At 43.3% G+C, this 57,671-nt stretch carries 49 protein-coding genes and 4 pseudogenes (1 of these 53 running past the window's edge); 24 read left to right on the forward strand and 29 right to left on the reverse strand.

What is annotated here, in order from left to right:
• From JMX83_RS07505 to ccmI, 7 genes and pseudogenes are all read left to right on the forward strand, one after another.
• A pseudogene (locus tag JMX83_RS07505) lies at window positions 1-100 on the forward strand (IS1 family transposase); the annotation flags it as partial.
• Window positions 78-809, forward strand: a complete 732-nt coding sequence (gene tatC / locus JMX83_RS07510; protein WP_201600203.1) for a twin-arginine translocase subunit TatC — start codon at window positions 78-80, stop codon at window positions 807-809. The pseudogene JMX83_RS07505 and the gene tatC (JMX83_RS07510), both read left to right, overlap by 23 nt.
• A gap of 97 nt (window positions 810-906) precedes the next feature.
• The gene (locus JMX83_RS07515; protein WP_036599449.1) at window positions 907-2,196 is read left to right on the forward strand and encodes an ATP-grasp domain-containing protein; all 1,290 of its coding nucleotides are present in this window, start codon (window positions 907-909) and stop codon (window positions 2,194-2,196) included.
• Window positions 2,197-2,440: 244 nt separating this feature from the next.
• Window positions 2,441-4,495: a heme lyase CcmF/NrfE family subunit gene (locus JMX83_RS07520; RefSeq protein ID WP_058025868.1), complete on the forward strand. Its 2,055-nt coding sequence runs from the start codon at window positions 2,441-2,443 to the stop codon at window positions 4,493-4,495.
• The gene (locus tag JMX83_RS07525) at window positions 4,488-5,138 is read left to right on the forward strand and encodes a DsbE family thiol:disulfide interchange protein (protein ID WP_062844966.1); all 651 of its coding nucleotides are present in this window, start codon (window positions 4,488-4,490) and stop codon (window positions 5,136-5,138) included. The genes JMX83_RS07520 and JMX83_RS07525 overlap by 8 nt, the downstream gene beginning before the upstream one ends.
• The gene (locus JMX83_RS07530; protein ID WP_062844965.1) at window positions 5,135-5,698 is read left to right on the forward strand and encodes a cytochrome c-type biogenesis protein; all 564 of its coding nucleotides are present in this window, start codon (window positions 5,135-5,137) and stop codon (window positions 5,696-5,698) included. The genes JMX83_RS07525 and JMX83_RS07530 overlap by 4 nt, the downstream gene beginning before the upstream one ends.
• On the forward strand, window positions 5,695-6,975 hold the full coding sequence (gene ccmI, locus JMX83_RS07535) for a c-type cytochrome biogenesis protein CcmI (protein ID WP_062844964.1): 1,281 nt from the start codon (window positions 5,695-5,697) through the stop codon (window positions 6,973-6,975). The genes JMX83_RS07530 and ccmI overlap by 4 nt, the downstream gene beginning before the upstream one ends.
• A 465-nt stretch (window positions 6,976-7,440) precedes the next feature.
• On the opposite strand, the gene JMX83_RS07540 is transcribed toward ccmI, so the two are convergent.
• The 5 genes and pseudogenes from JMX83_RS07540 to JMX83_RS07560 all read right to left on the reverse strand — a co-directional run.
• Window positions 7,441-8,205, reverse strand: a complete 765-nt coding sequence (locus JMX83_RS07540; protein WP_227522957.1) for a sulfite exporter TauE/SafE family protein — start codon at window positions 8,203-8,205, stop codon at window positions 7,441-7,443.
• A 259-nt stretch (window positions 8,206-8,464) separates the two neighbouring features.
• Window positions 8,465-9,346, reverse strand: a pseudogene (locus tag JMX83_RS07545) (IS982 family transposase).
• Window positions 9,347-9,840: 494 nt separating this feature from the next.
• Window positions 9,841-11,424 carry a Fic family protein gene (locus tag JMX83_RS07550; protein WP_201573830.1) on the reverse strand — a complete coding sequence of 528 codons (1,584 nt, stop codon included), beginning with the start codon at window positions 11,422-11,424 and terminating at the stop codon, window positions 9,841-9,843.
• 301 nt (window positions 11,425-11,725) lie between these two features.
• Window positions 11,726-12,319, reverse strand: coding sequence for a recombinase family protein (locus JMX83_RS07555; protein ID WP_011959997.1), 594 nt, complete (start codon window positions 12,317-12,319; stop codon window positions 11,726-11,728).
• Between the two features lie 266 nt (window positions 12,320-12,585).
• Window positions 12,586-12,660: pseudogene (locus tag JMX83_RS07560) on the reverse strand (IS1 family transposase); the annotation flags it as partial.
• A gap of 76 nt (window positions 12,661-12,736) precedes the next feature.
• Between JMX83_RS07560 and JMX83_RS07565 the strand changes: the two are divergent.
• Both JMX83_RS07565 and JMX83_RS07570 read left to right on the forward strand, forming a co-directional pair.
• Window positions 12,737-13,570, forward strand: a complete 834-nt coding sequence (locus JMX83_RS07565) for a cation transporter (RefSeq protein WP_025644116.1) — start codon at window positions 12,737-12,739, stop codon at window positions 13,568-13,570.
• 668 nt (window positions 13,571-14,238) lie between these two features.
• Window positions 14,239-15,090 (forward strand): thymidylate synthase, encoded by an 852-nt coding sequence (locus JMX83_RS07570; protein ID WP_007394861.1) that lies wholly within the window; start codon window positions 14,239-14,241, stop codon window positions 15,088-15,090.
• Between the two features lie 169 nt (window positions 15,091-15,259).
• On the opposite strand, the gene JMX83_RS07575 is transcribed toward JMX83_RS07570, so the two are convergent.
• From JMX83_RS07575 to JMX83_RS07585, 3 genes are read right to left on the reverse strand one after another with little or no spacing between them, the layout of a single operon-like run.
• On the reverse strand, window positions 15,260-15,772 hold the full coding sequence (locus JMX83_RS07575; RefSeq protein ID WP_102077602.1) for a hypothetical protein: 513 nt from the start codon (window positions 15,770-15,772) through the stop codon (window positions 15,260-15,262).
• Entirely contained in the window at window positions 15,769-17,877 is a 2,109-nt protein-coding gene (locus JMX83_RS07580) for a site-specific integrase (protein ID WP_201600205.1), read from the reverse strand. Before JMX83_RS07580 ends, JMX83_RS07575 begins: the two co-directional genes overlap by 4 nt.
• Window positions 17,877-20,330 carry a tyrosine-type recombinase/integrase gene (locus JMX83_RS07585; RefSeq protein WP_201600207.1) on the reverse strand — a complete coding sequence of 818 codons (2,454 nt, stop codon included), beginning with the start codon at window positions 20,328-20,330 and terminating at the stop codon, window positions 17,877-17,879. Before JMX83_RS07585 ends, JMX83_RS07580 begins: the two co-directional genes overlap by 1 nt.
• A 165-nt stretch (window positions 20,331-20,495) precedes the next feature.
• Between JMX83_RS07585 and JMX83_RS07590 the strand changes: the two genes are divergently transcribed.
• Window positions 20,496-21,244, forward strand: a protein-coding gene (locus JMX83_RS07590; RefSeq protein WP_165596948.1) for an IS5 family transposase whose coding sequence is annotated in 2 segments (ribosomal slippage) — window positions 20,496-20,826 and window positions 20,826-21,244 — 750 coding nt in all. Because the reading frame shifts where the segments join, the coding sequence is not laid out codon by codon here.
• Between the two features lie 3 nt (window positions 21,245-21,247).
• Here JMX83_RS07590 and JMX83_RS07595 read toward each other — a convergent pair.
• From JMX83_RS07595 to urtA, 8 genes are all read right to left on the reverse strand, one after another.
• Window positions 21,248-22,369, reverse strand: a complete 1,122-nt coding sequence (locus JMX83_RS07595) for a tyrosine-type recombinase/integrase (protein ID WP_201600209.1) — start codon at window positions 22,367-22,369, stop codon at window positions 21,248-21,250.
• 42 nt (window positions 22,370-22,411) lie between these two features.
• The gene (gene thyA / locus JMX83_RS07600) at window positions 22,412-23,053 is read right to left on the reverse strand and encodes a thymidylate synthase (protein WP_265089508.1); all 642 of its coding nucleotides are present in this window, start codon (window positions 23,051-23,053) and stop codon (window positions 22,412-22,414) included.
• A 153-nt stretch (window positions 23,054-23,206) separates the two neighbouring features.
• Window positions 23,207-24,091 (reverse strand): prolipoprotein diacylglyceryl transferase, encoded by an 885-nt coding sequence (gene lgt / locus JMX83_RS07605; protein WP_201600217.1) that lies wholly within the window; start codon window positions 24,089-24,091, stop codon window positions 23,207-23,209.
• Between the two features lie 307 nt (window positions 24,092-24,398).
• Window positions 24,399-25,097: an urea ABC transporter ATP-binding subunit UrtE gene (urtE, locus tag JMX83_RS07610; protein ID WP_201600219.1), complete on the reverse strand. Its 699-nt coding sequence runs from the start codon at window positions 25,095-25,097 to the stop codon at window positions 24,399-24,401.
• Between the two features lie 85 nt (window positions 25,098-25,182).
• Entirely contained in the window at window positions 25,183-26,028 is an 846-nt protein-coding gene (gene urtD, locus JMX83_RS07615; RefSeq protein ID WP_201600221.1) for an urea ABC transporter ATP-binding protein UrtD, read from the reverse strand.
• The gene (urtC, locus tag JMX83_RS07620) at window positions 26,028-27,098 is read right to left on the reverse strand and encodes an urea ABC transporter permease subunit UrtC (RefSeq protein WP_201600223.1); all 1,071 of its coding nucleotides are present in this window, start codon (window positions 27,096-27,098) and stop codon (window positions 26,028-26,030) included. The genes urtD and urtC overlap by 1 nt, the downstream gene beginning before the upstream one ends.
• 10 nt (window positions 27,099-27,108) lie before the next feature.
• Entirely contained in the window at window positions 27,109-28,704 is a 1,596-nt protein-coding gene (gene urtB, locus JMX83_RS07625; RefSeq protein WP_227675783.1) for an urea ABC transporter permease subunit UrtB, read from the reverse strand.
• 433 nt (window positions 28,705-29,137) lie between these two features.
• On the reverse strand, window positions 29,138-30,490 hold the full coding sequence (urtA, locus tag JMX83_RS07630; RefSeq protein WP_201600225.1) for an urea ABC transporter substrate-binding protein: 1,353 nt from the start codon (window positions 30,488-30,490) through the stop codon (window positions 29,138-29,140).
• A 388-nt stretch (window positions 30,491-30,878) separates the two neighbouring features.
• On the opposite strand from urtA, the gene JMX83_RS07635 reads away from it, so the two are divergent.
• From JMX83_RS07635 to JMX83_RS07645, 3 genes are all read left to right on the forward strand, one after another.
• Window positions 30,879-32,534, forward strand: coding sequence for a DUF4139 domain-containing protein (locus tag JMX83_RS07635; protein WP_201600227.1), 1,656 nt, complete (start codon window positions 30,879-30,881; stop codon window positions 32,532-32,534).
• Between the two features lie 90 nt (window positions 32,535-32,624).
• Window positions 32,625-33,458, forward strand: a complete 834-nt coding sequence (locus JMX83_RS07640) for an NRDE family protein (RefSeq protein ID WP_201600229.1) — start codon at window positions 32,625-32,627, stop codon at window positions 33,456-33,458.
• Window positions 33,459-33,638: 180 nt separating this feature from the next.
• A complete protein-coding gene (locus JMX83_RS07645; protein ID WP_201600230.1) occupies window positions 33,639-34,733 on the forward strand; it encodes an NAD(P)-dependent alcohol dehydrogenase in 1,095 nt (364 codons plus the stop codon).
• A 100-nt stretch (window positions 34,734-34,833) separates the two neighbouring features.
• On the opposite strand, the gene JMX83_RS07650 is transcribed toward JMX83_RS07645, so the two are convergent.
• On the reverse strand, window positions 34,834-35,355 hold the full coding sequence (locus tag JMX83_RS07650; protein ID WP_114701778.1) for an RNA pyrophosphohydrolase: 522 nt from the start codon (window positions 35,353-35,355) through the stop codon (window positions 34,834-34,836).
• Window positions 35,356-35,806: 451 nt separating this feature from the next.
• On the opposite strand from JMX83_RS07650, the gene JMX83_RS07655 reads away from it, so the two are divergent.
• On the forward strand, window positions 35,807-36,220 hold the full coding sequence (locus tag JMX83_RS07655; protein ID WP_201600231.1) for an OsmC family protein: 414 nt from the start codon (window positions 35,807-35,809) through the stop codon (window positions 36,218-36,220).
• 11 nt (window positions 36,221-36,231) lie between these two features.
• Window positions 36,232-36,660, forward strand: coding sequence for an MAPEG family protein (locus tag JMX83_RS07660; RefSeq protein ID WP_371533090.1), 429 nt, complete (start codon window positions 36,232-36,234; stop codon window positions 36,658-36,660).
• Between the two features lie 46 nt (window positions 36,661-36,706).
• Here JMX83_RS07660 and JMX83_RS07665 read toward each other — a convergent pair whose 3' ends face one another.
• Window positions 36,707-37,711: a tRNA dihydrouridine synthase gene (locus JMX83_RS07665; protein WP_201600233.1), complete on the reverse strand. Its 1,005-nt coding sequence runs from the start codon at window positions 37,709-37,711 to the stop codon at window positions 36,707-36,709.
• An 80-nt stretch (window positions 37,712-37,791) separates the two neighbouring features.
• Between JMX83_RS07665 and JMX83_RS07670 the strand changes: the two genes are divergently transcribed.
• Window positions 37,792-38,190, forward strand: a complete 399-nt coding sequence (locus tag JMX83_RS07670; protein ID WP_201600235.1) for a hypothetical protein — start codon at window positions 37,792-37,794, stop codon at window positions 38,188-38,190.
• Between the two features lie 118 nt (window positions 38,191-38,308).
• On the opposite strand, the gene JMX83_RS07675 is transcribed toward JMX83_RS07670, so the two are convergent.
• The 6 genes from JMX83_RS07675 to JMX83_RS07700 all read right to left on the reverse strand — a co-directional run bounded on the left by JMX83_RS07675 (window position 38,309) and on the right by JMX83_RS07700 (window position 43,508).
• The gene (locus JMX83_RS07675) at window positions 38,309-39,805 is read right to left on the reverse strand and encodes a UvrD-helicase domain-containing protein (protein WP_201600237.1); all 1,497 of its coding nucleotides are present in this window, start codon (window positions 39,803-39,805) and stop codon (window positions 38,309-38,311) included.
• Window positions 39,806-39,967: 162 nt separating this feature from the next.
• Window positions 39,968-40,855 (reverse strand): twin-arginine translocase subunit TatC, encoded by an 888-nt coding sequence (gene tatC, locus JMX83_RS07680; RefSeq protein ID WP_201600239.1) that lies wholly within the window; start codon window positions 40,853-40,855, stop codon window positions 39,968-39,970.
• Window positions 40,855-41,514: a Sec-independent protein translocase protein TatB gene (tatB, locus tag JMX83_RS07685; RefSeq protein ID WP_201600241.1), complete on the reverse strand. Its 660-nt coding sequence runs from the start codon at window positions 41,512-41,514 to the stop codon at window positions 40,855-40,857. The genes tatC (JMX83_RS07680) and tatB overlap by 1 nt, the downstream gene beginning before the upstream one ends.
• Window positions 41,515-41,540: 26 nt before the next feature.
• Window positions 41,541-41,783: a Sec-independent protein translocase subunit TatA gene (gene tatA, locus JMX83_RS07690; RefSeq protein ID WP_201600244.1), complete on the reverse strand. Its 243-nt coding sequence runs from the start codon at window positions 41,781-41,783 to the stop codon at window positions 41,541-41,543.
• Window positions 41,784-42,021: 238 nt separating this feature from the next.
• Window positions 42,022-42,879, reverse strand: coding sequence for a bifunctional phosphoribosyl-AMP cyclohydrolase/phosphoribosyl-ATP diphosphatase HisIE (gene hisIE, locus JMX83_RS07695; RefSeq protein ID WP_201600247.1), 858 nt, complete (start codon window positions 42,877-42,879; stop codon window positions 42,022-42,024).
• A 185-nt stretch (window positions 42,880-43,064) separates the two neighbouring features.
• Window positions 43,065-43,508, reverse strand: coding sequence for a thioesterase family protein (locus tag JMX83_RS07700; RefSeq protein WP_075106427.1), 444 nt, complete (start codon window positions 43,506-43,508; stop codon window positions 43,065-43,067).
• Window positions 43,509-43,943: 435 nt separating this feature from the next.
• Here JMX83_RS07700 and rpmI point away from each other — a divergent pair, with 435 nt between their 5' ends.
• From rpmI to JMX83_RS07725, 5 genes are all read left to right on the forward strand, one after another.
• The gene (gene rpmI / locus JMX83_RS07705; RefSeq protein WP_062845610.1) at window positions 43,944-44,141 is read left to right on the forward strand and encodes a 50S ribosomal protein L35; all 198 of its coding nucleotides are present in this window, start codon (window positions 43,944-43,946) and stop codon (window positions 44,139-44,141) included.
• 135 nt (window positions 44,142-44,276) lie between these two features.
• Window positions 44,277-44,633, forward strand: coding sequence for a 50S ribosomal protein L20 (gene rplT / locus JMX83_RS07710; protein ID WP_011281252.1), 357 nt, complete (start codon window positions 44,277-44,279; stop codon window positions 44,631-44,633).
• Between the two features lie 327 nt (window positions 44,634-44,960).
• Window positions 44,961-46,016 carry a phenylalanine--tRNA ligase subunit alpha gene (pheS, locus tag JMX83_RS07715; protein WP_201600250.1) on the forward strand — a complete coding sequence of 352 codons (1,056 nt, stop codon included), beginning with the start codon at window positions 44,961-44,963 and terminating at the stop codon, window positions 46,014-46,016.
• Between the two features lie 103 nt (window positions 46,017-46,119).
• A complete protein-coding gene (gene pheT, locus JMX83_RS07720; protein ID WP_201600253.1) occupies window positions 46,120-48,525 on the forward strand; it encodes a phenylalanine--tRNA ligase subunit beta in 2,406 nt (801 codons plus the stop codon).
• 247 nt (window positions 48,526-48,772) lie between these two features.
• The gene (locus JMX83_RS07725; protein ID WP_201600256.1) at window positions 48,773-49,072 is read left to right on the forward strand and encodes an integration host factor subunit alpha; all 300 of its coding nucleotides are present in this window, start codon (window positions 48,773-48,775) and stop codon (window positions 49,070-49,072) included.
• A 235-nt stretch (window positions 49,073-49,307) separates the two neighbouring features.
• On the opposite strand, the gene JMX83_RS07730 is transcribed toward JMX83_RS07725, so the two are convergent.
• Complete coding sequence (locus tag JMX83_RS07730; RefSeq protein WP_201600258.1) at window positions 49,308-49,682, reverse strand: hypothetical protein; 375 nt, start codon at window positions 49,680-49,682, stop codon at window positions 49,308-49,310.
• A gap of 529 nt (window positions 49,683-50,211) precedes the next feature.
• Between JMX83_RS07730 and ypfJ the strand changes: the two genes are divergently transcribed.
• On the forward strand, window positions 50,212-51,102 hold the full coding sequence (ypfJ, locus tag JMX83_RS07735) for a KPN_02809 family neutral zinc metallopeptidase (protein ID WP_201600260.1): 891 nt from the start codon (window positions 50,212-50,214) through the stop codon (window positions 51,100-51,102).
• A gap of 178 nt (window positions 51,103-51,280) precedes the next feature.
• Here the strand turns inward: ypfJ and JMX83_RS07740 are convergent, their stop codons facing one another.
• The 3 genes from JMX83_RS07740 to trxA form a co-directional block, all read right to left on the reverse strand.
• The gene (locus JMX83_RS07740) at window positions 51,281-51,511 is read right to left on the reverse strand and encodes a glycine zipper 2TM domain-containing protein (RefSeq protein WP_201600262.1); all 231 of its coding nucleotides are present in this window, start codon (window positions 51,509-51,511) and stop codon (window positions 51,281-51,283) included.
• A 306-nt stretch (window positions 51,512-51,817) separates the two neighbouring features.
• On the reverse strand, window positions 51,818-53,086 hold the full coding sequence (gene rho / locus JMX83_RS07745) for a transcription termination factor Rho (RefSeq protein WP_055125334.1): 1,269 nt from the start codon (window positions 53,084-53,086) through the stop codon (window positions 51,818-51,820).
• A gap of 524 nt (window positions 53,087-53,610) precedes the next feature.
• Window positions 53,611-53,937, reverse strand: coding sequence for a thioredoxin (trxA, locus tag JMX83_RS07750; protein WP_201600264.1), 327 nt, complete (start codon window positions 53,935-53,937; stop codon window positions 53,611-53,613).
• A gap of 407 nt (window positions 53,938-54,344) precedes the next feature.
• On the opposite strand from trxA, the gene JMX83_RS07755 reads away from it, so the two are divergent.
• Entirely contained in the window at window positions 54,345-55,058 is a 714-nt protein-coding gene (locus JMX83_RS07755; protein ID WP_201600266.1) for an RluA family pseudouridine synthase, read from the forward strand.
• Between the two features lie 146 nt (window positions 55,059-55,204).
• Window positions 55,205-56,759, forward strand: a pseudogene (locus JMX83_RS15440) (flavin-containing monooxygenase).
• Window positions 56,760-56,783: 24 nt separating this feature from the next.
• On the opposite strand, the gene JMX83_RS07765 reads toward JMX83_RS15440, so the two are convergent.
• Window positions 56,784-57,671, reverse strand: the 3' portion of a protein-coding gene (locus tag JMX83_RS07765; protein ID WP_201600333.1) for an NAD(P)-dependent oxidoreductase. Its footprint extends 60 nt past the window's final position; the window shows 888 of its 948 coding nt (coding positions 61-948); its start codon lies beyond the right edge, outside the window — the gene reads right to left on this strand; it ends in the stop codon at window positions 56,784-56,786.

The following is a 57,671-nucleotide window of genomic DNA, read 5'->3' on the forward strand; positions in this document are numbered from 1 at the left end:
ACGAGCCGTTAGAAGAACCTGTTGTTTCTCTAAGAAGCTCGATAATCACTTAAAAGTGTTTGATCTGGTGTTCTTTTATGTCAATTATGGCTACGTCTGATGCCAGCATACTTTTTAGAACACCACCTATATTCTTAGTATTGGTGGGATTTTCACGCGAGCTTTATAATCTTTTATCAGACCCATTAGTGGCGCAGTTACCCATCAATTCGACCATGATTGCCACTGATATAACGTCAAACTTTATGGCACCCATTCGCTTAACGATATTCGTCGCCGCATTTTTAGCAATGCCTTATATCCTGTATCAAATTTGGTCATTTGTAGCTTCCGGCTTATATAAAAAAGAGAAGAAAATTGCCATTCCTGTACTGCTATCTTCGATATTTCTATTTTATGCTGGTGTTGCTTTTTCCTACTTTGTCGTACTCAAAGGGGTATTGAAATTTTTTATTATGTTCGCTCCGCAGAACGTTATACCAATGACCGATATTGACAGTTATCTGAGCTTTGCCCTCAAGCTATTTATGGTGTTTGGACTGACTTTTGAGATTCCAGTGGTTACCTTATTGCTGATAATGGCCGGAATCGTTTCTACTCAAATTTTAGAAGATAAGCGTCGTTATATCATAGTCGGCTGTTTTGGGATCGCCGCGGTAGTGACACCGCCTGATGGTGTATCAATGCTGTTGTTGGCGATTCCTATGTGGCTATTATTTGAGCTGGGTTTACTCTTAGCAAAGATATTAATTAAAAATGAACGAAATAATGATTTAGTCTCAGGGAATGAAACATTAGAAAGTAGCTAGCACTACTTAAATACGCCAAGAACCTTTTTTACTTTTTACTTTTTACTTTTTACTAGAGTATGTCAGCGTGAGTACTCTACTTAGCGACGGACTCTAAATGGAACACCCAACTAATAACAACGAAAAAAATGACGGTCTTGCAAATCGACTTAACCAAGAGTGCTACTGCATTACCCTTGATCGTAAAGCGCTTAATACAAGCCTTCAAGATCAATTGGTAGAAACTAGAAACAATCCAATAGGAGCGAACGAGCTTAATAAGCTTTTTTCAGCAACACCCGTGTTCGTTCCCAAAACAGAGATAGAGGCGATGGAGCGAATCGTCAGGGCTATCGAGTCAGCTGCCGAACTGCCATTGTATCAAGAGCAAGTGCTGTCGTGGGCACCAGAAATAGCTGCTTTCGACCCAGGCCCAATAGGGGCCCTCATGGGTTATGACTTTCACTTGGGTAGCGATGGACCTCAGCTCATCGAGGTCAATACTAATGCCGGTGGCGCATTTCTGAATGTGTTGCTCGCTCGCGCACAAAAACGCTGTTGCAACCCCTCAGAGCAAAGCGCTGCAACCAATCAAATGCTAGATAGGTTCGAGGAAGCAGTGTTTGACATGTTCAAACAGGAATGGCAGCGACAGTCCGCTGTTGCTATGCCCAATCGGATAGCCATTGTGGACAATGACCCCGAGAGTCAGTTCATGTTCTTAGAGTTTGAGTTAGCCTGTCAACTGCTCCAAGCTAGAGGTATTGATACTGTGATACTTGATCCCTCTGAACTCGAGTATATCGACGGTACGTTAACAGCCCATGGCCAGAAAATCGATATGATTTACAATCGGCTTGTCGACTTTGCATTTGAGGACCCTGACCATGTATTGCTTAAGCAGGCTTATTTAGAGGGTGCTGTGGTAGTGACACCCAATCCCCGCGTACATGCTATGTTGGCCAATAAGCAAAACCTGACATTGCTATCAGACTCCCAAATATTGCGCTCTTGGGGTCTGGATGAGGCTGCAGTGGAGTGCCTCGAAAGGTCTGTACCGAGGACTAAGATTGTATCAAGAGACGATGCAGCAGAGTTGTGGCTTACTCGGCGGCAACTGTTTTTTAAGCCAGTTGCTGGTCATGGAAGCAAAGGCGTTTATCGCGGTAGCAAACTGACTCGACGCGTCTTCGAAAACATTCTGGATGAAGATTATATCGCACAGACCTTTGTCCCTGCAGGAGAGAGATCACTCAAAATTGATGACATCGTAACAACAAGAAAGGTAGATATACGTCTTTATACGTATGGCGGAAAACTGTTACTACCTGCTGCGCGTGTGTATCAAGGTCAGGTGACTAACTTCCGTACGCCAGGCGGTGGATTCGCGCCTGTCTTTCAGGTGTGATCGTCTAGGTCTTATTTAGATAGCATTAGGCTGTTATAAGTCCGGTTAACTAATTCAATATTCTTCTTACCTAACAAAAGATGGTTGTATATTTATGATTGTCTATTACTTTCGGCACGCTTTTCAAAACACTTCGAAAACAATTGGAGCTAGAGATAGCAGTAAATTTCAATAGTTTCCAATAATAAAAATCCAACCGTTACAGTGAGCTTAAATCATATTAGAGTAAACAGGGTTAGACCGTATGTTAATCACAGAATTGGGTTATTTTGCCTTGCTAGCCGCCTTAATCTTGGCGATTTTGCAGGTGGTATTACCAACGATAGGCGTTATGCGTGACCATGTTGCTTGGCAGCGTTTGGCACCGAGTTTGGCATGGGCACAGTTTGCTGCCATGATTTTTTCATTTGTTGCATTGATGGCAGGCTTTTATTTCAATGACTTTAGTCTCGTCTATGTCACGCAGCACTCTAATACTTTGTTGCCTTGGTACTATAAACTCTCGGCGACATGGGGCGGACACGAAGGCTCGCTCTTGTTGTGGATGACCATCATGGCCACGTGGTGCGCGCTGGTCTCCTATTTTAGCCGTGGCTTACCGTTGTCGATGCGCGCGCGGGTACTCGTGATATTGGCCGGTGTGCAGGTCATGATGCTAGCGATGCTGATTTTTACCTCGTCGCCATTTGATCGTACCTTGCCCAATCTGCCCGTAGATGGGGTAGATCTCAACCCACTTTTGCAGGATTTTGGGCTGATCGTTCATCCACCGATGCTGTATATGGGTTATGTGGGCTTAGCGGTGCCATTTGCTTTTTGTATGGCGGCATTGTGGGAAGGGCGTTTGGATGCAGTATGGACACGTTGGTCGCGTCCATGGGCGCTAGCGGCTTGGGGGTTTTTGACCGTTGGTATCGCTCTTGGCTCTTGGTGGGCGTATTATGAGCTTGGCTGGGGCGGCTGGTGGTTTTGGGATCCTGTAGAAAACGCCTCACTGATGCCTTGGCTTGCCGGTTTAGCCTTGCTGCATTCGTTGGCAGTGACTGAGAAGCGCGGTGTCTTTAAAGCATGGACCATTATGCTGGCTATCTTTGCTTTTGCCTTAAGTCTCTTGGGTACTTTCCTTGTACGTTCAGGGGTTATTACCTCAGTGCATTCGTTTGCCGCTGACCCCACTCGTGGTCTGGTAATTTTAGTGATTCTTGGCATCATCGTCGGTGGTGGTTTGCTGATGTTTGCGCTGCGTGGCTGGCGTTTGACGATTGAAAGTCAGTATCAACTGGTTTCGCGTGAGTCATTTTTAGTCATTAACAACGTCATCATTTTGATTGCAACGTTAGTGGTATTGCTTGGTACCCTCTATCCTATCATTGCCGACGCCTTTAGCTTGGGTCAGGTATCGGTAGGTCCTCCGTACTTTAATGCGCTATTTGTGCCTTTAACATGGCTATTGCTGGTTGCCATGGGTATGGGCTCCAATATCCGCTGGAAACAAGATAAGCGTCCATTGTTAGGCGTTGGTATGGTCATTGCGGCGAGCAGTCTAGTATTAGCTGCAGTCATCACTTACTTTGTCAGTCCATCTGCCATGCTTAATATTGGTGTAACACTAGCAGTAAGTTTTTGGGTACTGTTCTGGATGGTGGTTGATTTCAAAGACAAAACCAAAAATGCACCAAGCTTTTTGCAAGGCTTAAATAAGCTGCGTTTAAGCTACTGGGGTCAGCAAACGGCACATATTGGTGTGATTGTAGCGGTCATCGGTGTTGCCTTTACCAGTACCTTGAGTATCGAGCGCGATGTGGCATTGAGTGTTGGCGAAACGGTCCATGTCCAAGGTTACGACTTCACCGTTAAAGGCTTCCGCGAAGTCAAAGGCAGTAACTATGATGCGACCCAAGCTGAGGTCGAAGTGAGTAAAGATAGCCGTGCTGTGACTACGTTATACCCTGAAAAACGCAATTACATTATTAGCATGATGCCAATGACCGAAGCAGCGATTGATGACAGTCTGATGCGTGATGTGTACGTCGCACTTGGTGAACCTATAGCTGAAGGCAGTAATAAATGGGCCGTACGTATTTATGTGAAGCCATTGATTCGTTGGATATGGCTCGGCGCTATTATTATGGCATTGGGTGGTCTGCTGAGTATGCTTGATAGGCGCTATCGTCTCAAAACATCCAAGACCCCTGCACAAATTGCAGCGAGTAAGTCAGGCTTTACGACGGTTACTGATTTAGATGTTAAAAGCACTACTAATAACACGACACTAATAGGGGAGAAGCAAAATGACTAAGTCTAATCATTTTTCCGAGCAACCCCCTGAAACAAAAGGTAATCGAACAATGAAAAAAAGCCAAATTAGAATATGGTTTTTGATCCCGCTGATCATCTTTGCTGCTGTTATGGTTATGCTTTATTTTCGTTTGGGGCAGCCGACTGAAATCGTAACCAATACCGCGCTTGAACGCCCAGTACCAGCGTTTGAGCTGCCATTGTTGTCCGATACCAGTCGGATCATGACCAATGACAACTTACCTGATGAGCCCTTTTTGATGAATATTTGGGGCTCTTGGTGCCCAACTTGCGTTATTGAGCATCCTTTTTTGATGCAACTAGAAGAGCGTGGTGTCAATCTGGTTGGCGTGAATTATAAAGACGATATTGGTGATGCTTTCGGTTATCTGAACCGAGGCGGTGATCCCTTTTCGATGTCTATTCAGGATTTGTCCGGCCAGTTTGCCTTGGACTTAGGGTTGACGGGTGCGCCTGAGACTTTCACTGTCGATGGTGAAGGCGTTATTCGCCAGCACATTGTTGGTGAGATTAACGAGAGTAACTGGCAAGATCGTATTGAGCCTTGCTTAACGGTACTCAATGATGCCAATGATAATAACGTCAGTCCAGATGCGATTCAGGTTGAAGAGGTGTGCAAATGATAGCCCTTTCAATAAAGGCCGTTACGATAAAAGTAGCGAGCTTAATACTTGCCTGTCTCCTAAGTGTGACCAGCTATGCGGCGATTGACGTCTATGATTTTGATTCTGTCCAACAAGAAGCACAATACCGAGGATTGATCGAAGAGCTACGTTGCCCGAAATGCCAAAACCAAAACTTGGCAGGTTCTGATGCGCCGATTGCCCAAGACTTAAAGCAAAAAGTCTATGATTTGATTAAAGACAGACGTAGTGATGCGGAAATCCGGGATTATATGCAAGAGCGCTACGGCGATTTTATCAGCTACAAGCCGCCTGTACGTCCATCGACATGGATTTTATGGTTTTTTCCGCCATTGCTACTGATCGTATTATTGATAGGGTGGTTTTGGCAAAGCCGTCGCCGCCAGCTGGTAGCGAGCGGTCAGAGTAGAGTGACGGTAGATAATACCGCCTCGGAGCTGACTGCCGCCGAAAAAGCCGAACTTGATCGTCTGCTATCGCGTGCCAATAGCACCGATAATGACGCTCATGACACCACAAGCCCCGAGGACAAAAAATGACCATATTCTCTACTGCTGGCTTATTTATTGCTCTAAGCTTACTGATTGCCTTACTCCTTGCTGTTATTACCATCATGCCATGGCTGCGCGCCACGCGTACATCAGGCACTTCTGTGGACAACCAGCTACTAGATATCAACGTGGCGGTGTTTCGCGAGCGTCTGGCAGAGCTAAAAACAGACAAAGACAGTGGCACCATCGATGATGCTCACTACCAAAACCAAAAGCTTGAGCTTGAGCGGCAACTATTGGATGCCCAGCGTGAAGTCACGCCGATGGTCACCCCTGGTATCAAAAGCCGCTTGATCCTCATGGTTTGGGTGCCTGTATTGGCTGCGCTGGCGTATCTGATGGTGGGTGACCGAACGCCTGTGTTTGATCTGTGGACGGCCGAAGACAAGGTCGGAAAAGTCGCTGATGACTTGTTGACTGGCAAAATCGATCAGCCACCTGTATGGGCAATCGAAAACGGCCAGCAGCTTATCAGCGCGATGCAGACCAACGTTTATCGTCATGCCGATGATCCTGATCGCTGGATGCGTTTGTCAGAGCTGTTTTTATCGCTTGAAGCTACCGACTCAGCGATTGAAGCTTTGTCACGCGCTTACCGTCTGTCACCAGACAATGAAGAGATTGCGACCACTTATGCGCAGATTAGCTTTTTTGCCAATAAAGGTCAGCTTGATGCCAGTAGCCGCCGTGTATTACAAGATGTCCTTGCCAAAAATCCACAGCATGAAGGTGCGCAGATGCTAATGGCAATGGGTGAGGCACGTGGTAGTAACTTTGCAGAAGCGCAAGGTTGGATTAAGCGTTTACGTGAGAGCATCGCTGCCAAACCAGGTGACCATAGTAAAGCGCTAGCGAGCCTTGATGAGCTAAGTGCTAATGTCATCGAGCAAGAGCAGCAAGCCGCGCAAGGTATCGAAGTTACCGTCTCTATTGATGCGAGTCTATTACCATTGGTTAAAGCCAATGATGTGTTGTTTGTAGCGATACGTGATGTGAAAGGGGGCCCTCCGTTTGCCGCCAAACGTTTACCTATTAGTATCATCAAGCAAGGTAAAGCCAGTATCCGTTTAAGCGATCTTGATGCGATGATGCCAGAACGCACGTTACAATCTGCCCGTAGCGACAAAACTCAGTTAGCAGTCGTTGCTCGTGTTAGCCATAGTGGGACTGCGTCCGCAGAGTCGGGTGATCTATCAGGTAACCCAGTAGTGATTAGCGCTGAACAGACTCAAGTTAATATTGAAATCAATCAACAGATCCCTTAACAAATGATTATTACAGTAAGTTTCATAATACTAGAACCGTATGTAGGACAGCTTTTGAAAGTGGTGCTATCAATAGCTGTATAACCTATTAGTAAAGAAGTAAAAAACGGCTATGGTGTTTTGCTAGTGAAATAATTGGACGGATGACTATAGAAAGTCTTGATTAAACATAACAGACAGCTCATTTTCAGCTTCCCGCAGAAGAGGTATATGGCTTAATAACTCTACTAAAGACTTTTTAACAGTGGGACCATGAGTAAATACGGTGGCAAAGGTTTGCTTGCTGCTCACTATTTAGAATTAGTACCGCACAGGCAACCATGCCTCGAATGAATTCTTAGTTATCTATCCCTATCTGAGTATCCCGCGTTTCAGCTATGGTCCGCGTAGCTTGTTTTTACATCAGTATTGTTAGCTCTAGCAGTGATAATGAATATATTCACTGTCAGATAACTTTGGTTTAATTTAAAACAGAATCATGACGTTTTGGACAATCATCACTACGCCACTAATGACCATTAATAGGATCAGCATCACTCTAAACTGCTTGATATTCATACCTGCTAAAAAGCGCTTACCAATGATGTTGCCAACCACAGCACCAAGCCCTAAAGCAAAGCCATAAATCCAAAGATTGGCAGTCAATACGCCAAAAAAAGTATAACTACCAATCTGAGCCAATCCTACAAAGAATGAATTAGCTGTTTTAGTAGCGATTAAATCTTCTTTTTGTAATCCCGTATTCATATAGAAAGGATTGAGCACAGGACCCAAACCGCCGACGAGTGTGCTAATGAACGCCGTAATAAAACCTAAAGGCACAAACCCCAGTTTAGGCATATTAAAAGATTTTTCTACTTTGCCAAAACGATACTGCAAGACGGTAGATATCAAAAATGCACCCACTAATAACTGAATCCAGCTCCCATCAAGACGGCTAAATAATAATGCAGCTAACCACGCACCAACGATAGCGCTTGGCGCATAATACTTTATTAGCGACCAGTCGATATGATGCCAAAATAAATAAAGACGTGAAGGGCGACTAATGAAATTACCTAAATTAATCACGGGTGGCGCAGCCGAGATCCCTATCAGCGCAGAGGTGACAGGTATAAGTAAAAGTGCACCGCCACCTCCTGATATGGTGGAAATCACAAAAGCAATCATACCCGCCAAAAACAGCCCTGCAAGATGCCAATTAGGAATTGCTTGTAAAATATCGAGCACGGTTAAGCTCCAACATTAACAGAAGGGAACGAGATTGTTTTAGAGCTATATCCTATCTAAAGTCACCATAAAACGTTACCTGAAGAGCAAGATGCCAAGCGTGCCAAAAATGAGCTCATACAGTTTGCTACTGATCATGGTCATAAACTTGCTGCGTTCTACGTAGAGAATGGGTCAGGGGCAAAGCTAGTACATCCAAAGCTGATAGCTATCATAACCCCAGTTCGGGATAAGCCACATTGTAACTCATTGATACTATTTACAATGTCGCTACCTGTCCCTGCTGAGGCATGTTTTTGATGGTGGGTTTATAGGGAAACCAGCAATAAGCAATCAAACCTGACAGCAAGTTTGTAATAAAACCCGTGACACTACGATAGCGTGAGTGTTCGATTTGGCACAAGTTTTTAAGCTCTCCAAACACCGTTTCAACCAAAGAGCGATGATTGAGTAGTGCCTCATCCATAGGCTTGAGTAATTGGGGTTTCATATTACGCCGAAGTTTGGTTATCAACGTGGTATCACTGTGTTTTGTGAGCCACTCGTTTAGGGCTTTACTGATATAGCCTCTATCCCCAAACACCTTGCCAAACACAGGTGTTGCCATATCCTTAACAGGCACTCTGTCATCCGTATTACCCGCAGTGACTTTAACAGATACAAGCTCGCCCTTATGATTGATAATGGCGTGCAGCTTAAAGCCATAGAACCAGCCCATGCTGCTTTTGCCTCGGGTTGCAAGTCCCTTAAAGACTTTATGACGGTAGATACGTTTGTTATGACAAACTGCTATCTTGGTTGAATCAATATAGCTGATACCCGTACAGTCGCCCATCATGCTTTGCAAGTAGCTGCACAGTGGTATGATACTGCGCGGCATAAGCTCTATAAATCGTGAGTAGCTCGGCAGGTTTGGAAACTCCTGTTTCATCATGCCATGCATATGGTGGTAGTAAAAAGACTTAAACTGTCGATACCGCCGTTGATGAAACAGTACCAAGATGGTCATCATCTCTGCTACACTTATCTGGCATGCTCTTAGCCGTTGACGGCCCGTTGCGATTAAATGAGCGTCAAACTCAGGTTTGAATTGCTAATAAAAGTCGTCAATATGGCAGTATAGTTCGGTTAGGTTATCCATGTAAGAAGTCCTTGTTGTGAAGTTTGTCTTGGTAAACTTACTTTAGCAACTTTGGACTTCTTTTTTTATCTTTTTTTTGAGCGCTTATCCCGAACTGGGGTTATCATAACTAAAGAAGCGAAGTAATACTCAAATACTCAAATACTCAAATACTCAAATACTCAAATACTCAAATACTCAAATACTCAAATACTCAAATACTCAAATACTCAAATACTCAAATACTCAAATACTCAAATACTCAAATACTCAAAATCATTTTGACTATCTGTATCAAGGCTTGTCAAATTACAATGGTCTGTTATCAGCAGTTCCTTTTATACAGTCTGTTTTAAGTAGTTTATTAGCGTAAATAGGGTCAAGAAAAATATTGATTACGTTTTAGGCTATGGTATTTCAGCCGAATCTCTTATAGCCGAATCATCATCGCAACGATGATATTTATACCAGATTGATTATCAAAGTAGGCTTCCCTGCGTATAGCAGGGTTTCCCCTACCTATTCAAATCATCTGTCTCATCTTTAAAGGTTTCTACAACGACAGCAAAAATGTCATCCCAAACTGCCTCATTTGCCAAAAACGGATAATCCTTAAGTAGCTTATTACTTTTAGCACCTTTATTTTGTAGCATGCTGCGAATGATTCTATCGGCATAGCTGTTGGGCATCTCAATAATCTCTTTTATCGCCAGTCGTGCATGGTCATGTTGTCTTAGGTACTGTGACTCGTTATGCATCTCTTTTTCAATAACATGAGCAATCAGTCCTGATAAGTACTGAACGTGAGGCGTTAGATCCATAAAGCGCCATGCAGGTTGAATCAGGTGAGTATTTCCAAAATTTAAGTTTGAGCGAATACCATCAGGGTAAGTAACTGCCTTTTTATCAAAGCTGTAATGATCACGGATTTGCTTCATAAGCGGCACAGAGACACGGTCTAAAATTTTGTCATAGGCATGACGGTCTGAGGGATGCTCAGCAATGGCTTGTGATATAGGTAGGATAATCGGCTCATGAATGACCTGGTCTCGCCTGAGGACGTCATTAATTAAGAAGCGATGTACACGGCCATTGCCATCCGCCAGCGGATGAATATATACAAAAGCAAAGGAGGCAACCGCACTACGCATCAGTGCTGATTGTCCCTCAGTCTTTTCCATAAATACCTGTAACCCTGCTAGCTTGTTAGCAATGTCATCAGCAGGTGGCGCGATATAGTGCACAATTTCTTTAAAGCCATTCACCTGAGTATGCGACACAAAAACTGGTGATTGACGGATGCCGTACTGCTGAATAATAGTTTTACTACCCAATATGTCTTGTTGCAACTCTGCTAGCGACTCAGGATCAAGCGGAATATCGCCCTTGCCGGTACGCCGTGCCATTACATCGGCGAAACGTTCAATACGTTTTAACTCTTTCCCTTCACCTTCTATGGTAAAGCTGGCTTTACTCTCTCGTAATGTCATCCATACGGAGGCACGCATCAGTAAGTCTTGTCCAAATTCATCGTTAAGCTTATCAACCATCGTGGCAATATCGAGTGCTGCCGCTTGCGTAAACGACTCTGTTTTCACCAATTGAGGACAGAAATGACGGGTTCCTGCAAGATTGTCATTGATACGCCAACGAGCATTCTTTATGACATGCGCAGGGCTTGAAGTAACCTGCTTCTTAGCATCTAGAGCATCCACATAGTTACCGCCTAAATTACTCGGTACTGCTAACTGCTGACCCATGAGCCATTCATACAAGAATGCCATTCTACGGGCATAGCTGCCTGTGGGCTCAGCGTTTACCCATGCTTGTACGTCATTAGCCCCTATCTGCTCAAACAGACGAGCCAGTAACTCCAAATTCAGTACTTCATGACGCATGTGAAACTGTAAGTGCGCAATGATAGTGTCCAGTGGCCGCGCAGTTTCCTGATAAGCGTTATGGATGACATCACCGTCTTTATAGGTTTGCCTGCGCCCACCGATACTACTGCTGACATATAAAGGCGAAACCAGCTCGATGCTGGCATAACGGATAAGCCATGCTGCGCCAATAGGGTCTGAAGTAGGGGTATTCATCATGAGGGGCTCAAGCGATTATAGATAAGCCATTTTGCAGAAAAGCGATTATGAATGCAATATAATGATTATAATGAAGCCTCATTGCATTAAATCGATTTTTATATGACGCTGTGATGTCTTTAGATAAAGATCGAAGGGCGTTTTAAGTGGGCATAATTGAACGAAATTGAATGATGAAAATACACCGTTCTTAACACAGCTACGTAGTAATAGAGTACCTATTTCTGCAAATAAAGCCTTCTTGCCTCGCGTGTAAAGCCTTATATATCAGCTGTTTATGAACAAAAATAAAATATCTCAGCTATGAGCCTGGCTTTAACACCCGGTAAACAGTAGCTACGCCAACACCAACTGCCTTAGCGATTTCCTCTTTTGTCATATTGCCTTGACTGTCTAATTCTCTAATACGATTGTGTTTCGTTGTATTAGGCTTCTTACCGGAGGGCTTATAGCCACTGTTAGCCAATCCCTGCTTGATACGCTCTCTACGCTTGTCGTTATCAAGCTTTGCCATCGTTGCTAATAAGTCGATCAGCATATGGTTAATCACTGTTAGGATCTCACCTGTCATGCCATTATTAACTGTATGCGTCGTTGGTAGATCAGCCACCACCAATCGCAAGCCTTTGTCTTTGATACGCTGCTTTAGAATTGCAAAATCATCTTGAGATAATCGGCTTAATCTATCCACGCTTTCAACCAGTAGAATATCGCCTTGCTCAGCGTCCTTTAGCAGCTTGGCTAATAATGGTCTATCGAGCTTTGTACCACTGAAATGCTCGACGTACTCAACATGGTTATCATCATAACTTGTACTGAAAGCCACCAAATCAGCCAATGCTCTGGTAGCGTCTTGATCCTTAGTGCTGGCTCTCACATAAATACGAACAGTCATAACCCACCTCTATTATTTAGACTTAATAATTAGTGCTCATTGATAATAACAAGATATTACTATCATTTAATAATATAAAAAAGTCTAATGATAGATAGATTATCATTTAAAGGTTTTATGTTTTGGGTATAGGCTAATGATAGGAAAAAAGCACAGCAGCCAGTCTTATAATTCAAAAGTCTGTTATAGATGGTTCCATGCTAACAGTCTGCTTTAAGTAGTCTGTTAATATGTTTGAAGGGTGAGATAGCTGGTTCCGCTAAGGTATAGCTTTTGAAACCATTTTTCTTTATATTGTCACTTAGACAGGCTGGGCATTTGATGTATAGTGTCATTTGCATTTCACTATTTATCAATTTCTCAGCCTGTTTTTTTTCAGCCTACTTTTTGAACCACCACCCGGATATAAATGTAGCTATGAATAAAACAACTTTTAAAATATCGAAGATGGACTGCCCTTCGGAGGAAAACCTAATCCGAATGAAATTAGAGGGCCACTCGAATATTGAACATCTTGAGTTCGACATTCCTAACCGTCAATTAACTGTGTTTCATCATGACAATATAGAAGGGATAGAGACTGCTATTCATGACCTAAAATTAGGAGACACCCTACTCTCGACCGAAACCATTGACCCCTCTGATCCCAACAATAATTTTAAAATTGATGCTGACTCTAGTCACAAAAAAGATGCTGAGCAAAGAAAGCTACTATGGATAGTGCTGGTCATTAACTTTGCTTTCTTTATTATTGAAATGAGCACGGGACTGATTTCTCGTTCGATGGGGTTGGTCGCCGACAGCTTAGATATGTTAGCAGATAGCTTCGTGTACGGAATTAGCTTATTTGCGGTCGGTGGAACGGTCATTAAGAAAAAACGGATTGCTAGAATTGCCGGATATTTTCAAATTACGCTAGCGATTCTTGGTTTTTTAGAAGTACTAAGACGTTTCTTTGGCAATGAGCAGTTACCTGACTTTTCTACCATGATAGTCATATCGATTCTTGCGCTAATTGCAAACTCGATTTGCCTCTATTTACTACAAAAATCGAAAAGCAAAGAAGAAGAAGCCCATATGCAAGCCAGTATGATTTTCACTTCAAACGATGTGATTATCAATTTAGGGGTAATTGTTGCAGGGATTTTGGTTAATTGGTTACACTCTAGTACGCCTGATTTGATTATTGGTAGCATCGTATTTGCTTTAGTTATTCAGGGCGCCTTTAGAATATTGAAGTTGAGTAAGTAGCCAAGCCTAATAACTGAAGCAAATAGCTCAAGTAAGTAGCTTAATTAAACCGCTAAGTGTAAAGTAACTGGGTTTGAAGCAAATAAACATCATAAGGATATGAGACCTCAAGCAATGATTGAACAAACTTTAAATCTAGTCACCACCAAAGACCATCAGCAAGTTGCCGTTTGGCGAATAATAGATGATGAAGTCTTTGATAAGAATCTGGGAGACCTTCCTAAATTTTGTGTAAGTATTTAATCTAAACGTCAGTTACACAGAATCTGGGATGGTCTCTTCAAGTCCTCACTAGCGCACCGATCATAGATAGAATATCTATGGTAAGTACATCATGAAGTACACTGTGGCTATCTCAGCAAGTTGAAACCTTAATACCATTAGCTCACAGCCAAAGATTCAAGTCCTCACTAGGGAACCGCGCATTCTGCGCATAAAGGTACATTATGGTAAATGGTTTTAGATAGAATGATTCGGTTTCATTGGATCCATTGGGGCATAGCCTGTTGATAAGTTATTAAGACAATTAGTTGTTACGAACAGGTTTGTACAATTGAGCCTTGAAACTTTATAATGCTCAATGAAATCAAAAGGTAAAATGTATTGTCCACGCAGTTCAACAAAAATCACCTTTTGAGATAAGTTTGTAGTCCAACTAAGGTTATTGAATGAAACAGTATCTAGATTTATGTCAACGTATAGTTGATGAGGGTGTATGGGTCGAGAATGAACGGACTGGAAAACGCTGCTTAACCGTTATTAATGCTGATTTAAACTACAATGTAGGAGCTAATGAGTTTCCCTTAGTAACTACTCGAAAGAGTTATTGGAAAGCAGCTATCGCAGAATTATTAGGGTATCTACGTGGTTATGATAGCGCAGCTCAGTTTCGAGCTATTGGATGTAATACATGGAACGCTAATGCCAATGAAAATGAAGCTTGGTTAGCTAATCCTTATCGTAAAGGTAAGGATGATATGGGCCGAGTTTATGGTGTACAGGGGCGCAGGTGGCGTAATTCAGTAGGAGAGGAGTTTGACCAGCTTCATAAGATCTATGATAACTTGCGAAACGGTATTGATGACCGAGGTGAAATTCTAACCTTCTACAATCCAGGTGAGTTTCATATGGGATGTTTACGTCCTTGTATGCATACTCATACATTTTCGTTGTTAGGTGGCAAGCTTTATTTGACTTCATCACAACGTTCATGTGATGTACCATTAGGTCAAAATTTTAATCAGATTCAAGTGTTTACCTTACTAGCTCTCATGGCTCAAATTACGGGCCACGAGGCCGGAAAAGCTTATCATAAGATCGTAAATGCACATATTTATGAAGATCAATTACAATTAATGCGTGACGTGCAATTAAAACGCGAACCTTATCCGGCACCTAAGCTTCATATTAACCCTGAAATTAAGTCTCTCGAAGATATTGAAACATGGGTAACATTGGATGATTTTAGAGTTGAAGGATACCAGTATCATGAGTCTATTGCCTATCCATTCTCAGTTTGATATCAGCATAAAGTGAAAGCTGAGAAAAGTGATAAATTTCTATTAGGCATAAAGTATCAGTATATGTGATTTATGCTATAGGGTATATGCTTATTAGCTAAGCTCTTGCTAGCTCTTAAGTACAAGGAAATTAAGTTTATACTTTTATAACAAAGGTGGTCTCGATAGATTAGTGCATCAGCTGGTTCGGTGTTGCATCTTTTAAAGCTAACATTTGTCTCAGTTTTTTAATCTCCTGTCTAGCTTCTAATAACGACCTTTTATCTGTATCAGATTGTTTTTTATAATAATCTCGTGACTCTTTCATTTTTTGTAACCGTTTATCTGAGTGTTGAGCGACTCTTTTTATATCTTGATATTCATTAAACCAGTAGATAACCTCATTTTGTGCTTGAATCATCTTTGCTTCAAGCACATTCTTAACATCAGCGTTATCTATAGCTTTTTTTTCTTTACGCGATTTCTCTTCAGCTTTTCTGATATCTTTGAGCTGATTTAGCTTTTGGACAGGCCAACCACGGTTTGTAATAGTATTTCGATGAATACCAGTCATCTTCGAAAGTTGCGCTATAGTGGGTTTTAGTTTTTTGTTATTTTGAAGATCTATTAAGGCAATATTTAGAGCAGAAGTTATTGCTTCATAGTCGTCATTATTTTTTTGATCATAAGCTTCATTACTCATAGTTCGATTGCCTCACCAAGATTTTCTAACACCATTTTTGCTTCGTTCATTGCTGATAGAATTTGCTCTCGATTGTCTGAATATTCTGGTTTATTGAGGTTGGTTTTATTTAACATGTAAACTTCACGCCATTTAGGAGCATGCTTGGTAGTTACAACGGCTTGTTTGCATCGAGCTGGGTTACAACGTAGTGAACCAATACATGGTAGGCTTGAGTCATACTCTTCTGCTCTACCACCATAGCAAAGCCCTTGTCCCATATAGACCATGGCAACCCCTTGATCTACCATAGCCTCATAAATCTCATCCTCTGTGTATCCTTCAGCCATATATCCACTAAACGTCTTGATCAGACCTTTTTTATGCTCACTCGCTTTACCACCATAATATGTACCATTTGGATTATGGGCAGTTTTAATAGCATCTAATTCAGCTGCTCGGCGCAGTGATTTCGTATCACCTTTTCGGTTGCCGTCTTTTGACAGCATCTCACCTATATCACCGTAGCCTAACGTAACTGACGAGGTAGCGCCAGTAGATGTGTACTTAGAGATGCTCTCTACAAAATGTTTCAATTGAAACGATATAAGAGGCAATCCAACTTCAGCCTTAAACAATTGATATGTTAATGTGTGTCTTAACATATATGGATTGAATTTTAGTTCTTTAGCAACTTTTTCGCCTAAGAGTTGGCTAATAAAGTTATTCATTTGATACACGATACCAGTACTAGTCATTGACTGGGGGGAGTTATCAGGTTTAACAGTATCTACATTAGAAATTAAGTAGGGCGACGCCTTAATTTTTGAGATATACGAAGCTGCTAATACTGCATCCTTAACAATTGGTATAGCTACCCATCTGTCGTCAAACAAACCTGTACTAACTTCATCTTTATGCTTTTTGACCGTACTTTCAATCAGCCAGACGGAGTCACTTTGAATTAAGCACGAACAATCCTGAACTCTTATTTCTGATAGTTCAGATGGTCTCATACCTGTATATTGACCCACTAAATACGCGCAGGCATACGCTACGAGGTTAAAGTATTCTCTAAGATTATTTAACTTATAACCGCGTTTTTTCAATGCGTTACGTAAAGTTAGTCCACCCATAACATTAGAATTTTTATTGAGCATCCAATTATAGGGTTCCACTATATTTGTAATGAAACTTGCAGAATAACCTTTAGTTCCTAGTCTCATAGCAATATAAGCATTTAAAATTTCGTGAGTTATTTTTTCTTTTTTTGCCCATGATAGATGGTTGCTTGTCTCAAATCTTTCGAAGGAGTTGGAGTCAGATATTTTTGCTGAAGCTCCTATAGCACTTAAAAAGTCAACTATGATAAAGGAAGCCATTTTCGAGAGAGATTCAAATACCAGATCTGGCAGCACTTGTTCTTTTTTCAAAGTATTAGTGTTAGCAAGTTTCTTCCATTTCAGGCTATTTAACTCTACATAAGCGATAGGCTTTTCAAATACATACTTAACAGAAGCTGGACTGCGTAGATATTTGAAAAATTTATCTAGCTCTATATTTTTTACACGATCGTAGTTTTCAGCAGCTTTGGAATACAGTTCAGGTGTTATATCGGAGAGTGTTCTGATTTTTTCCTGAACAAACTCATAGCCTAACTCATGAGATGCCTGTTTAAATATTTCATTAATAAACGTTAATCCATTTTCAAAAATTGTAATTAAAGAGTTTGCTTTTAAGACTTTTTTTGTTCGACTTTGGCCTTCCTTACTTTGAAGCTTGAAAATCGAATTGTTTAGCAAGGCCAACTCGAATATGATTTTTATTTCTATTAAAACGAATCTTGGGATATCTGTATACTTTGAAAAACTAATGCGGAGCTTTGCGCCCTGAACATTTCGTGCAGCATTAGGATAGTCGTCATTAAAGTCCCAAAAGTCGTCAGAAAACTTTGATAATTTCGATACAGGTTTGTCCATAAGGTACGTCACATACTCTATGTCATCTGTGTAATTATTTTGAAGGTGCTTCTTCTTTTGAACTGTAGCATGGTCTAGAGCATCTAAAACATATAAACGATGTTCTGCAAAACCTGTTAATACATTCAGCTTTTTTTCATAGTCCATTAGATTACTCCATCAACTAGTGTGGTCGTTTCAATGTATTCTGCTAAACGCCGTCCATTTTCTAATTCTTCTAAGGAAAAATTAGATAGTTCAGGTTCTGTAATACCTTTTATCAGTTCTAAATTCTCTGAAATAACATGCCCATAGGGTGTATCCATGACACGGGAGTGCTCTTTCAAAAGCGTATAGTCACGCTTCATTGCAAAAATTTCAGGCAGATTCTTAGCTGTAATAATGACATTGTCACAACCCAAACATTTGTTATATTGTGAGCATGGAGTACCAGGTATGTAGGATGAAAGATTTTTTACAAAATCTGGTGGGTCAAAAATATTTCTGCATTCAGCTAGAGGAGTATGAAAGGTTGTTACCAACTCATCATTTTTTTTGGACTCTATATCTTCTGGCACTTTCTCAACTTTTTTATCCAGAGTCGATTGATGTATCTCTTCTAATTCATCATTTATCTTCATTCTACTCATGGAGTTAAAATCTAGAGAATCTATATAACCGAGAGTTGTTTGGAGTGAGGAGTGACCCAACATGAGTTGAATTTCACGTACAGTTACGCCATTTCTAAGCATCTCACTAACAAATGTTGGTCTAAAGCGACTTATTGTAAGAGTTAGGGGATCTCCTGCATCATTTTTTAAATTATATTTCTTAACAAACCTGGACAAACTAGCTCCCAATGCTTCTGTATTTTTTTCTTTGTTTCCTAATAGTGGAGATACTCTGCCGTGCTTTTTTGTACTATTCGACTGATAGATAAACAACCTATCTTTAAAAGCATTATCTTCAATGTCTTGTCGAAAACTACTCGTCAATTGGACTAATTCTTCAAAAATAATTTTTATAGACTTAGCTTGAGATGACGTAAGCCATGTCAGTTCTGCATTAAAAAGATCGAGGTGGTATTCTTTATGACCATCAGACCTTTCTTTCCAATATCTAAGACAAGGCCGCGATGTTGCCGGATGGGAATCTACATAATCGTTTATATCAAGAGAAAGTAAAGGATTTGCATTTAAACCAGTAATTTGAGCAAGCCTTAAAACGTAAGGCGTTAGTGTATCCATATTTATCATTGGGGTAATGCCCCAGTCGTTGTATACCTCTATCAAACCCTTATCTGAATCATTAATAATTCTTAAGAAAGACTTCTCAATAGGTGATTTAGCTGTATTGTAATGAACTGGCTTACACATTAAGCGGTTTTCAAAGAGCCATCGCGCATTCTCTAGTGTCGAAAGGCCTCTAATGACTGAACCCTTTTCGTCCAAAGGATTGCTGCCTAAACCCGTTTTCTTATAAGGTTTGAGGGCTTTTCTAGATTCGCTCAATCCTTTTTCAATAGCCTCTAATATTCGAAGTCGCTCGTTCATTGTAAATGGCTTTTTAACATCTGTTTCTCTAGTTGTAGCAAATCCATTTATATTGAAAAAGCTATATTCTATATCGCGTACTTGAGTCAGCCGATTCAATGTTATACGGACTGAACTCAAAACTGTATTTGCATGATAACTTGATATTTCTTTATTTATTACCTTGTCCTCTAAATATTTCCGATATCTAGATAATAGGTATTCATCAAAAGTTGTTACGATTCTAAAGGGTTTATTTCCATACAGTTTAGATAAGAACTCTATAAATGAACTACTCGCAACTCTATAATTACTCTTGCCTGATTTTGAAGAGACAGTTTTGCTACTACAAGCAAACAGTTGCTCAACCTGAATAAACGGTTCTAATTTTGAAGGAGGGAAGAAGTCATCAGCTGCATTTAGCTCTCTTGCTGCGAGTCTATGAAAACGCTCTATCTGACTTTCACTATGATTTCTTCTATTGACATTCGCTTCGCTTGTTCTTTCAGCAACGCTTTTATAATTCGCATCAATAATTCCAATTTTTTCTAAGTCTTTGTGAATAAATTCCCAAGCATCTTTAACAACATTAAATTCTAAGGATCCTTTTTTTATAGGTAGTTGTTCTGGAGACATTTTTCCTATCGAAATTTTGTTGCCGAAAATAGGTAAAGTGTGCTTTTCCTCTACAGTTAGCTTTCTGTACCAATTCAAAAGTTTTCTAGTGTTTTCGATGCCAGCCGCTTCGTAGCTTTCACTTGGTATTACTAGAATACCTTCTTCGATCATCCTTTCAATTAAAGGAGTAGTAAGACCCCTATATTTTTGTGCAACAGAGTATGAAACACCTACAGCACTCTGAATATGCTTAACAGCTACACTGAAGCCTAAAGTATTATCCGCTTTACTAATTGGTATTTCCCATAGTGATTCTTTATCTCCAGCTGTTTTCGATACCCATTCTATAACAGCTGCTTCGGCGTCTTTAATCGGTTGTTTTTCTTCAACGTTCTTAAAGTCTGTACCTAAAGTTCCTGGCTCAGGAAAATCCTCATGAATCTCATCAATGGTTATTCCAATGTTTTTCATTTGATGTCCTTAATGCCAATTCTTAACTGTGTCTGTTCAGATAAGCGCTTCATTTTCTCAGCTTTGGTTAATGTATCACCATTCTCGTCACACATGCTCTTGTAGATATCTTGAGGGATATTAGGGTGTGTTGACATATATAGAATAATTGATAATCATAGTGTTATGACTAGATTAACCCTAAGTGATGCCCAGTGGGCAAAGATAGCACCGTATTGTGCAGGTAAAGAGACCGATGTTGGTAGAACAGCGGTAAATAATCGACTATTTATCGAAGCTGTTCTATGGATTGTCCGAACAGGTAGTCCGTGGCGAGACTTACCCCCTGAATTTGGTAACTGGAACAGTGTTTATAAGCGCTACCGTCGATGGGTAAAAAGCGATAGATTCAGCAAGCTATTTAATGCTCTGAATGACTCAGATTTAGAGTATGCCATGATTGATGGCACTATTGTTAAGGTACATCGTCATGGACAAGGCGCAAAAGGGGGGCTTGTCATCAGGCAATTGGCAAATCAAGAGGCGGTATGACCACTAAAATCATGGCAATGGTTGATGCATTAGGCAACCTTGTTGATTTTACTTTATTGAAAGGACAACAGCATGACATGGCTGGCGTTAAACCTTTAATTAAAGACAAAGAGTTTGGTGCATTGCTTGCTGATAGAGCCTTTGACACGGATTGGCTACTGCTAGACTTAGAAGAGCGTGGTAGCAAAGCGGTCATACCCCCTAAACGCTCTCGTTTAAAGCAACGAGATTTCGATAAAGAAATGTACAAGTGGCGTCACTTAATCGAGAACTTCTTCTGTAAGCTGAAAGATTTCAAGAAAATTGCCATGCGTGCTGAAAAAACGGATGAGTCGTTTGCTGCTAATATCTATTTAGCAGCGACGATTATCCATTTACGGTAATTGTCAACACACCCTAGTGTATATCTGTGTAGTACTAAGATGGTTGTGGCCTAAGCAATTCTGCACAATAGCAAGCCGATCTACATAGTTAGACCCTAAATCCTTTGACTGTAGTATTGAATAAGCGTTGCCATGCCGTAGCTTGTGGGGAGAAATCAGTCGATTGAGTCGACCGTGTTTGATTGCGCGTTTACTTATACGTTCAAGTAGCTTACTGATTGAATTTGGGGTGTAAGGAGTGCCTTCAGCATTAAGGAACGCTGGTGTTTCAGACGGCTTTAAATATTTACGAGCGTATTTTTTATACAAGGGAGATGCGTGGTATTTTTCCACACGTTTGATAGTTACTAAGCTAAGCAAAGTCCAGCGTGGCTTAATTTGATTACCACGGCCCTTACTTCCTTTAACTTTCAAAGATACATAGTCGGGATGAATAGGCAGGTCAGTATCGCGGGAAATATATTTTTCAGAATTAAGGCTAGTAATATCTTTAAAGTCTTGAAGAGTAACTCTAGGTAGTTCTGAACGACGTAAGCCAGAGTCGTATAAAAACTGGAGTAAAGCTCTTTCTCGTTCTGAATCAGTAAATTCAATCAATATGAAAAGGTCATCAAGTGTGCAAGAGCTAATCGGTGTGCGCTTTGGTGGTTTTGATAGCAAGCCATCGCTATATGGGTTATCTTGTCTAAGCTTATCACGGTCTTCTGTAGGGCTACAAAGGTATTCGATGAAGGCATGTATTGTCTCATCTCGACTTCTAACAGTAGATGAGTTCTTATGGTCTTCACGGATTAAAAATGTCAGGTATTCTTGAATTACGTATTTTGGAACTGTAATAAATACTTCATCAGATTCACTGTCATCATAATCTGGACGACTACGAATATAACTTAAGAAGTAGCTTAGGTTTCTACCATAAGTAACTGCTGATTTATAAGAGATTATTTGATGTTTGGTTCGATACGACAAATACTCAGAAACAAGAGGAAGGATCTTGCCATCATCATCAAATACTCCAACACCATTCACTGTTATGGTTTTGTTCAATGATAAATTTGGAATCTCATTGAGTAAACAAGACTTAGATAAATCTAACTTTGTATCAAAACAAACTTTAACATCCATAATAATCACTATCTCAATACATAGACTAAGTTATGTATTGCATTATATACGATCTATTACTCCGTATTGTGCATTATTGTTATGGGGGTATAATAGGAAAAGATCAGCCGAACGTTGATATAGCTGGCAGGAGAGTTTACCGTCTGCGACAAAAAACTGAAACAGCGTATGACACGGTGGTAGTGCCACTTGCTCTGCTTCGCCTGGATTCCAGCCTGATACAATCAAGCGGCGCGAGTTGGGGTTGGTCTTGATTTGCTCAACGACCTGTGCGATTTGATCGACACCATCATCGTTATAGCTGCCGTCCGAGCCTTTACTTGCACCATAGTTACGCCACTGATGGCCATATACGGGGCCTAAATCACCTGTAGGACGATTGAAACGTGCGGTTTGCTCCGCTGTTGCCCACTCATTCCAGATACGCACGCCATTGTCTTGCAAGTATTGAACGTGGGTGCTGCCACTCAAAAACCATAATAATTCATAAGCGATAGATTTGAAGTGAACTTTTTTGGTCGTCAATAATGGAAAACCTGCCGCTAAGTCAAAACGCAACTGCGCGCCAAAATGACTCAGCGTACCCGTACCCGTGCGATCGCCTTTTTCAGTACCGTTGTCTAAGACGTGGCGCAGCAAATCAAGATACGCTTGCTCGTTGTTACTTTGGGTGCCATTGCTCATAAAAGTGCTCTTTAATTACTGCTGACAGCGTCCACAGGTTAGGCTAGTAATCCATATAGACGCTGTCATTGTTAAAAGTATTGCTAGGGTAGGCGTTATGAGGCGTACCCTCTTATTTAAGTGATTAATCGTTTTATCGGTAAGGCGAGACCTTTAATAAGCGGCGTGCTTACCCCAATCGTAGATGCCACGCTTATAGGCGTAACCGATCAAGAATAGACCGATAATAATCATCGGCGTGCTCAATATTTGCCCTTTGGTCACCCAACCTAACAAAATAAATCCTTGGTCAACGTCTGGCTGACGGAAGAACTCAATGATGAAGCGGCTCAAGCCATAGCCCAACATAAAGACACCAGTTACTGCCATGCGCGGACGAGGTTTTGATGAGTACCACCAAAGGAATAAAAATAACAGCAGACCTTCAGCAAAGGCTTCATACAGTTGTGATGGGTGACGAGGCAATAAATACTGACCATTGACCTCAGTCATCACCTCTTGTAGCTCAGGATTGGCTTGCAGTTGCTGCATATCAAAGCCAGCCGCTTGAGGAAAGTAGGTGAGCCAATTGTAGCCACCATCAGAGACACGGCCCCATAACTCGCCATTGATATAGTTACCGATACGACCAAACAACAAGCCTGTCGGGACGCAAGGCACGATAAAATCGAGCACTTGAAACGGGGTCTTTTTATATTTGCGAGCAAAATACAGCATGCCCAGCATGACACCAATCAGGCCACCATGGAATGACATGCCGCCTTCCCAAACCTTGAAGAGGTAGGCAGGGTTTTGTAGCAACTCACCAAATTGATAAAACAATACGTAACCGACACGACCACCCAATATGACGCCTAGTGCGCCCAAGAACACGAGATCTGAGACCATATCTGTCGTCCAGCCCTCACGCTTGGTGCTGCGATACCATGCCAGACCGTAAGCGGCAGCAAACGCCAGTAAATACATCAGCCCATACCAGTGGACTTCGACAGGCCCAAGTGCCAAGGCGACAGGATCGTACTGAGGATGAATCATCATAAGGGTGTCATAATATTGATAATAAAGTGCTGACTATAATAGCAAATTTCGTGCGCCCAGCATACATAATTGCTATGACGCCAGTCAGGGGGTGCTAGGAGGTTGGCTATCGGTTTTGAGTGTCGTTGATAGATTGATAGGCTAGGGATGTAAGAAATAAAGAGTGATAGATCTCAGATATAGTCACAGTAATAGAAGAAAGTTTTGAGGTGACAATAGACGCTCTTGATAGCGGACAGTCTAAGAAGAGTATGACGTCCTTGGCACATAAAAGATGTCCACTACCAAGTAAATATAATTAAAACAGTTAGATAGCCACCAGTTCTTGTACTTTGTTTTCGATCATCGTATCGCCTGCACCTTGAGACACGACCTTACCGCGTGATAATACGGTGTAGTTGTCAGCAAGCTCTTCAGCAAATTCATAAAACTGTTCGACCAGTACAATGGCCATGTCACCTTTGTCAGCTAAGTCCCGAAGCACACGGCCGATATCTTTAATGATAGACGGCTGTATACCTTCGGTTGGCTCATCCAAAATCAGTACTGATGGCTCGGAGGCGAGCGCGCGAGCAATGGCAAGCTGCTGCTGCTGACCGCCAGACAAATCACCACCGCGGCGATGTTTCATCTCATCAAGCACTGGAAAAATATCATATAAATGCTTGGGTACTTGCTTGGCTTTACTGCGTGAAAACTTTGCCATACCAATCAAGATATTTTCTTCTACCGTTAGTGTCGAGAATATATCGCGACCTTGCGGCACATAAGCCAAACCTGCTTGCACGCGCTGCTCGGGGGAGAGTTTGCTGATGTCTTGGTCGTTGAGCAAAATTTGCCCTGATTTGATTGGCAATATCCCCATCAGGCATTTGAGTAAGGTGGTCTTGCCCACGCCATTACGGCCAAGTACGACACTGCATGCGCCTACGGGTGCTGTAAACGAGACATCTCGTAAAATATGACTGCCGCCATAATATTGATTGATGCCATTGACTTGTAACATGACGGTCTCCTAATCTTTCAATGATTTTTAATATTTGCATGGTTTAGCGGCTTATTGGCTAACGATGTATTGAATTATTGTCCAACTATCGACCCAGATAGGACTCAATCACCGCTTCATTGGCTTGTACTTCCGCCAAGGTACCTTCGGCCAATATCGCCCCTTGGGCCAGTACGGTGACTTTTTCACTAATCGCATCGATAAAGGTCATGTCATGCTCGACCACCACTAAGGTATGGTTCTTTTTTAGGCGCAGGCACAGCTCGGCAGTATGTTCAGTTTCGGCGTCGGTCATACCGGCTACTGGCTCATCAAGCAAGATCAGTTTGGGACTCTGCATCAGTAACATACCAATCTCTAGCCATTGTTTTTGACCATGAGAGAGCAGCCCAGCTGGCTTGTTGATTTTGTCAGTCAGGCGAATCTGCTGTAGGGTGGCATCGAGGGTGTCGCGAGTATCGGCATCGAGTTTATTGAACAAGCTTTTGACCACGCGCTTGTCTTTTGGCGCGGCAAGTAGCAAATTGTCTATCACCGTAAAATTCTCAAAGACAGTGGGTTTTTGAAATTTACGACCGATACCTGCTTCAGCGATTTCTTCGGTAGATAGGCTGGCAAGATTATGCGTCTGACCAAAAAACACGCTGCCTTCGGTAGGTCGAGTTTTACCAGTGATGACATCCATCAGGGTGGTTTTACCCGCGCCATTAGGGCCGATAATACAGCGCAGCTCACCTTCCTCAATATAGAGCGACAGATTGTTAAGTGCGCGAAACGAATCAAACCAAACGCTCACATCTTCTAGATATAGCGCAATACCATGGCTAAAATCGACGCCTGCTGGCTTTGGATGGCTGCGGCCAGAGCCACCATGAGTACGCCCATACTCATTGGTTGGCTGCTCGGACGTTGTTGATTTATCAGTTAGCATTACTCTTTCTCCTTTTTAAAGCGGTCGAACAAGCCCATAATGCCATTGGGTAAAAACAACGTGACCACAACGAATAGCCCGCCCAATATCAATAGCCAAAACTCAGGGTAGGCAACCGTAAAGTAGGTTTTTACCGCGTTCACCACACCCGTTCCCAAAATCGCGCCAATTAAGCTGCCTCGACCACCAGTCGCGACCCAGACTGCCATCTCAATTGAGTTAACAGGATTCATCTCACTCGGGTTAATAATGCCAACTTGCGGTACGTATAGCGCACCTGCGATACCAGCAATGACGGCGGACAACACCCAAGCAGAGAGCTTGTACCATAGCGTGCGATAGCCTAAATACTGCAAGCGGTTCTCGCTATCGCGAATCGCGCCCAGTACGCGTCCATAAGGCTGGTTTATTAAATAACGCAGTCCCATGTAAGATACGAGGAGCGCCAAGGCAGTGACAAAACACAGCACCGCACGGGTTGAGGCAGCAGTAATGTCATAGCCGAGAAGGGTGGTAAAACCGGTAAAGCCATTGTTACCGCCGAAGCCTGTTTCGTTACGGAAGAATAGCAGGGCGGCGGCATAGACCATGGCCTGAGTGATGATAGAAAAATAAACACCTTTGATTTTTGAGCGGAAAGCAAAAAAACCAAAGATAAAGGCAATCACACCTGGCACTAAAACCACTAATGCCATTGCCCACCAAAAATGCTGCGTGCCGGCCCAGTACCATGGCATCTCAGTCCAGCTCAAGAAACGCATAAAGTCAGGCAGGCCATCGCCAGCAGTCTCACGCGTTAAGTACATGCCAAACGCATAACCACCCAGCGCAAAATATAAGCCATGCCCTAAACTCAAAATACCAGCGTAGCCCCAGACTAGATCTAGTGCCAATGCCACCATTGCCAGTGCCATGATTTTGCCAATCAGGGTAATCCAGTAGGCGGATAGGTGAAAGGGTGACGTCTCTGGCATTAGATGCAACCAAGGGAGTATCAATAGCACCGCAAAGCACAAACCGATTAAAATGGCGCTACGCCGTGTGTCAGACAGTAATTTGGTCAGTATCATAAGAGTCTCCTTATTCGACAAAGCGGCCTTTGAGGGCAAATAAACCTTGTGGCCGCTTCTGAATAAACAGAATCACAAGAACCAACAACACAATCTTGGCCAATACTGCACCAATGCCAATCTCAAGCACCGTACCACTAACGCCAAGTCCCAAGGCGGCCAATACCGCGCCCCATACTTGTCCAACCCCGCCAACGACGACGACCAAAAACGTATCAATAATATACGTCTGACCCAGATCAGGGCCGACGTTGCCCACTTGCGCCAGCGCGCAACCAGCCATACCAGCCAGTCCAGAGCCCAAACCAAATGCCATCATATCGATGCGCGCAGAAGGGATACCGACGGCACGTGCCATTTGACGGTTTTGAGTGACCGCGCGTATAAATAATCCAAAGCGAGTCTTATTGAGCAAGTACACCAGTAGCGCCACGACAATGACGGTAAACACGATGATGGCGATGCGGTTGTAAGGGAGTACAAGGCTGGATGACACTTGATACGCGCCACTGAGCCACGCCACATTACTGACTTCAACGTTTTGCGCGCCAAAAATCATCCGTACCAACTGCATCAGAATGAGACTCACGCCAAAGGTTGCCAATAGCGTCTCCAGCTCACGACCATATAGCGGACGAATGACAATGCGCTCAATAATCATACCGATGATGGCACTGACCAAAAATGCCGCTGGAATAGCAGCAAGCAAATACCAGCCCGCCATATTCGGCAGATAAGTTTGAAATGCGTTTTGCACCATATAAGTGGTATACGCGCCAATCATAATCAGCTCACCATGCGCCATATTAATCACGCCAAGCAAACCAAAAGTAATCGCAAGGCCAAGCGCCGCCAGCAGTAAAATACTGGCCGTACTCATCCCAGTGAAAATATGACCTGTCCATGTGCTTATCTGGATACGGCGTGCCACGCTGTCTCTGGCATCAGTGAGAGCCGCTTCAAGCGTCGGATCTAAGTTGTCAGATGCAAGGGCAGACTCAATATCAACCAATACCTGCGGGCTGTCGCTATCAGCGAGTAGATTGACCGCTGCAATCTGAGTGGGCAAATCGCCATTTTTGAAATCAATACGCGCCTGTAGTGCCGATAGTGCTTTTTGAACGTTGGCATTGTCTTCGTTTGCGGCGGCTGTTGTGATAATGGCTGGATCGACTTGGTCAATATTATCAGCCAAAATATCCACAGCTTGCAGGCGCTGTGCTGGCTTGTCAGACTCCAGTTTTACCTTGGCTTGTCCAAAAATAAGCGCGGATCGTAAGGCATTGGTCAGGGTGATTTGTGATAGATCACTTGGCCAATCGGTCGTTTCTTTTTTGTCAGGATACGTAAATAGCTGATCCTCTGCGTTGAGTAAATAAGTCTGTCCGCCGTTGCCTTGATACAGCTCATCATTGGCAATCAACTCAACAAAACTGTCCAAACTCTCAATTGACCCTGGCCAATCACTTAACATGGCTTGGCGCTTACTAAAATCGCCCGCCACAAACTGTTGAATGGTATCGCCTGATGCGGCAGTTGAGGCTTGTGTAGGCGTGGTCAATGATTGCTCATTATTGGTGCGTAGCGTGTCATTGCCATCGGTCATCGACTCTGAGGTGACAATGGCGATATTTGCCGATTGGGAGTCGTTATCAGCATGGGCAGTGGCGGTTATGAATAATGCAATCAATGCAAGTAACCGTAGCGGCGCATAGATGGAAAAACGAGCCGTGTGCCGCATGACTTCACTAACTGATGCTTTTGGACTATTACCCTGTTCGGATGATATTTGCCCTGCAAACGGGCGTAAAGTATGGCGCTGCATGTGCGGCTCCCTGTTTTTACAGACAACAAACCCTTAGCCTCTGCTGCTTAGCGGACTAAGCAGCAGAAGTGATAATAAGGTTTTGAGGTGTTTGAAAGTTTTGAAAATAAATGTTGAAAATCAATGGGGAGAGTAGGCATTGGCTTATTTATTTCGTTTATCCATCTACCGACTATCCATGCATTTTTCAATACAACTTTATTTAGGAGACTGTTTATTTAGGAATATATTCGCTCCATGGCTGCGCTTGGATGACTTCTGGAGTTTTGTAGATAATGTCGAACTGACCATCCGTACGAATTTGTCCAATCATTACAGGCTTCCATAAATGATGATTTTCGTCATCCATCTTTAGGGTGTAGCCAGAAGGCGCATCAAAGGTTTGTCCCGCCATACTAATACGCACTTTATCGACGTTGGTGGTGCCTGCTTTTTCAACGGCTTGTTTCCACATATTGATACCCACATAGGTGGCCTCCATGGGATCATTGGTCACAACTTTGTCAGCATTTGGCAGTTTTTTGTCCAGCGCGTATTGCTTATAGCGTTTGGTAAAATCGCTATTGGTTGGGTTTTTGATCGACATAAAGTAGTTCCATGCCGCCAAGTGTCCTTGTAGCAAGTTGGTATCGATACCGCGCAGCTCTTCTTCACCGACTGAGAACGCCATGACGGGAATATCTGAGGCTTTGATACCTTGGTTGGCAAGTTCACGATAGAACGGCACGTTTGAGTCGCCATTGATGGTAGAGATCACCGCAGTCTTTTTGCCCGTTGAGAATTTCTTAATATTAGAGACGATGGTTTGATAGTTGCTAAAACCAAATGGCGTGTACTCTTCCATGATGTCTTCATCAGCCACGCCTTTTGATTTCAAAAATGCCTTTAGAATCTGGTTGGTGGTTCGTGGATAGACGTAATCGGTACCCAGTAGTACAAAGCGCTCTGCACCGCCGCCTTCTTCACTCATCAAATACTCAACCGCTGGAATGGCTTGCTGATTTGGCGCTGCGCCAGTATAAAAGATATTTTCTGATTGTTCTTGGCCTTCGTACTGCACTGGATAAAACATCAAGCCGTTCAACTCTTCAACCACTGGCAATACTGACTTACGCGATACCGAGGTCCAACCACCAAAAATCACATCGACTTTATCTTGAGTGAGCAGCTGACGCGCTTTCTCAGCAAACAACGGCCAATCAGAGGCAGGGTCGACGACTACTGGCTCTAATTGCTTACCGAGCACGCCGCCATTGGCGTTGATTTCGTCAATGGTCATGAGTGCAGTGTCTTTTAGCGAAGTTTCAGAAATGGCCATGGTGCCAGATAGCGAGTGCAAGATGCCTACTTTGATCGTATCGCCATCAGCGGCAGGAGTGGTCGTTGTCTCTGTCGTGGTTTCAGTCGTTGTCTCTGTCGATGCCGCAGTTTCGGCAGGCTTTTGACAGCCAGCGAGGCTCAGACTACCAACGACGGCAATTGCTAGTAACGAAAAGCGTGATTTGATTTTGCCGTGTAGGTGAGCGTCAACAACCTGAGGGTTGGCTAAAGTTGGTAATGAAAACATGGACATCTCCTAAATAGACACAAAAGGTAAAGTACTGCTCCTGAACAGTTATTAAGCGTTCAAGTTCCGTGCCAAGTCAAAAATGCCAATAATCGCGTAATAATTGAGCAATAAACAAATATTGTCTATTATTTTCGTTAATTTAGTGCACGATTGTTAATAAACCGCACCATAACGGGGAAGGAGATAAAAAATTGGTGCAATGTAAAAACAAAGTCACGACATAGCGAAGATCTGATATAAGTACACAGGTTGCTAAAAGCACTTATTGCTAAAAATCTGCAAAACGGCTACGGTAATGCCTATAGAATAGACATTATTTCACATACGTATCTCATAAATGGATTACGCTGACGCCATGATCGATTTCACTTCTAAGGAAAGATATATGAACGCATACCGAACACAGTGGTCTGGCCTAACGGCTCATGCTCGCACCTCATCACGGCGCTCGCAACGATCGCGCCTTATGGTTTTGCCACTTGTGCTTGGTGGCAGTACGGTATTAGGGTTACCCGTCGCCCAAGCGGCAACGAGTAGTATCGAGCAAGTGACGGTTTATCAAGGCTTGGCAAGCGTCACACGAGCACTGCCCATTACTGGTAGCGGTGAGCAAACTGTGATATTTTCTTGCCTGTCACCTTATATGGATAAAGACAGTCTCAGCGTACAGGCGGTGGGTAATGTCAATATTGGTGAAATCAGTATTGAAGAGTTAACAGGAGAGCAAGCAATCCAATGCCAATATCAGGGTGACGCCAAGGTACAAACACAGCAAAATACCTTGGCTAGCATTAATGCGGAATTAGAAGCGGCGCGCTTAGCAAAAGCCTACTTGCAAAATTTGGCCACAGTTACGCAACTCAACACCGAAGGGACTATCGCCAACAACACACGCGATATAGAGACTCAAGCGGTAAGCCTTAACCAAAAGATTTTGGACATTCAGCAGCGCCAAGCACGCGCCCAAGACGCACTGAATCAGCTCATGGCAGGCAGTGCCACATCAACCTCCAATAATGTAACACAGGTGAGTGTACGTACTGCTAGTCGCTCGCCAAGTAGCATTAAATTGCATTATCAGGTACAAGGCGCAGGCTGGGAGCCCACCTATCAGGCGCGTCTCAACACCAATAGCGAGCAGCTAAATATCACTGCCTCTGCGATTATTGCCCAGCAAACGGGCGAGAACTGGACAAACGTCCCTGTGACTCTTAGTACTGCTAACCCTAACCAAAGTGCGACAGGGAGACTGCCTCATGTGCCGCGCCTATCACTTTATGAAGAAAACCAAAATGTTGTGTATGCAATACCTATGTCGGATAACACGCCTGTCGTAGTATCTGCCAGAGAGGGTTATAGCGATGATTCTAGAGCACCAAATATGGCACCACTGCCGAACTTTACGGTCAGTAGCCAAAACAAAAACGGTATCATTGAGTATCGCTTGCCGCAGCGAGTGACGATACCCAGCGGTGGCAGGCGAGTGCGCACTGTCATTGGTGAGCAATCTGGCAGCAGTAAGCTGTGGGTTCGCAGTACCCCAAGCGTCGAGACGGCGGCCTATTGGTACGCATCAGCGCCGTTCTTGACGCCAGATTGGGTAGATGGCTCATTACAGCTATACCGTGATGACAATTATGTTGGACAATCGCGCTATAACTATCAGATGTTAAAAGAGCAGGGGATTGGTTTTGGTCGTGATCCAAGCATGATGGTCAAAGCGCTGATCAATGAAGACAAGCAAGGTGAAAAGGGCGTGCTCAACCGTACACAAACCTTAACAACGACTAAGGCCTATCAATTTACCAATCAGCATAACCGCACTGTGCGCTTGCAAGTATTGGGTAGCGAGCCTATTAGCCGTGATGACAGTCTCAAAGTCGCAGTCACCCACACGCCGCCTGTCACGGAGCGTAATTGGAATGACAATCAAGGCATGGTAGCGTGGGAGTTTAACGTGCCAAGTAAGCAGTCACAGGTGATACGTACAACATCCCAAATCAGTTACCCTGCCAATAAGATATTGAGTGGTGATCGATAAATGAGGCCTGCTCAGCAAGTCAGTTTTAAGTGATGATTTTTGTTCTTACCAAAAATCTCGCGCCCAACAAACGATTATAAAAGGAATACTATGTGTATTGTCGCCATTGCTTGGCAGTTGTTTGACGAGCTGCCATTAGTGCTATTGTCTAATCGCGATGAGTTTTTGCAGCGTCCGACAGAGCCGCTGCATCAATGGTCTGATCAGGATATCTATGCAGGGCGTGATAAGCAAAGTGGCGGTACGTGGTTGGGTATTCATCAGCAAGCGTCACAAACGCAAAGTTCGGAATATTATGAACAAAATGGACGTTGGGCGGCCGTATTGAATTTTCGCGATGGTGTGCAGGCAAGTTTAGACGAACGTTCGCGCGGTGAGTTGGTCACGCGTTTTTTGACCAGTACGCTCAGTCCGATGGCATTTGCACGGCAGATTGAATTACAAGCTTATGCGGGCTTTAATCTGATTGTCGGTGATGCTATCCAAGCAGTCATTGTCAATAACCGCGGTCATGTCCCCACGCCGCTACATGCAGGACTGCATGTGCTTTCTAACGGTCAGCCAGAGGACAGTTGGTTTAAGACTGAGCGGTTGCGTGGTCGTTTGCGCCAAGAGGTATTGCCCTTGATTGCTGAGAACAGCGCGGCTAGCTACTGGCAAGCAGCTGCATTCAATGTGTTGTCAGATAATACCAAGGCACCAGCCGATCAGTTGCCAGATACAGGGATGAGTACTGAGCTTGAGCAGACCCTATCCTCTGTCTATATTGAGCCTGTGAGCTTTGGCAACGCTGACATCAGCAAGCCTACTTATGGCACACGAACCCAGAGTATTTTAACCTTGAGGCAAGAGAAGGGAAAAGGTGCAGAGCTCACCGCTTACATTGTCAGTCGAGAGTATCCGCATTCAATTGATAGTGAGTAAAAGTCATCACTCATTTTCAGCTGTATCTATACTTCATTTCACGTGAATTTATCAGTAGTTTTTAAAGCCATAAAGTAATTGTGGGTTTTGCTTTAAACTGTCACCTTTATGGCCTACACTCATTGAGTAGGGTATCAAACTCTATTATGTCCAAATAAGGGTTAAAACAAGGAGTGTGGCATGAGTATGATGAAATCACTAATATTTGTTGAGCCAGGTAAGATCGAAATCACTGATAAGAAGATACCCGATGTTGGGCCAAATGATGCTTTGCTAAAAATCACCACAACGACCATTTGCGGTACTGATATTCATATCCTTAAGGGTGAATATCCTGTTGCTAAAGGGCTGACTATTGGTCATGAGCCAGTGGGCATTATCGAAAAACTAGGTAGTGCAGTGATGGGTTATGAAGAAGGTCAACGAGTCATCGCTGGTGCGATTTGTCCAAGTTTTACTTCTTATGCCAGTCAAGATGGTTTCCCTTCACAAGATGGTGGTTATATTGGGCCAGATGGTACCTGTGCTTGTCATGGCTATAAAGCGACTGGTGGTTGGCGCTTTGGTAATATCATCGATGGCACGCAAGCCGAATACGTGTTGGTACCTGATGCGCAGGCTAACCTAGCACCTGTACCTGATGGTCTGACCGATGAGCAAGTTTTGATGTGCCCAGACATTATGTCAACAGGCTTTAAAGGTGCTGAAAATGCCAATATAAAAATCGGTGATATCGTTGCGATATTTGCGCAAGGACCAATTGGCTTGTGCGCGACCGCTGGCGCAAAGCTTAGAGGTGCATCAACGATCATCGCTATCGATGGCAATAACGAGCGCTTAGCTATGGCCAAAAAGCTGGGAGCAGATATCACTCTCAATTTTAACGAAGTCGATGTCATTGATGAGATTATGAAAATCACTGGTGGTCGCGGTGTTGATAGTAGTATTGAGGCGCTAGGCTTACAATCTACATTTGAGCAATGTCTCAAAGTATTGAAACCAGGTGGCACACTCTCAAGCCTTGGCGTATATTCCGAAGATTTAAAAATCCCGATGGCATATTTTGCGGCTGGTCTTGGTGATCACACGATCCGTACCGCCTTATGTCCAGGTGGTAAAGAGCGTATGCGTCGTCTATTGAATGTGGTTGAGTCAGGGCGTGTCGATTTATCAGCAATGGTCACGCATACCTACGCACTAGACGATATTGTAGAAGCTTATGACTTATTTATGCATCAACGTGATGGCGTATTAAAAATTGCTATCAAACCCTAGAATACGCTTTAGCCTTACTCATATTTAATAAAAAAAGCCTGTATCACTGGATACAGGCTTTTCATCATTTATATAAAAAGGTAAAAGGACATTTCAGAAATTAAGACTGGATCAAATGATTGTTTTGCTCAGGAATGATCAGTTCTTGCTTTAAGGGAAGTTCTCGTACCAATTCTTGTAAGGCGCGACGATAAACGCCTCGTTTAAAGTGAATCACTTGTCCGAGTGGATACCAGTAGCTGACCCATTGCCAATGGTCAAATTCAGGTTTCCCTTCATCAAAGCGGATATGTTGGGTATTTGGCTCATCTAAGCGTAGCAAAAACCATTTTTGTTTTTGCCCAATACATAAGGGGTGCTGGCCATGACGTACATAGCGTTTTGGCAGACGATAGCGCAGCCAGTCTTGGGTGACTGCTAATAAGTCCACATGACGCGGATGTAAACCGACCTCTTCCCAGAGCTCGCGATACATTGCATCCATCGGCGTCTCCCCGCGGTCGATACCACCTTGCGGAAACTGCCAAGCGTTGTGACCAATACGTTTTGCCCACAGAACCTGCCCTTGTGTATTTGCCAAGATGATGCCGACATTGGCGCGAAAGCCGTCTGCATCTATCATGACTAAACCTTTTAATTTGTTTAAAAATAGCTCGTTTTGAATTAAAACCATGATAGCAATCGTAATTATTATAAGGTGATTGTTATCGATATCAGCTCAAAACAAGATTCATTACCGTTATTAAACCAAGAAACAAGCAAAATGTGTAACAGTATTTTGCTATAAAATGTTTCACGAGTTTTACCTTTTAAAATCAACTATTTATAAACAGACTTTTGTAGGTTTTTCAAATAGAAATTTAATAAATATCGATGCGAGTAATGATAGCTGCATAGTGCTCAAATCATTTATTAAAGAAGAGGGTAAAACCAAGAAATTGTTTTCTCACGACACCATAGCCAAACAATGGCTTTATAAAATCTTGCTTTGGCTTATGCTACACTAGCCAAGTTATATACATTTCAAACAATAAAAATAGGCGATATGCCAATTAAAGTAAGGAACATTCACAATGTCAGAATCAAAAGCAAGCGTCACATGGCAAGAGAACAAAGCCTTTATGGGTGTGTCACCGTCAGGACACAATGTACAAATCGATGCAGATAAAGAAAAAGGCGCCAGTCCAATGGAGCTCGTTCTATTGGGTTTGGGTGGTTGTGCCAGCTATGATGTGGTGTCAATTCTCCAAAAATCTCGTCAAGACGTCACCGATGTACGTTGTGAGTTGACTGCGCAGCGTGCCGAGACAACACCAGCCGTGTATACCGATATTCACCTGCATTTTGTGGTCACTGGTCAAGACATTAAAGATAAACAGGTCGAAAAAGCCATTCATTTATCCGCAGAAAAATACTGCTCAGCCAGTCGCATGCTGGTCGCGGGTGGGGTTAATATCACCCATGATTTTGAAGTGATTGCAGGCTAAGGACTTATATAATGATCAGTGCATTTTTTGACTTGGTTTCTGATAAAGTTGCGTCTGCCATTTGGGCGATGGTGGTAGCGAGCTTACTGCCATGGGCTGTATCAATAATTGCAAAAGTATCTGGCGGCTTTAGGGTCAGAAATAATGCACATCCTCGCGATTTTTTTAAAAATGCAACAGGGATGGCGGCACGCGCTGATGCCGCACAAAAAAACAGCTATGAGACTTTGCCGGTATTTTTGGCGGCAGTGCTAGTGGCTATGCTGTTCTTTGTGCCACAATCGATTATCAATGTATTGGCTTGGCTCTATGTGATCATACGGATTGGTTATTGCACCGCGTACATCACCAACTTGTCGACGTTTCGCTCTATCCTTTGGGTGTTATCAATGGCATGCTGTCTGATGCTGTTTTATCTGGCAATACGAGTGAGTGTATAGCGCTACCCATCCATACTTATCAAATACATCAGATCAGAATAGGTGATTATTCTTGTACACTCGCTTGTAGTGCGCTGATAATCACCGCTTTGTTTTTCTCTCGTTTGATACCCTCCCACACTATTTGCGCCTCAGCATAGCCTTTGGTGAGCATACCTAGCCACTGTTTATAGCGCCCAACCAATACCACATCGTTCTTTGCTGCACCTTCCAAAAACCGAATCTGATGGGCGATCAAGTCTTGCCATAACAAGGTTGCTGTATTCTCTACGCTGTCAGTACTGTTTTCAGTGTCATTATCAACTTGTGCAACCAAATCAGGTCGTGTCACTGCGCCGCGACCTAACATGAGATGTGGCGTTCCTGCCTGAGTCATACAGTCATTTGCTTGCGCTGCTGTCCATATTTCGCCATTGGCAATCACAGGAATATCGAGCGCATTAAAGCTCTGGATTTTGTCCCAATAAGCAGGCGGCTTATAACCTTGGGTTTTGGTGCGTGCATGAATGGTTAGCCAATCCGCGCCACTTGCAACAATTGCGCCGCGAATATCATCCATCTGTGAGGTGTCGGTATAGCCCAAGCGAATCTTGGCAGAGACAGGAATATGCGCGGGCACAGCCTGACGTACCGCACTGATAATCTGATACATGGTTTCAGGCTCATCGAGCAGCACCGAGCCGCCGCGATGGCTATTGACGGTTTTGGCAGGGCAACCAAAATTGATATCAATCGCAGGTGCGCCAAGCTCGGCAGCATAAGTGGCATTTTCTGCCATGAGCTGCGCCTCACTACCCAAAAGCTGCACATGAATGGGCGTACCAGAAGCCGTTTTGGCATCGTCATTCAGCTCAGGCACGTATTTATAAAACACGTGCGCAGGCAAGACATGCTGGGTGATACGAATAAACTCACTGACTGACCAATCATAAGGCCGGCCCAAGTCAGACGCAATTTGCGTTAAGATTTGGCGCATCAAAGGATCGGTTAGGCCTTCCATGGGGGCGAGGAGGCGGACGGGATTGACGAAGAATTTATTTGAAAAGGACATTGATTTCATAGGATGTGATATAAAAATGTATGATAACTTATTCGCATTGGTTTTAAATCTTTAATTTCGAGGATAAAAAAATGTTACCAAGAAAAATCTTAGTGAGAAGAGAGGAGGATTATCATACTCATTACGTAGGAAAATATGGGAATGATCTCACTTTTATCGGTTTTAATTTTTTTGGCGGATTATCTCAAACAAGACCTCTAGCCGTTTTACATCTACTTGATAGCAGTGGTTCTTTAACAAGTTCAGAGATATGGGAAAAAGAAAAAATAGGGGATGCTGAGTTAGAGTTAAAAAAGGCAATTAAGCATTTAGATAATGCAAGATATTGTGATGTTGAAACAACAACATTTAATGTGGTACTAAATGGCTTGACCTTTGGTTTTATCGCTAGAGAAGACTCAGCATGCATTGAGTATCAACCGTATGGCTTAGCATTTTTTCCTCCTTGGGAAGGCTACTACGATACTTAAGTCATAGCTGAAAGGCTGGGTTTTTCATCCAGCCTTTCTATTCTGAAAAGTCTTGAAATTGGATGAAAAACACGAGCTTACGGAACTAAGTTTAAACGTCGTAAAATACGATACAACCTTAAGACCCAAAAATCACCTTTTTCCCCGTCTGTAAGCCAGAGATCAAGTCTTTAATATTATGAATATCCAAATTGCTTTGCGCACGCGTGCAAGCAACATAGAGCAGGCGCAATTCTTCTGGACTTATCTTGACCGCATTGGTCGTCACATCGTAGTAAAAATCATCATCTAGTTGTACTTTGCCCCATTCAAGCCCCTTGGCTTTATGCGCGGTAGAGATAACGTAATCCGCATTTTCTATACTGGTGAGACTGTTGACCGCTTGGCTTAACACATTAGTCCCATGGTCATCGACCAGTTTGACCAATGTTTTGAGATCGCTACCCTCGTTGGTTTCAGCATACTCTTGTACATCACCCCAATTATAAAAATAAGCCAGCTCGGGTACGCCGTAAGCTGATTTACCATTTTTTAAGTTTTCCGCCGCCTGACAGAATTTGAGCATACGGTCGGTATCGGCTTGTAGCGCAACGCGATGCCCGTGCTTTAGTCCTGTCAATAATTGCGACATCGCAGCGGCATTGGTACGGCATAAAATGGCGTCCTTTTTACTGTGTACCATACCTTTATCAGTAGAAGACTGTTTGTTTGGATTGCCCTTTAACGGCACGTCTTCTTGCAGTGCTTTTAGTAAGGTATTTGCCACTTCTGCAATCGGCTCACCAAAGCGAAAAGACTGCGTCAATAAGGTTTGCGGCAATGGCAGTTTTTTCATCGCATTGACCGCGCCGCGCCATTCATAAATCTGCTGATGCGCATCGCCCACATAGATAACTTGTCTCGACTGCTGGGTCAAGATACCCATCATCAATGGATCAGCATCTTGCGCTTCGTCAAATAAAATAAAGTCCGCAGGAATACTCGGCTTAGACAATGCCCAAAGCTTAAGATAAATATCATGCCCAATGCCCGCAGGATGACGCGCATCGATCGACTGTAGCCAGCGCTGTTCAACGGCAGGGTAGAGCATCTCGCGTAGCTGCTCCGCGTCTGAGTCATCGAGCCAACTTGGGAACAGTATGTGCCTTGGTGCAGGATAGCTGGCATGCGTACTACAGAAGTTACTTACCGCATCACTGACGAACCGAGACAATCGTGCGGGTGTCAGCGTAATGTATTTATTAACCCCATCCATTTGCCGGCGGACTTGTACAGGCTGCAAGCCCAAATCATCCCCGAGACGCTTAGGTGAAAATCGTGGCAAAGATAGCTTGGCGGTAATATCACGAGCGACATGGCGATAGGCCAGTGAGTGAAAAGTACGACACTCGACGTGGGGTGGAAACTTTGAACGAGCATCATTGGCAATCGCTTTGTTAAAAGCCAGATACAGTCCGCGACCCCGTAAACGCTCACCGATTAGCTTGAGTGTCGTGGTCTTACCAGCGCCTGCATACGCCACCACTTTAAATGATTTGTGATCCATCGCCATATTCAGCGCGGCGAGCTGCTCATCAGTGGGATCGCTCATATAAGCTGGCATCGATGCGGACATAATAAAGCTACCTAAATACAAGAAGTGATTAAAAACACAAGGGGCAAAAAAAGCCACTGGATAAACAATGGCTTATAGATGGCGGTACTCAATCGTAACAATAAGCACTAAGCTTACGCGTGGGGCAAGAAGAAAACAAGATAAGTCAGACGGGTAAATGCTTTATTCTTTGACTGTTGATATTAGATCAGTGCTAGGTTCTTCTTTGATCAAAATTTTTGCCAAAAATAACCCCAGCTCAAACAGTAACCACATCGGGATTGCCAGCATCAGCATGGATACCCCGTCAGGCGGCGTGACCACGGCAGCCACAGCAAAACAGCCGACAATGATATAACGACGCTTTTCTTCTAGACTCTGAATGGAGACAATACCGGCCAATATCAATAGCAAGGTCACAACTGGAATCTCGAATGTTAAGCCAAAAACCATAAATAATTTTAAGGCAAAGCTCAGATAACTGTCGATATCCGTCATTGGTAGTACGTTTTGCGGGGCAAACATAATAAAAAACTTTAAGACCCCTTTGAGCACAATAAAATAAGAAAAAGCCACACCCGCATAAAACAAAAATATAGAAGACAAGAGTACTGGTATTGCGATTTTCTTTTCTTTTTTATATAAACCTGGCGCGACAAACGACCAAATTTGATAAAGAATATAAGGCATTGCCAAAAATGCAGCAACGAAGACTGTCAAACGTATCGGTGCCATGAAGTTCGACGTAATATCAGTGGCAATCATGGTCGAGTTGGCAGGAAGCTGCGCCACCAACGGATCTGATAAGAAGTTATAGAGCTCGCGCGAATAACCGACCAACCCCAAAAATATGACCAATACTGCCACGCATATTTTGATCAAATGGCGGCGTAGCTCAATCAAATGCTCAGTGATAGGCATGTCACCCAATGCGCTTAAAACATCATCTGATGATTCATTTTGAGTGCTATCAGTCGTTGCTTTATCGCCTTGATCAATACCATCTAAAGCAGCAGGATCTGAATCAGTGAGTTTCTCTTGGCGACTTTTTTTTCGTTTGAGTAGTTGCATCAGTCAGTCCCCTGCTTATTATCAGAAGTCTGTGTACTTACCGAGCTATTTAGTAAGATATCGGCTTTATAGTTCGGTAGATAAGGCGGCATTGGGAGGCGACGGGCTTTATCGTAAGCACCCAAACGGAACCACATATTTTCCCACGGTCGGGTATTAAGGATTTGAGTAACGGGAGCGGCCATATCGCTATCATCGTTGCTGTTACCGCGCTTTGATAACTGACCGTTCTCTAGTGTATCTTGCTGCTTGTCAGTTGCATAAGAATAGTCGAATGCGTTTGGTATGGCTGATTGCTGATGATTTTTTGTGTCGTCAGCTTTGCTATTTCTATCATTCGCGACCGCTTCATTCGATGCTTTTAGAGAATGGCTTTGTGAGCTTTCAAAAGCTTTCATATTGCCGCGCATCTCCGCCATCTCACGCCTCATATCGGCTTCGGTTTGACGAATTTTGGCAAGTTCTTTTTGCATTTGCTGGCGTGTCTCAGCCAAATCCAGTTCGGCCTCTATCTCAGATTGCAAGGTCGAGACGGTGCGGCGAATTTTGGCATACCATTGCCCAGCCGTACGCGCTGCCTGTGGCAGTTTTTCTGGGCCCAAAACGATTAGGGCGATTACGCCAAAGAGAAGTAGTTCAGAAAACCCGATATCAAACATAATGGTCCGATGTCACTGTCTAGATGCTATACATTATGCTTATCATCAACCTTAGTGGTTGTTGGGCGCTCGTCGGTATGGGCCGTGCCATCATGGTCAAGCACCACGCGTTTTTTGGCATGCTCTGTATTTTCATCTTTGACCGCTTCTTTAAAGCCTTTAACCGCACCCCCCAAATCTTTGCCAGCATTTTTTAGTTTTGCAGTGCCAAACACGACAACGACGACGACCAATAGTATCAGCCAATGCGTAATAGAAAAACTACCCATAATGGTATCCTTGTGACTTGGTTTTGTGACCTGTTTTTGTGACTTAGTTTTCAGTCTTTATATGTCTGCTTTGTGTTGATAAAGCCTGCTTTGTGTTGATAAAAGAGTTATGTATCAAAAAAAAGCATCACATATAATGCGAGATAAAACAGAGCTATATTATAACCTGCAGTTATTACAAATAGGTGAAATCAACAATAATCAAACAGGGTCGATGCTTTTTTTTGTATCTCAATAACTATCTAGCCGCTTTTTCGTCGATACCTGACAGCCCAAACCGTCGACCCAGCTCGTTCAATACCGCATCTGACTCTATGTCAAACCATGCCAGTCCGACTAAAGTATGAAACCAGACATCTGCCACTTCATAGACCAGCTCATGGCGTGCCTCATCATAGCTTGCTTTGTCTTTACTCTCATCGCAGTGAGCAAAATCTTTGGCAGCAATGATGCTCTCTGTACTCTCTTCACCGACTTTCTCTAATATTTTATTCAAGCCTTTAGCATATAGACTGGCGACATAAGAGCTGTCGGCATCGGCTTGTTTGCGCTCTGCCAATACCTGATCGAGCTGTTGTAGCACAGAGCCTTTATCAATTGGCGCTTGAGTAGTATCGACTTGCGCTTGAGTGTTATTAGAGTCGGTGGTCGCGCTAGTATTTTCGTTTTCAACATTGGTGCTAGCAGATTCATCAGAATGATAAATATCCGCAGGGTTTTTTAATACTTTATCGACAGTTTGCCATTCAGGTGTTTGGCCTGATAGATCTAAACGTTGATAAAAACAAGACTCACGGCCTGTATGACAAGCAATACCACCCGCTTGAGTCACGCTTAGCACAATCACGTCTGCATCACAGTCTAGACGAATATCGTGGACGGTCTGCGTATGACCTGATGATTCGCCTTTGTGCCACAATTTGTCACGCGAGCGCGAAAAATAAACCGCGGTCTGCGTTTGTGCTGTGAGCTGTAATGCGTCTGCATTCATCCAAGCCATCATCAGAATACGACCTGACTTGTGATCTTGAGCAATTGCAGGAATCAAACCATCAGCATTAAAAGTTACGGCAGTCAGCCAAGCAGGTAGAGTCATAATGTATGTGTCGTCTTGTAGTTAGAGAATAAAAATATCAATAAGTAATTATACTACTTATGATTGGAGCGAGTTATGATTAGAGCGAGGAGATTGTCTAAAATGCTCTGAAGTGCTCTGAAATATGATGTCATATGAAAGCTGCGCGAGCATTAGAATAGAAGGGGTACTATTGACTCGCTATTTTACAGCCTAAATAAATGAGGATATAGAGCCTCTTTGGTCGTGTTATCGAGCTTAATCACTTTATTGAGATTAAAATCATAATTTCTAAAATGCTGCCGTGCTTTTACGACCGTTTCGCCCGTGTGCATACGGGTAACTTTTATCACTATATTACCGCCATTATCATATATTGGCTCAACACCGACTTCAAACAAAAGCTCTTCGCACACTCGTATACGACTCAAAATAACCAACTGCAATGTATCAATAATCAAGCCTTGTTTATCTGAATTGATTTCTTTAATACCTTTAGCCTGTAGAAACCTTAGTCGCGCTTCGGACAGAAGGGCGGTCAGAGATTCGATGGTCACATGCTGTCCCAAGTCGATTTCGGTATGACGCACGCGCATCACTGTCTCAAAAACAAATAAATAATCCTCAAATACCAACTCTTGCTTTGACACACTATCTCCTAAAGTGGTGGCAAACAATTATGCTACTTATCATGCGATAGGCTGGCAGAATCATAATAATGATGAACAGAGAATAAAGCTGTATACACTTAATAAATGAGTGTGCTTCCATGACACTCATATTATGATGTAACTTAAGTATCTACTTAAGCACAGCTTCAGCTGACATTCAATCTATTTGGATGAAAATTGACCATTTTCATGAGATTTTTGAGAGCCGCGCTACAGTGCTACTCATGCTGACTAACGGCCTTTGTTGCCAGGTAAAGGTTAGCCAAAACTTTACTTGGCAAAACAAGGCACTATCTGCTAAAATAGCGCCTCCCACCTCGAGGCAAATAGAGGTTTAGTTGTTATTTATATAACGATTATTCGGTATGACTATTTGACGACCAGGTTCTAAAACAGAAAAAGAGGCAAATCATCATGAAAGTTAAGATGAAAACCAGAAGCGGTGCCGCTAAACGCTTCAAAAAAACAGCAAACGGCTTTAAACGTAAGCAAGCATTCAAAAGCCATATTTTGACCAAGAAATCACCTAAGCGTATTCGCCAGTTGCGTGGTCTTAAGTTGGTACATAAATCTGACGAAGCAGCAGTTCGTCGTATGTGCCCATACATCTAATAGCCTACTGTCATCTATCTTTGATTGAAAACTATCTGATGAAATGATATTTGACTTTGCAATCTGACAATGATGTTTGTTATTTGACAGCATCATCACTCGCTTAACAGTGATTACAAAATCTTGGAGTAAATTATGGCCCGTGTAAAACGTGGTGTACAGGCAAATCGCCGTCACAAAAAAATCTTAAAACGCGCAAAAGGCTACTACGGTGCCCGTTCACGTGTTTACCGCGTAGCGGTACAGGCAGTGACCAAAGCTGGTCAATATGCTTATCGTGACCGTCGCAACAAAAAACGTACTTTCCGTCGTCTTTGGATTGCACGTATCAATGCTGGTGCACGCTTAAACGGTTTGAGCTATAGCCGCTTTATCAATGGCATGAAAAAAGCAAACATTGCAATCGATCGTCGCGTTCTAGCAGACATCGCTATGCATGATGCAGCGACTTTCACAGCATTGGTCGAAAAAGCAAAAGCGGAACTAGCATAAATATTAACTACTCTTTAGAGATTAAGTAGATATAAAATTTATCTAAGTAAGCATCTAAACGAATAGAACTAATATTGATTAATAGTACGATATTAATAAAAGCTACCGCTGGTCGGTGGCTTTTTTTATATGAAATTATTCTACGCCTGTTCGACGTCGAGGCTTTGTCGATACGAAATACGTTTGTCATCGACTAAATACTCAAGCCATTCTTATAAACAGTATTTATATCAATTTTTTATATAAACATAACTGGATAAATGGTTTGCAATATTTGGTCAAACCCCTACAATTAATAGTCCGTTCAAATCAGGAATAATGCGTCTTATGACTAACCCTGCTGCTACCAACGACTTGTCGGCGCTACCGACCTTGTCTTCAGAGCTAAACGAGCTCAATGAAGCTCAGCTTACTGACTTTGCGAGTGCTGCTGAAGCTTTAATTCTACAAGTAACTGATGCGCGTACGTTGCAAGATTTGCGTGTGCAATTGACTGGTAAAAAGAGCCCATTGACGGGCTGGTCAAAGCAGATGGGCAAACTCGATGCTGATGATAAAAAAACCTACGGTGGCTGGTTGCACGAGGTGCGTAGCCGCATTCAGCAAGCATTGACTGATCAACAGCAGCAGTTAGAAGTCGCAGCACTCAATGCTAAGCTAGAGAGTGAAAGTATTGATATCACGTTGCCTGCTCGCGGTGGTCAAAAAGGTCATCTGCATCCAGTAACGATGATTACTCAGCGTATGCAGCAGTATTTTATTCAAGCGGGCTTCAATGTCGCAACTGGCCCTGAAGTTGAGAGCGATTACTATAACTTTGAAGCATTAAATATCCCGTCGCACCATCCTGCGCGCGCGATGCATGATACCTTTTATTTTGATGCGCATTATCTACTGCGTACGCATACCAGTCCTGTCCAGATTCGTACCATGGAAAAAAATGAGCCGCCGATTCGCATCATTTGCCCAGGCCGTGTTTATCGTAACGACTCAGACCAAACCCATTCACCCATGTTTCATCAGCTAGAAGGCCTTATGGTCACCGAGTCGAGCACTTTTGCTGAGCTAAAAGGTCTGATCAGTGAGTTCTTGGAAGCATTTTTCGCCAAAGAGCTGACCGTACGTTTCCGTCCTTCATTCTTCCCATTCACTGAGCCGTCTGCAGAAGTGGATATACTAGATGATAATGGCAAATGGCTTGAGGTAATGGGCTGCGGCATGGTGCATCCACAAGTATTGACCAATTGCGGTATTGATAGCGATAAATACACAGGCTTTGCTTTTGGTATGGGTATCGAGCGTTTTGCGATGCTGTATTACGGTATTGATGACTTGCGTTTGTTTTTCCAAAATGACGTGCGCTTCTTAAAGCAATTTGGCTAGAGTGCTTTTATTGATATAAAACGTGCTCCTTGTTAATACAACAAGTTAATTTGCCAAGCTTTACTCCAACATCTTTATTATAAAATTCTGATCCGAGATATTTATGAAAATTAGCGAACAGTGGCTACGTCAATGGGTAAATCCCCAAAATACCAGCGAACAGTTGGCTGAACAGCTGACCATGGCAGGGCTTGAAATTGATGATCGTTACGCAGTTGCCCGCGAATTTAGCGGTGTGGTCATCGGTGAAGTCATCAGCGTTGAGCAGCATCCAGATGCAGACAAACTGCGTGTCACGCAGGTAAATATTGGCGATGCTGAGCCGCTACAAATTGTTTGCGGCGCGCCTAATGTGACCGTTGGTATGAAAGCGCCGGTTGCTACCGTTGGTGCGGTATTGCCAAGCGACGATGGCAAAGGCTTTAAGATCAAAAAAAGCAAGCTACGCGGTGTTGCCTCAAACGGCATGCTATGCGGCGCCTCTGAAATTGACTTGGTCGATGATATCGATGGACTGCTTGAACTGCCTGAAGACGCACCAGTTGGTACCGATATCCGTGAGTATTTAGGTCTAGATAATCAGATACTGGATATCTCTATCACTCCAAACCGTGGTGATTGCTTTAGCGTTCGCGGTATCGCTCGCGAGATTTCAGTCATCAATGACTTGCCTGTACAGTTGCCAGAGATTCCTGACAATATAGTCGCTTCTGATAATGGTGCAACGCCCGCTGTAACTGTTGATGCGGTAGAAGCGTGCCCTCGCTATCTGTTGCAATCAATTAGCAATATTGATCGTAGCATCGATACTCCGAAATGGATGCAAGATGCTTTAGTTCAATCAGGACTGCGTTCACATAACTTCTTGGTCGATGTGACCAACTATGTGTTGATGGAGTTGGGGCAACCGCTACACGCTTTTGATGCTGATACCATCGAAGGTGATATCGTTGTGCGTTTGGCACAGCCTGATGAAACCATTACTTTGCTCAACGAGCAAACGGTTACGCTAACCGGTGATGAGCTTGTGATTGCTGACGACAAAGGTGCTTTGGCACTAGCTGGTATTATGGGTGGTCAGCGTAGCAGTGTCACCGATAGTACGACCAATATCGTGGTAGAAAGCGCTTTCTTTAATCAACTGGCTATCGCTGCACGCGCACGCCGTTTTGGATTGCACACCGATGCCTCGCAGCGTTTTGAGCGTGGGGTCGATTTTGAATTGCCAAAACTTGCCTTGGCACGAGCTTGTGACTTGATCACAAGTATCACGGGCGGCGAAGCAGGACAAATAGTCACGGCCGAAAACCTTGAGCATTTGCCAGCACGCGCACCAATTACATTGCCAATCGCGAAAGTTCGTGATGTCATTGGGATTGATATCGATCCATCAGAGATGGTGCGTATCTTAACTCAATTAGGTTTTGAGGTAGAGCAGCAAAACGACGCACTAATTTGCAAGCCGCCGTCTTATCGTTTTGATATGAGTATCCGCGAAGATCTCATCGAAGAAATTGCTCGTATCTATGGCTATGATAATATTCCAAGCGTTTTGCCACATTTGCAAGTCAGCATGGATTATGACGATACTGCAGATTTGACTCATGGGATGAAGCTAGCACTGGTCGATAACGGTTATATGGAAGCGATCAGCTTTAGCTTTAGTGATGCAAAATTAGAAGCATTGCTTGATGATGAAGCACTAGGGGAGGTGTTGGCACTGGCAAACCCTATCTCTAGTGATTTGGCGGTCATGCGTCGTACCTTGCTATCGAGCCTACTGCCTTGCGTGCAATATAACTTGAATCGTCAGCAGCCACGCGTACGTTTCTTTGAGACGGGTCTTAGCTTTGTGGGACAAAGTATCAGTGATTTGGTGCAAACCCCAAGCATTGCCTTGGTCGCAGTGGGTGATGTATGGAGCGAGCAAGCATATCAAAACCGTGCGCTAGACTTTTATGATCTAAAACATGATATTGAACAGTTATTACCAGCGCAGATCGATAGTGCACGCATCCGCTACGAGCGTAGTACGCTGAGCTTCCTCCATCCAGGACAAAGCGCTGAGTTATATATCGATGATATATATGTTGGTTGGTTGGGTCAGCTACATCCAAATACTGCTAAGCAGTTGGATCTACCAACGACATGGGTTGCCCAATTGTCACTGGCACCGCTATTGACGCTTGCTCGGGAGCAGCATGCGATTACGACACCAAGCAAGTTCCCACAAGTACGCCGTGATATCGCTATCTTAGTAGACAGTGATATCAGTTTGCAGACTTTAGAATCAACGGTAAGAGCTGCGGCAGGTGATCTGTTGACTGATCTGTGGCTATTTGATGTGTATCAAGGCGATAAAGTACCAGCAGGTCAGCGCTCATTGGCGTTTGCACTCGTATGGCAAGATGCTACACAAACCCTATCGGATGAAGCTGTAAAGGCTGCCACCGATAAGGTTGTACAGGCATTAACGGATCAACACGCAGTCCAGTTACGTGACAGCTAATATTTAGTCTTTAAAATACCCAATGCTCTATAGCCTTTTCAGTTATGAGGCTATGGAGCATTGCTATTCGTAAAAACTATTATTTATAACCCTTTTACTTGTAGAATAAGTTAAGTCATTATTAATAAAGGATTTTAATGCATAGTTTATTAAAAACTGCTCAAAAAACCTTTATAATAATTAGACTTAACCCTCATACCGCTAAACCATGATATTCGACATCACGACATAGCATAGGAGTCGTACTGTGAGCACCTTAACCAAATCTGACATGATTGAGCACTTAATGAGTCATCTAAATCTGACACGACAAGAAGGTCGCTGTCTGGTGGAGAACTTTTTTGATGAGCTGTCAGAGAGTTTGATTGATGGCAAAGAGGTCAAGCTTTCAGGCTTTGGCAACTTTGAGCTTAAAGATAAGAACAGCCGTCCAGGTCGTAACCCTAAAACAGGGGAGCCTGTCGCAGTATCCGCGCGCCGCGTGGTTACGTTCAAAACGGGACAAAAATTTCGTCAGAAAGTTGATGAGCGTTTATTCGATACTTAATGCGTTATTGAGTATGAAAGCCTGCTTGTTTTCGCTATAACCATGTAAAACTATTGATATATGTTTGCGCATGACTGCGATTATGATTCTTTAATCTTGCGCTGCATGTATCCTGTATAGCCAATAAGTACCAATTATGGTTATGGTTGACTAGCTGTCATAAATTGTAGGCATAAAAAAAGAGAGCATAGGCTCTCTTTTTTTATAACCGTTTATTTATTGTATGAACAATAAATTACTGAGCTGGCTCTTCAACAACAACTGTGTCAGCAGCTTCAACAGCAGCAGGATCAGCAGTAGCAGTATCAGTTTCGCTAGCTACGTCAACGCTAGTAGTAGTACCGTCTACAGGAACTTCAGCGTCCATTTCGTCAGTAGCAGTTGCAGCTTGTGCATCAGCGATGTTCGCTTCAGCGTCAGCAACAGCAGCGTCAGCATCAGCAGTCATTTCGCCTTCAGCAGCAGCATCATCTAGCTCTGCAGAAGCGTCTTGCACTTCTTCTTGCGCGTCAGATAAATCTTCAGCAGCGTTTTCTTTGTTGCTGTCACAGGCAGTTAGGCCCATAGTTGCAGTCATGATACCAGCTAGAGCAAGTAATTTAAGTTTCATAAGGTTTTCTCCGGAAAATGAAATGAGCAGTAGCAGCAACAAAGGTCGAATTCCGAGATTTCTCAGAATTCAACTAGTCTTAGTCACAGCTACTCAGCTTCCACGCATTCTATATGTTTTATATGAAAATGGAAATAGGGTTGTACAATTAAGTAACAATAATATTTAAAATAATATTTTACTTCAGCTGTTTGATAGTATTTTTAATACAACAAACCAAATTAATCGACGTATAATCAATGACATCAGCCTATTGCAGAGAACTCTTGGTGTCCATTTATTAGCATGGTTTTTTAGTATTTATCATGTTTTATCGAGCAAAATAGAAGTAAATACGCCGATTATTAAGATATTAGGAGTCAGTAATGATTGACCTTGTGAGAAAGTATTTTTAGATCGCTTGCTTTTACGATAATTGAGTGAAATGTAGCTGGCTAAAATACTGATTTGAAGGATCTGGTTAGCAGCGGTACAAAATAAATAATGACTGATACGAACAGCTATATATCGTATATTTGAGGAACAAACTATGAAATGGCAAGGCAGACGGGGCAGTTCTAACGTGCGCTCCAGTACGGGCGGCGGAAAAATGATAGGTGGTGGTATCGGCGGTATCATTATCGCAGGTATTTTATGGCTGGTATTTGGGGTAAATCCCATGACTGCGCTGCAAACAGGTCAGGTGATCGCTGGTGGTGGTAGTAATGGAACTTCCAGCGAACCTGCGACAAGCGATGATCGAGATACCCAGTTTGTCAAAGTCGTGCTGGCGGATACTGAAGAGGTCTGGCATCAGATATTTAACGAAGCGGGTAGTACTTATAAAGAGCCTTCATTGATTCTGTTCAATGGTCAAGTGAATTCAGCTTGTGGTGGTGCTAGCGCTGCAACAGGTCCGTTTTACTGCCCAGGGGATCAGACGGTTTATTTAGATACATCTTTCTTTGTGGAGATGCGTCAAAATCTTGGTATTTCAGGTGATCAGCAAGGATCAGGTAGTCAAGAAAACCAAGGCAAAGCGGGCGATTTCGCGCAGGCTTATGTTATCGCACATGAGGTTGGACACCACGTTCAAACGCTACTAGGTATTAGTCAGCAGGTCAACGAAGCCCGTCAGCAAGTGACCCAAGCACAATCCAATAAGTTATCAGTGTTACAAGAGTTGCAGGCAGATTGCTTTGCAGGCGTTTGGGCGCAGCGTAATCAAGAGCGTGTACAGTTTTTAGAAGCGGGCGATATTGATGAGGCTATCAATGCTGCCGGTCAGATCGGCGATGATCGGTTGGCACAGGCGAGTGGGAGAGCGGTCGCGCCTGATAACTTCACTCATGGTACCAGCCAGCAGCGTGTTGAATGGTTCACTCGTGGCCTAGAGAGCGGTAACGTACAATCTTGTGATACGTTTAGCGGTGCGCTTTAAAAGTAGTGGCGCGCTTTAAAAGTGATTTACTTTTTACAACTCCGCCTATGGGTTATCAGTACAATAATAACCATGCAAAAAATTGACATAAAAAAGCCTGCAATTAATTGCAGGCTTTTTTTATCCTCTGGTTGATATCACTCAATTTAATAATGAAGAGATATCAGGTAGAAGGATCTTAGTTATTATCAAGAATGTAACCACCAGCGCCGCCAATAGCTGCACCAGCTAATGCGCCACGAGCGATGTCTTTGCTATCGCCTTTACTTCTGATAAGAGCACCAGCAGCAGCACCAGCAGTAGCACCTTTAGCAGTATTGCTCATACCGCCACCATATGAATTACAACCAGTCATGATTAGTGCTGAGCTCGTAATTGCTGTCATTGCGATCGTTTTAGCAAATTTCATATTATCACCTATTTATCCATCAAATTTAAAATGTAAGACCTTTAAAAAACAATGTCCATGGTAGTTTCAAATGTATTCCTACTATCTGCCATGATAGTTGGTTGCTGACTATATAGTCGTAGTAAAAGCGCTAAACTTTGCAAACAACATGTAATTGATGTTTCCAGACTGTATCATCAAACAGATACTTGCTTATGTGAGGTGCTTAGCTCAAAAATAAGTAGGCGAGTATTTTGGCAATCGGAAACAAAAAAGACCACCTATTGGCAGTCTTAATATAAATAATTTTAGAATAAAGCTCGCAAATTAATTCTGTGATTTGCGCTTCATCTGCTCAAAGAACTCATCATTGGTTTTCGCTTCTTTTAGACGATCCAACAAGAACTCAGTGGCTTGAACACCATCCATCGGTTGCAGCAACTTACGCAAGATCCAGACTTTACGCAGCTTGTCTTCATCAAGCAAACGCTCTTCGCGGCGTGTACCAGATTTTTTGATATTAATCGCAGGGAAGACACGTTTTTCGGCCAAGTCACGCTCAAGCGTAATCTCTTGGTTACCCGTTCCTTTGAATTCTTCAAAAATAACGCTATCCATCTTACTACCAGTATCGATCAATGCGCTGGCAATAATGGTCAAACTACCGCCTTCCTCGACATTACGCGCAGCACCAAAGAAACGCTTTGGACGCTCTAGGGCATTGGCATCCAAACCACCAGTCAGTACTTTGCCTGATGATGGGATAACCGTGTTATAAGCACGGGCGAGGCGAGTGATTGAATCAAGCAAAATAACCACGTCTTGCTTATGTTCAACCAAACGCTTGGCCTTTTCGATGACCATTTCAGCCACTTGTACGTGACGCTGTGGCGGTTCATCAAAGGTAGAGGCAACCACTTCGCCGCGTACCGTACGTACCATCTCGGTGACTTCTTCTGGACGCTCGTCAATCAATAGTACGATTAGATAGCATTCAGGGTTATTGCGTGTGATTGACTGAGCGATGGTCTGTAGCAGCATCGTTTTACCCGCTTTTGGCGGTGCGACGATGATAGAGCGCTGACCTTTACCAATCGGAGCGATTAGATCGATGATACGACCAGTCAAATCTTCAGTGGTTCCGTTACCAAGCTCAAGTTTTAAGTGCTCAGTTGGGAACAGCGGCGTTAGGTTCTCGAAGATAAGCTTATGACGTGAGCGATCTGGCGTATCAAAGTTAATCTCGCCGACTTTCAATAACGCAAAATAACGCTCAGAATCTTTTGGTGGACGAATCGTACCAGCGATACTGTCACCAGTTTTTAGGCTAAAGCGACGAATTTGGCTTGGGCTGACATAGATATCGTCAGGACCAGCTAGATATGAGCCTTCTGATGAGCGCAAAAATCCAAAACCATCAGGAAGAACCTCAAGCACACCATCACCATAGATAGCTTCACCGTTCCGCGCATGGGTTTTTAGGATAGCAAAAATAATGTCTTGTTTACGGCTACGCGCCATATTATCAAGACCCATTTCCTTGGCGATAGCCAATAGCTCAGCGATTGATTTTTTCTTTAATTCAGTAAGATTCATAGATAGGTCATTAGCAATTGATCAGATGAGAGATGCCATTAGCAGCACAAGTCACGACAGTGATTAAAATAACGGTAATATGATGATATAGGTGTGTGCACAGCGCTGTAGTTTATGTAGTTTTGGTTTTGCATGTCTGCTTATGTACGCACTGCAATCATGGGATGCAAGGTCATAAGAAATAAGGATAAAAAAGGCTACATAAGAGTCTGCGTCAAAAACCCAATATCAGTAATTGCGTTTAGTCATTTTGTTCAGCAATGGTGTTTATAATGACGATTGTGTTTTTGTTGATAAACACGAGGAGAATAGCGACAAGATACTAGGAAAACAGTTGGTTTTCTCTTGTCAGCAGACTATACGGTCTTCACAATAGCGTTGTCAATAAATTTTGCCAAAAAAGTCATATAATCAAGTTTTTTGCACAAAAAACAAGCAAAAAAGCCACTATCATAGTCAGATAATGGCTTTTTTGGTGAGTCTATCTCGTCCGTTTAAAGTCATCTGAAACGAGTAGATTCAGCTTATAAATGCTTGTCTAATACTTTAGCTAGTTCAGCTTTTGGCTGTAGGCCCATGACTGAGTCAACTTTTTCGCCATCTTTGAAGACAAATAGCGTTGGGATGTTACGGATACCAAAACGGCTCGCTGCTTGTGGGTTGCTATCCACGTCAACTTTAACGATCTTAACTTTACCTTGGTACTCAGTCGCTAAATCTTCTAAAATAGGCGCAATCGCTTTACAAGGACCACACCAAGTTGCCCAAAAATCTACCAATACAGGCACATCTGATTCTAGAACGTCTTGGTCAAAGTTTGTGTCGGTAGTATTAACAATAAGGTCTGACATAATTTTATCTCTCTTGTTTTATTTATTCTGTCACCACGAGTAAGCAGTCATATTGATCTAATAATAAGCTGGTCAGTGGTCAAAGAATCGTTTAGAAATGGTGAAAATGTGCCATTATATTAACATGTTTGCTCAGTCTTGACAGATTCAGGCTGGTTAAATTGTTTAACAATTACGATTAGCACAATAAATCGAAACAGAATGACACAGGTTCGGTTTTCTCTGTTACTTACCGCCAGCGCTTTGCTAAAAAATGCTCTAAAGCGTTATTTTAATAGCCTTCCAATGGTCGTTTGCGGTGTTGAGCTTTCCTGTTTTGAGTTTCATAAGAAATCCGCCATTGTACCAAATACACCAGCAGTTAAAAATCCACGTATTTCATTCAATTTATATAAGTAGTTATTGTTATGCCTTTTACTGATGAAGAAGTCGACGCCCTTAACGCGCAAGAAAATGCCTATCCGCTTGAGTTTTTCAAGGATTTTGCGCAAGAGATTACGGTCTACGAAGACGATGATATTTGGGTGGTTGATAAACCGGCAGGCCTATTAAGTGTCGATGGCAAGACTCTCAAAGTGAGTCTGCTTGCTCGGCTTGAGCGTGCCAATCCAGCGGTAAAACTGATTCATCGATTGGATATGGATACCTCAGGGCTGATTATTTTTGCAAAAAATGCCGCTGCCCAAACCAATATCAGTAAGCAATTTATTGAACGTCTACCGCAAAAAAAGTACCAAGCACGAGTTTTTGGCGCGTGGGAGCAAGTCGGTGCAACGGGTGAGATATCGGTGCCAGTACGCTATGAGCCGACTACCAAGCCGCGTCATATCGTCGATCACGACTGGTCAAAGCATGCGCTAACACTGTATGAAGTTATAGCCCATGAACAATGCAATGGTCAGACCGTCACTCGAGTGATGCTAAAACCAGTGACAGGTCGCAGCCATCAGCTACGCGTACATATGGTACATGCAGGTCACGTGATGATTGGCGACCCGATTTATGCTGAGGGCACGGCATTAGAGATTGCGCCAAGGCTGAACCTACATGCGCAGCAATTGCGCTTAAAACATCCAGTATTGGGTGCTTGGATGGACTGGGAAAGTCCATGCCCATTTTGATGCATTAGCTGCCTGAATGTGAAGTCTAAGCGCGCGATTAATAGAAACGCTATCGCCAATCATGCAAATACAAGGATGATAATATGCTTGATATTACCACTACAAAACAGGCGATCAAAAGTCGCCTGACACGTAAAAAGCCGCAAATGGACAAGCTGGCCGATTATGAAGTACTGATTATTGGTGCTGGTATTGCTGGTATCGGTATGGCCTGCCGCTTACAGCAACTACAGCATAAAAATCTATTTGGTCATAAAGGTGCAAAAAAACAAAAACAGGCAAAAACGCAGCGCTTTGCCATATTAGAAAAACGTGCTGATCTGGGCGGGACTTGGGATTTATTTACCTATCCTGGTATTCGTTCTGACTCTGATGCCTTAACCTTTGGCTATAACTTTAGGCCGTGGCTAGATTATAGAATGCTGGCAGCAGGTGGCGATATCAAGCGTTATATCGCTGATACGGCGCGCGAGTTTGGTATTACTGAGCATATTCGCTATGAGCATGAAGTCCAGAAAATATCATGGTCTAGCACTGATCAATTATGGACAGCAACCATAAAAAATCATGCGAGTGGTGAAGTGCTCGTCAAGACGGCAAAGTTCGTTGTGGGTGCTACGGGTTACTACGACTATGAGCAAGGCTATCGTCCTCATTTTGATGGAGAAGATGACTTCCGTGGTCGTATCGTCCATCCGCAGCATTGGGATAATTTAGATTATAACGACAAAAAAGTAGTCATCATTGGGAGCGGTGCTACCGCAATGACGCTATTACCGGCGTTAGTGGATGAAGACAGTGAGCAATGTGCACGCCATGTCACGATGCTACAGCGGACGCCCACTTATGTGGCAAGCGTGCCGGGTGATGATCATGCTATCGACTGGCTATCGGGCAAGTTTTCTCCTTTATCAAAAGAGCAGGTCTATACGGCACTACGCGCTCGCAATGTATTACGGCAGCAAGGGCTGTATAAATTAGCTACTCACGCGCCGAAGTTGATGAAAGCCGTCCTAAAAGGCAGCGTGACTAAAGAGTTAAAAGGTAGCGGCGTTGATCCCAAGGATTGTAGTCGAGCACTTTATGCCCGACTACAATCCTTGGGATCAACGCGTTTGCGCTATACCAGACAGTGATTTATTTAAATCTTTGCACGGTAAACGTGCAGCAGTGGTCACCGATCAGATCGACCGCTTTACCGAAACAGGTATTATGCTGCAATCTGGCGAGCATCTTGATGCTGATATCATCGTCACAGCAACGGGGCTAAAGCTACAAATGCTAGGCGGGGCAGCAGTATATATCGACGGGCAGCCTATTGATATCGGCACGCGCATGACTTATAAAGCAGTCATGATCGAAGGCGTGCCCAATCTGGCGGCCTTATTTGGCTATACCAATGCCTCATGGACGCTAAAGATTGATCTGGCTTGTCAATATGTGGTGCGGCTACTGAGTTATATGCACAAAAACCGCTACCAAGTCGCGCTGCCACAGGCACAGACGGCGAATGCTACCGCCCATGCCCAAGCAGATACGGTGATGGGCTCGCTATCGTCTGGATATGTCAAGCGTGCCCAAGACAGACTGCCGAAGCAAGGCGATCGCTACCCATGGTACGTGACCAACAACTATCTTAGCGACCGTGTGATGCTCAAGTACCGCAAAATAAAAGACGACTGGTTGCGGTTTAGTCGTTAGTAGCTTGCTCATCATTGACAGTCGCTATTGATGCTGATTATCGATAAAGTCAGCCACTTGTTTGCTTAATATCTGCCACAAGGTTTCTTGGGCGCTTTTGCTGCCCCAAGCATTGTGCGGACTGAATATGACGCGCGGATGGTCGCTGAGACTGAGTAATGGATCATTGTCAGCGATGGGTTCTTGTTCGAACACGTCACTGGCATAGCCGATGATTTGCTCGTTGTTAATCGCATCGGTCAATGCTTGGCTATCAACGACGCCGCCACGAGCAACGTTGACGATGAGTGGTTGTTTGCTCATTTTTGTCAACGTGTCTTTATTAATAAGATGCTCTGTGGTTTCATTCAGCGGACAGTGCAGGCTTATCACATCTGCACGAGCTAATACCTCATCAAACGCCGTGTACTCATCGCTGCGAGGCGTGCGCCCTTGATGCTCCGCCCATAGAACTGTCATACCAAATGCGCGGGCGATTTCGGTTACACGCTTGCCAATGGTGCCAATACCAATGATACCTAGCGTCTTATCTTCCAAATCTATCAGCGGAATATCCAGCAGACAAAAATTCCCGTTTGCTAGCCATGTGCCATCAGCGACTTTTTGGTGATAATGAATACCAGCACGCATCGCGGTCAGCATTAACATAAAGGTATGCTCAGGCACACTTTTTACCGCATAACCTGCAACATTATAAAGTGCTACGCCATGTTTATCGCAAGCGGCTTGATCGACGTTATTCATACCAGTGGCGGTCAGTTGAATCAATTTTAGCTTAGGTAGGCCAGCGATCACCTCCGCGCCAATTTGCACTTTATTGGTGATGATGATATCGGCATCTTTACAGCGCTCAATGATGAGGTCTGTGTCTTTTGGTGTGTCGTTATAAGTGATGTAATCGCTCACGCCTGC

Source organism: Psychrobacter piscatorii (genome assembly GCF_904846415.1).
Classification (GTDB): domain Bacteria; phylum Pseudomonadota; class Gammaproteobacteria; order Pseudomonadales; family Moraxellaceae; genus Psychrobacter; species Psychrobacter piscatorii.

Bases quoted from the DNA above. Each gene is read 5' to 3' on its own strand.
- JMX83_RS07530 (WP_062844965.1), top strand. From the start codon at position 5,135: ATGATAGCCCTTTCAATAAAGGCCGTTACGATAAAAGTAGCGAGCTTA.
- pheT (WP_201600253.1), top strand. From the start codon at position 46,120: ATGAAAATTAGCGAACAGTGGCTACGTCAATGGGTAAATCCCCAAAAT.
- JMX83_RS07585 (WP_201600207.1), bottom strand. From the start codon at position 20,330: ATGAAAAACATTGGAATAACCATTGATGAGATTCATGAGGATTTTCCT.
- lgt (WP_201600217.1), bottom strand. From the start codon at position 24,091: ATGATGATTCATCCTCAGTACGATCCTGTCGCCTTGGCACTTGGGCCT.
- JMX83_RS07740 (WP_201600262.1), bottom strand. From the start codon at position 51,511: ATGAAATTTGCTAAAACGATCGCAATGACAGCAATTACGAGCTCAGCA.
- JMX83_RS07730 (WP_201600258.1), bottom strand. From the start codon at position 49,682: ATGAAACTTAAATTACTTGCTCTAGCTGGTATCATGACTGCAACTATG.
- pheS (WP_201600250.1), top strand. From the start codon at position 44,961: ATGACTAACCCTGCTGCTACCAACGACTTGTCGGCGCTACCGACCTTG.
- tatC (WP_201600203.1), top strand. From the start codon at position 78: ATGTCAATTATGGCTACGTCTGATGCCAGCATACTTTTTAGAACACCA.
- JMX83_RS07645 (WP_201600230.1), top strand. From the start codon at position 33,639: ATGAGTATGATGAAATCACTAATATTTGTTGAGCCAGGTAAGATCGAA.
- JMX83_RS07650 (WP_114701778.1), bottom strand. From the start codon at position 35,355: ATGATAGATGCAGACGGCTTTCGCGCCAATGTCGGCATCATCTTGGCA.
- tatC (WP_201600239.1), bottom strand. From the start codon at position 40,855: ATGCAACTACTCAAACGAAAAAAAAGTCGCCAAGAGAAACTCACTGAT.
- JMX83_RS07635 (WP_201600227.1), top strand. From the start codon at position 30,879: ATGAACGCATACCGAACACAGTGGTCTGGCCTAACGGCTCATGCTCGC.
- tatB (WP_201600241.1), bottom strand. From the start codon at position 41,514: ATGTTTGATATCGGGTTTTCTGAACTACTTCTCTTTGGCGTAATCGCC.
- JMX83_RS07565 (WP_025644116.1), top strand. From the start codon at position 12,737: ATGAATAAAACAACTTTTAAAATATCGAAGATGGACTGCCCTTCGGAG.
- trxA (WP_201600264.1), bottom strand. From the start codon at position 53,937: ATGTCAGACCTTATTGTTAATACTACCGACACAAACTTTGACCAAGAC.
- JMX83_RS07665 (WP_201600233.1), bottom strand. From the start codon at position 37,711: ATGTCCTTTTCAAATAAATTCTTCGTCAATCCCGTCCGCCTCCTCGCC.
- JMX83_RS07515 (WP_036599449.1), top strand. From the start codon at position 907: ATGGAACACCCAACTAATAACAACGAAAAAAATGACGGTCTTGCAAAT.
- ccmI (WP_062844964.1), top strand. From the start codon at position 5,695: ATGACCATATTCTCTACTGCTGGCTTATTTATTGCTCTAAGCTTACTG.
- hisIE (WP_201600247.1), bottom strand. From the start codon at position 42,879: ATGACTCTACCTGCTTGGCTGACTGCCGTAACTTTTAATGCTGATGGT.
- thyA (WP_265089508.1), bottom strand. From the start codon at position 23,053: ATGAGCAATGGCACCCAAAGTAACAACGAGCAAGCGTATCTTGATTTG.
- JMX83_RS07520 (WP_058025868.1), top strand. From the start codon at position 2,441: ATGTTAATCACAGAATTGGGTTATTTTGCCTTGCTAGCCGCCTTAATC.
- JMX83_RS07580 (WP_201600205.1), bottom strand. From the start codon at position 17,877: ATGGACTATGAAAAAAAGCTGAATGTATTAACAGGTTTTGCAGAACAT.
- urtD (WP_201600221.1), bottom strand. From the start codon at position 26,028: ATGCTAACTGATAAATCAACAACGTCCGAGCAGCCAACCAATGAGTAT.
- JMX83_RS07660 (WP_371533090.1), top strand. From the start codon at position 36,232: ATGATCAGTGCATTTTTTGACTTGGTTTCTGATAAAGTTGCGTCTGCC.
- JMX83_RS07640 (WP_201600229.1), top strand. From the start codon at position 32,625: ATGTGTATTGTCGCCATTGCTTGGCAGTTGTTTGACGAGCTGCCATTA.
- urtA (WP_201600225.1), bottom strand. From the start codon at position 30,490: ATGTTTTCATTACCAACTTTAGCCAACCCTCAGGTTGTTGACGCTCAC.
- JMX83_RS07570 (WP_007394861.1), top strand. From the start codon at position 14,239: ATGAAACAGTATCTAGATTTATGTCAACGTATAGTTGATGAGGGTGTA.
- JMX83_RS07655 (WP_201600231.1), top strand. From the start codon at position 35,807: ATGTCAGAATCAAAAGCAAGCGTCACATGGCAAGAGAACAAAGCCTTT.
- rho (WP_055125334.1), bottom strand. From the start codon at position 53,086: ATGAATCTTACTGAATTAAAGAAAAAATCAATCGCTGAGCTATTGGCT.
- JMX83_RS07675 (WP_201600237.1), bottom strand. From the start codon at position 39,805: ATGTCCGCATCGATGCCAGCTTATATGAGCGATCCCACTGATGAGCAG.
- JMX83_RS07670 (WP_201600235.1), top strand. From the start codon at position 37,792: ATGTTACCAAGAAAAATCTTAGTGAGAAGAGAGGAGGATTATCATACT.
- rpmI (WP_062845610.1), top strand. From the start codon at position 43,944: ATGAAAGTTAAGATGAAAACCAGAAGCGGTGCCGCTAAACGCTTCAAA.
- urtB (WP_227675783.1), bottom strand. From the start codon at position 28,704: ATGACCGATGGCAATGACACGCTACGCACCAATAATGAGCAATCATTG.
- ypfJ (WP_201600260.1), top strand. From the start codon at position 50,212: ATGAAATGGCAAGGCAGACGGGGCAGTTCTAACGTGCGCTCCAGTACG.
- urtE (WP_201600219.1), bottom strand. From the start codon at position 25,097: ATGTTACAAGTCAATGGCATCAATCAATATTATGGCGGCAGTCATATT.
- JMX83_RS07575 (WP_102077602.1), bottom strand. From the start codon at position 15,772: ATGAGTAATGAAGCTTATGATCAAAAAAATAATGACGACTATGAAGCA.
- urtC (WP_201600223.1), bottom strand. From the start codon at position 27,098: ATGATACTGACCAAATTACTGTCTGACACACGGCGTAGCGCCATTTTA.
- rplT (WP_011281252.1), top strand. From the start codon at position 44,277: ATGGCCCGTGTAAAACGTGGTGTACAGGCAAATCGCCGTCACAAAAAA.
- JMX83_RS07555 (WP_011959997.1), bottom strand. From the start codon at position 12,319: ATGACTGTTCGTATTTATGTGAGAGCCAGCACTAAGGATCAAGACGCT.
- JMX83_RS07595 (WP_201600209.1), bottom strand. From the start codon at position 22,369: ATGGATGTTAAAGTTTGTTTTGATACAAAGTTAGATTTATCTAAGTCT.
- JMX83_RS07755 (WP_201600266.1), top strand. From the start codon at position 54,345: ATGCCTTTTACTGATGAAGAAGTCGACGCCCTTAACGCGCAAGAAAAT.
- tatA (WP_201600244.1), bottom strand. From the start codon at position 41,783: ATGGGTAGTTTTTCTATTACGCATTGGCTGATACTATTGGTCGTCGTC.
- JMX83_RS07550 (WP_201573830.1), bottom strand. From the start codon at position 11,424: ATGATGAATACCCCTACTTCAGACCCTATTGGCGCAGCATGGCTTATC.
- JMX83_RS07525 (WP_062844966.1), top strand. From the start codon at position 4,488: ATGACTAAGTCTAATCATTTTTCCGAGCAACCCCCTGAAACAAAAGGT.